This window comes from Cellulosimicrobium sp. ES-005 (genome assembly GCF_040448685.1).
Taxonomy (GTDB): Bacteria; Actinomycetota; Actinomycetes; order Actinomycetales; family Cellulomonadaceae; genus Cellulosimicrobium; species Cellulosimicrobium cellulans_G.
In genome coordinates this window covers 919337-977007 of sequence record NZ_CP159290.1, presented here as the reverse complement: position 1 = coordinate 977007, position 57671 = coordinate 919337, and the positions used below count along the sequence as shown (strand labels likewise).

The following is a 57671-nucleotide window of genomic DNA, read 5'->3' as shown; positions in this document are numbered from 1 at the left end:
CGACCGAGTTCAGGTGGAACGGGGTGTCGAAGGTCTGGGCCACGCGATCCGGTCCCCCGACCGCGACGAGCGTGCGCCGCACCTGGAGCACGACCGCCGTCACGCTCGTCACGAGCACCACCGCCGCGAGCAGGCGTCGCGACGGGTGGGCGCCGCGGACGCGGGGCGTCCACGGGCCGCACGCCCGCCGGAGCAGGAGCGCGACGGCGGCGAGCACGACGCTCCCGGCGACGACCGGCCACATCCCCCACGGCACCCCGGCGGCACCCGCGACGACCGCGACGATCCCGATCACGCCGCCGCCGAGCAGGGGCGCCGAGCCCCACGCGACGAGGCCGCGGAGCCCCAGCGCGTACGCGGGCAGGACGCCCGGCAGGAACAGGACGAGCAGGGATGCGACGGCGACGGGCCACGTCGCGAGCCACTCGGCCATCGCTCAACCTCTCCTGTCCGCCAGGAACGTGCGGTACAGCGCCGTCCGGACCTTCTCCGGGACGAGACGGTACCCACCCCGTACGACGACGTTGCGCAGCGCCTGTGCCCGCGACGTGAAGCCGATGCGCCGCATCCGGCGCTGGAGCTCGATCTCCGACCGCAGCAGGCGCGTCCCGCCGCGCCGCGCGTACGCGCCCGCACCCACCCGGTAGAGCAGGAGCGGCTCGGGAAGGTTGCGACCGCGGGCCCCGCGGGCGAGCATGCGGGCGAAGAGCCAGTAGTCCTCGAGGAGCGGCAGGTCCTGGTAGCCGCCCGCGGCCTCGACCGCGGACCGGCGGTACACGACGGTCGGGTGGTTGAACGGCGAGTGGAAGCGCGCCCCCGACTCGATGTCCCTGCTCGACAGCGGGGGCACCCGCACGAGGCCCGGCTCGTCCTCGGAGACGAACTCCTGGATGGCGGTCCCGACGATGTCGTACCCCTCGGCGACGAGCGGGATCTGGCGCGCGAACCGCTCCGGCCGGCACACGTCGTCGGCGTCCGTGCGGGCGACGATCTCGTGGCTGCACCGTGCGAGCCCCGCCTCGAGCGCGAGCGCGAGCCCCACGTTGCGCTCGAGCCGGACGACCGTCACCCCCTGCCCCGCCGACTCGATCTCCGCGACGACCTCGCCGAGGGCAGGACCCACCGGGCCGTCCTGGACGAGCACGACCTCGGCGGGCGGGAGGTGCTGCTCCGACGTCGCCGACCGGAAGGCCCTGCGCAGGTGGGCGGCGTCGTCGCCGTGGTAGACGGGCAGGAGGAGCGAGAACGGCGGCAGCGACACGGTGGTCATGCCGCGGGCCCCCGCCGGCTGCGCCCCGCGTCCAGAGCGTCGACCTCCGCGGTCAGCGGGCCCATGTCCGCCAGCACCGCCGCGTTGCGCCGGGGACCGCGGAGCAGCCCGTCCCGCGCACCGCGCAGACCTGCCGAGCGCAGGACGTCGCGGTTCCGGGAGCCACGGAAGGTGCGCGCCCACCGCCGCAGCGACGCCCCGAGGTAGAGGAACCGCTCCTCCGGCGAGAGCGAGGGCGAGCGCAGGAGCATCCAGAGCTTGTTCCGCACCTCGTAGTAGAAGCGCTCGCCCGGGTCGGCGTCCGTGGCCCCGAACTTCTTGGTCCGGTGCTCGACGACGGACGCGGGCACGTGCAGGCCCGTCCCCCGGCGCAGCAACCGGGCCGAGTACTCGAAGTCGTCGTTCCAGATGAAGTAGTCCGCGACGGGCAGGCCGTGGTGCCGGACCGCCCGCGCGTCGACCAGCATCGAGACGAACGAGGAGGACCGCACGGGAAGAGCCCCGGACTCCCGGGCCCGCGCGATCTGCTCCGCGGACGCCCCCGGGCGACGGCGCGGCGTGTTCATCGGGTGGTCGCGGCCGTCGTGCCAGACGACGCGGCTCCCGAGCAGCGCGACCGGACCCGGGTACGCCTCCCGCGCGGCGAGCAGCTCGGCCAGGGCGGTCGGTGTCGGGATCGTGTCGTCGTCCATCAGCCAGACGAGGTCCGCGTCGAGGGCCTCGACCGCATGGGCCATGCCGACCGCGAAGCCGCCGGCACCGCCCGTGTTCCGGGGCAGCTCGAGCACCTCGGCCCCGACGGGGTGCTCGGCCGCCACGACCGCCGAGTCGTCGTGGGACGCGTTGTCGACGACGACGACCGCGTCGAGCCGACGGGTCTGCGCAGCGAGCGCGTCGAGCGCCTCGACGAGCAGGTCACGCCGGTCGTAGGCGACGACGACCGCGGCGATTCGCATGGAGAACCTCGGGGATCGGCTGGATGGAGACGCGCGAAGGCGCTCGTGCAGGATAGTCCACCCGCAGCGGGTGGATGCGCAGGTCAGGAGGTCTGCCGGCGACGTCCGGGCGACGTGCGGGAGGGCGCCCTGCGCGCCTCAGGCCTCGTCGGGGGCGTCGCCCCGCCCGAGCACGACGCGCGGCACCCCCGCCCAGCGCCCGGCGTCCGTGACGCCGCGACCGTCGACGACGAGCCGCGCCCCGGGCACGCTCTCGCGGCCGGTCTCGCGGTACTCGGCATGGTCGGTCTGGACCACGACGACGTCCGCCCGGTCCCCCAGGTGGAAGGGAGCGAAGCCGAGCGCGGCGAGCTCGGCGTCGGAGTAGAGGGGATCGTGCACGCGGACCGACGCGCCCCGCGCCTCCAGGGCCTTCACGGTGGCGAAGACCCCGGAGAACGCCGTCTCCTTCACGCCGCCGCGGTACGCGGCGCCGAGCACGACGGCGTCCAGCCCGTCGAGCGACCCCAGGAGGTCGACCGCACGTCCCACGACGCGCTCCGGCATGGACGCGTTGACCGCGCGGGCCTCGCGCACGATCGACGCGTCCGGGTCGACCGACAGGTACAGCCGCGGGTACACCGGGATGCAGTGCCCTCCGACGGCGATGCCCGGACGGTGGATGTGGCTGTACGGCTGGGAGTTGCTCGCGTCGATGACGGCGTGCACGTCGATCCCCTGCTTGTCGGCGAACAGGGCGAACTGGTTGGCGAGGCCGATGTTCACGTCGCGGTACGTCGTCTCGGCGAGCTTCGCGAGCTCGGACGCCTCGGCCGAGCCGAGGTCCCAGACTCCGTTCGGGCGGTCGAGGTCCGGGCGCTCGTCGAAGTCGAGCACGGCCTCGTAGAACGCCCGCGCCCGCTCCGCCCCCTCGGGCGAGAGCCCGCCGACCAGCTTGGGGTACTTGCGGAGGTCCGCGAACACGCGACCGGTCAGCACGCGCTCCGGCGAGAACACGAGGTGGAAGTCCTCGCCCTCCACCAGGCCTGAGATCTCCTCCAGCATCGGCTTCCACCGGTTGCGCGTGGTGCCGACGGGGAGCGTCGTCTCGTACGAGACGAGCGTCCCCGGCGTCAGGTGCTCCGCGAGGGACCTCGTCGCGGCGTCCATCCAGCCGAAGTCCGGCGCTGCCGTCTCCTCGTCGACGAACAGCGGGACCACGAGCACGACGGCGTCGGCACCCGGGATCGCCTCGGAATAGTCGGTGGTCGCGCGCAGCCGTCCGGCCGGGACCAGCTCCGCGAGCTTCTCGGCGAGGTACGCCTCGCCCGGGAACGGCTCCTGGCCCTCGTTGACCGTGGCGACCGTACCGGCGTTGACGTCGACTCCGATCACCTCGTGTCCCTTGGACGCGAACTGGACGGCCAGGGGAAGGCCGATCTTCCCCAGGGCGACGACGGCGATGCGCATCGAGTGTTCCTTCCGGCGAGCGGGTGGTCGGTCCGGCAGCGTGTCCCGGATCCGGGGGACCGCGACGGTGTCGTTCAGCGTCGAGCGGTCGGACCACCGTGCAGGATACGCGAGGCGCCGATCATCGCGGCAGCCGGCCGCTCACCTCGACGAGGAGCGGCACGTCCGAGCGCGTGGGTCAGGGCGCGGGCTCGCTCAGGTACCCGGCGAGCGCGGCGCGCACGGGGTCGGACACCACACCCGGACCACCGAGCACGACGATCCGCGCGGGGTCGAGCCGCTCGAGCTCCGCCGCCACGGCAGCGGGAAGGCTGTCCCTCACGGTGAGGAGCACCGGCCCACCACCCGCTCCGGCCGCGGGCGCTCCGGAGAGCCCATCCGGGAAGTTGAGCCCGTTCGCGACGTAGACGACGGGGACACCAGGGTCGAACGTCGCGGCCGAGATCGCGGCCGACGTCGCAAAGCGGTCCGCTCCCGCGGCGCGGGTCACGCTCTTCGACGGGGTGTACTCGGCGAGCTGCTTCGCGACGGCGGCGGAGACCGAACCGGTGCCTCCCAGCACGACGATCCGGCCCGGACGCAGCCGCCGGAGCTCGGCCGAGACCGACCCGGGGACGGCGTTCTGGCTGATGAGCAGCACCGGCGCCTTCCGAGCCCCCGCCGCGGGGGCGCCGGAGAGCGCATCCGCGAACGCCAGACCGTTCGCGACGTAGGCCACCTCGACTCCGGGGGCGAAGGTGGCAGTCGAGATCGCCGCCGAGGTGGCGAACCTGTCGGCCCCGGAGAGGCGGCTCACCTGCCCTGTCGCCGTCAGGCTCTTCAGCTGGGTGACCACGTCCGCGGAGACCACCCCGGCACCGCCGAGGACGACGATCCGCTCCGGTCGGAGCCGCTTGAGCTCGTCCACGACGGGGTTCGGCACCGTCGTGGGCCCGACCAGGAGCATCGGGGCACCGGAGGCGGCAGCGGCCGGTCCTCCGGACAACGCGTCCGGGAACGCCATGCCGTTCGCGACGTACGCGACCTTCACCCCGGGCGCAAAGGTGGCGGCCGAGATCGCCGCGGACGTCGCGAACCGGTCGGCACCCGAGATCCGCTCGACCGCGGTGCCGAGCTCTCCGAAGTACTGGGAGGCACGGCTCTGGATGTACGACAGCTTCCCGTAGGCGAGCGTGCCGGGGCACTCGGTCTGATGGGTGTCCCGGTGACCGAAGACCTTGGGGAGGACCACCGACTGTCCGGCCTCGAACCGGCCGCCGGCCGTCCTGCTCGCCGCGGTGAACGTTGCCTTCCCTGCCGGGTCGACGCCGTACTGCGCGAGCCGGTAGGCGATGATCTTCGCGACGCCGTCGAGCTGCGCCGTCGAGGGTGCCACGTTCGTGTAGGTGCCGACCATCGCTACCCCGACCGTGCCCGTGTTGAAGCCACCGGTGTGCGCTCCGATGAGCGCTCGCTCGATGCTGCCATCGGCCCCCTCGTAGACGTTCCCCCACTTGTCGACCAGGAAGTTGTAGCCGATGTCGCACCAGTCGTTCCCGGACTGGTGGAACGCCTGGTCGTTCCTGATGATCTGCATGGCCTCGGCCATCGACGTGTAGTCGTTCGCGTTCACCGTGTGATGGACCGCACCGCCCTTGAGCGTCGCTGCCGAGCCCCAGGCGCAGGACGCCGGAGCCGCGCCCCACTGCTCACGCGTGATGATCGTCGGGAAGGGGGTCTCCGCAGCCGAGACCGCAGCGGCCCCAGCCACCGGCGCGGCCCCGGACCTCTGTGCGGCCGCCGAGCCTGTCGGTTCGGAGGAGACCGTCGTGACCTGGACGCCGTCGGGCAGGGTCGCGTCGTCGTCGACGGTGGCGATCTCCACCGCGTCCGAGTCGCCCACGTACACGGTGCTCGACGACACGACGTCGCTCGTCGCGGCGTCCGCTCCGTCTGTCGCCCGGTCCACGTGGGTCCATGGACCCCACGACCCGTCGACGGCCCGCGCGCGCAGCCGGATCTCGGGCACGGCTGCGTCGATCTCGGACGACCACGTCACGGCGGCGGTCTGGAAGCTCTCCGCGACGGCGACGGCACCGTTCTCGGCGACGTCGTGCGTCTCGACCTGAGCCGCCTGAGGACCCACCTGGGGCAGGGCGGCGGCGACCGGTGGCGCGTCAGCCTGCCCCGCCGTTGGCTCGAGCACGGACGACCGGGGCAGGGCGCTCCCCGCCGGTGCGAGCACCACGGAGAGCACGAGCAACGGGGTGACGCCGTACGAGAGAGCCTTGCCCGCGACGGAACGTGCCGACACCGGCGCACTCTTCGTGACGCTCGGCCTCGGTGTGGTCCGTGCAGAGTGACGCGCCACGGGATCGCCTCCTAGGGATGCGCGGAATGTCCGCCTCGACACAGAATGCGGACGAAGGGAACTTAGCCCAGATCACGGCCCGGGAGAAGCGCCGCGTCCTGACGCGCCTACAGGACGCGTCGGACGACCGGGACCCGGCGGAGCAGGAGCACGATCGCGTAGGTCACCACGAGGACGAAGACCACACGCCCGAGCATCAGCGGGGCCGAGCCCGCCGCCTTGGCGCCCCCCAGGACAGGCAGCGCCAGCATCAGGTTCCACACGATCAGGTGGAGCACGAACACGCCGAGCGTCGCGTCTCCCGCGACACGACCAACCGCAGCGGCGCGAGGCGTGGCCAGCAGACCGAGCAGACCGCCCGGCCTCACCACGCTCTTGACGACGAGATACACGAGGACGGCGTAGACCTGGACCTGGACGCCGTAGTACGTCGTCGGCAGGAGCTGGCGCACGAGCTCCGGTGCCGCAGGGTTCTCCCAGAGCCACCACTGCAGCACGCCGATCCCCGCCGCGCCGACGGCTGCCGCGGCGAGGACCCAGCCGCGCAGCACGACGTCGCGCAGGCCCCAGCCCAGCAGGTAGAGGCCGAGGTACGGGATCCACCACGTCCAGGCCGTGTGCACCCACGCGACCGGTAGCCCGAGGACACCCTCGGCGGCTGCGGACGCAGCCGTCATCCCGACGAGTGCGGCTCCGGCGACGCACACCGGGCGTCGTCCTGTCGTGCTCACCCACGGCACGAGCACCGGGGTGACCAGCGCGAGCCCGAGCACGATCCAGAAGAAGTAGAGCGCGGTGTAGAGCCGCCCCGTCGCGGACTGCTCGACGAACGCGCGCACGCCGAGGTTCTCGCCCAGCACCGCCACGCAGAAGGCCCACCAGACCAGGTGCCACACGACCACGGCGGGGAGCAGGCGCAGCGCTCGCTTGCGCAGGAAGGCCCCGGCCCCGGCATACCGTGCTGGGTCGAGCAGCAACGCCCCGCTGACCAGGACGAACGCCGGGACGGCATAGTCCGATCCGAAGTCGAGCCAGATCGCCAGGTTGCCGTGGAACGTCCCCCGGGCGCCGTCGACGATGGCGTCGTGACCGACGACGTGGATGCACACGACGGCGGCGATCGCGAGGACACGAAGCCACGAGACCCATTCGAGGCCGGTGACGCCGGCGGTCGGCAGCCGCGACGACGCCGCGATGGCCTCGCGGGAGGGCACCGGGGTGGAAGGAGGGGGGGAGGCCACGGGCAGGAGCGTACCGGGGCCCCCGGACGAGGTGTCCGAGGGCCCCGGCTACCGAGGGCCGGGCGACTCAGCAGGTCGTCAGGTTCTCCACGGCGGCATCGAGCACGCCCGGGCCGCCGATGACGTAGAAGCTCGTGACTCCCCACGAACGCGGGTCACGCACGGCCTGCGCAGGGATGCACGACGGCAGCGACAGGTAGAGCGGCTCGAAGAAGTATCCCGCCATAGCCCCTGCTGAGAGGGCGTCCGGGAAGTTGAGGCCGGAGGTGTAGTTCACGGAGCCCGGCGTCAGCACGCCGTCGGCGTGGAGCAGGCCGAAGAGGTAGGCGTTGATCGCGTTCGCGGTGCCGAACCGGTCGTTGCCGGCGAGTCGCGTCGGGACGGTCACCCAGGGCTGAGCCAGGAGGTTGCGCTCGTAGGCCGACGAGATCGACGCCGCCCCGCCCGCGAGGAAGAGGTACTCCGCGCCGAGCCTGTCGCGCAGGAGGACCGTCGTCGCCGCGTCGGCCGTCGTCGCCCGCCCGTCGACGAGCACCACGGGCGAACCGACCGTCGCCGCGGCCGCGCTCGCCGCGAGGGCGTCGGCGTAGCCCGTGCCGCTGGCGAGGTACGCGATCCTCGAGGCGTCCATCCCGCGCGCGGCGTAGTCGAAGCCGCGCTGGACCACGACGCGCGACGTCTCATAGCGGTCCCGACCGGCGTCCCGCCGGATGTTCGGCTGGATCGCCGCGAGCTGCGCGTACGCCGCGTCGGACACCGAGGCGGTTCCGCCGACGACGACGATCCGTGCCGGGTGGAGGCGCTCGATCTCCCACAGCACGACCTCCGGGATCGCGGCGGCCGGGGTCAGGAGCAGCGGGCCGCGGTTGAACGCCGCGGCCGGCGCCGCCGACAGCGCGTCGGCGTAGCCCATCCCGCTCGCGACGTACACCACCGGCGCCGCCTGCTCGTCGGCGTCGATGCGACCGTTCAGGACACCGGACCGTCCGCCGTCGCCGAGGCCGTAGAGGTGCGAGACGGCGACGGCGGTCTCCCAGCGGTTCTGGCCGTACACGCGGTCGACGCTCTCGTCCGCCGCGACGGCGAGCGCGGCGGGCTCGGCCCCGAACGCCCGAGCGGCGAGGGCTTCGACGGCGACCGAGTCAACGGGCTCGGTGTCCTGGGGACGGAAGGCCCGGAGGTGGGCGACCCGCTCCTGGGCGGCCGCGACGAGCGCCGCGTCGGCGCCGTCCGGGGTGCTGGGAGCGGCCTGGGCGGGAGCTGCGAAGAGGGCACCCGCGGTGACCGTCGCCACCGCGCACGCGAACGCAACGACCCGGGACCGGGCCGTGCGCGAACTTCCTGTTGCCATGGGCATCTCGACTTCCTCGACGATTTGCTCGAAACGGGTGAACCCGTCGACGACGGCCCCCCGAGCGCCGTGATCGTAGCGTTCCCGAACGCGGGGAGGAAGCCGCTGTCCGACCGACACCCACGCGGGGCCGTCGACGGGCACGCCAGCCGCGAGGGCGACCTCTCGACGAGTGCCCTGCGGAGCCTGACGCCCGGCTCCCGTTAGCATCGATGTCCGTGAAGATCCTCAGCGTCGTGGGCGCGCGCCCGCAGTTCGTCAAGCTCGCCCCGATCGCCCACGCCGCGACCGCCGCCGGCGTCGAGCACGTCATCGTCCACACGGGGCAGCACTACGACCCGATGCTCTCGGACGTCTTCTTCTCGGAGCTCGGCATCCCCGACCCGGACGTCCACCTCGGTGTCGGGTCCGGGAGCCACGGCGTCCAGACCGGAGCGATCCTCGGTGCGCTCGACGCCGTCCTCGACGCTCACGCCCCAAGCTGGGTGCTCGTCTACGGAGACACCAACTCGACGCTCGCCGCGGCCTTGAGCGCCGTCAAGCTCCATCGCCCGATCGCGCACCTCGAGGCGGGACTGCGGTCCTTCAACCGTCGGATGCCCGAGGAGCACAACCGCGTGCTCACCGACCACGCCGCGGACCTGTGCCTCGCGCCGACGCAGGTGGCGATGGACCACCTCGCCGCCGAGGGGCTCGCGGCACGCTCCGTGCTCGTCGGGGACGTCATGACCGACGTCCTCCACCAGGTACGCGACGCCGTTGCCGACCGCCCGCTCCCGCTGCTCGCCGAGGCCGGCCTCGAACCCGGGGGGTACTACCTCGCGACCTTGCACCGTGCCGAGAACACCGACGACCCCGCGCGGCTCCGCGACCTCGTCGCCAGCCTCGCAGGGCTCGACCGGCCCGTCCTGCTGCTCGCCCACCCTCGTCTCGTCGCGAAGTGCGCCGAGCACGGTATCGAGCTCGAGACGGGAGCTCTCCGTCCCCGCTCGCCGCTCGCCTATCCGGACCTCGTGGCGGCGGTCTCCGCCAGCGCCGGCGTCGTCACCGACTCCGGCGGCCTGCAGAAGGAGGCCTTCCTCCTGCGCGTCCCGTGCACGACGCTGCGGACCGAGACCGAGTGGGTGGAGACCGTCGAACTCGGCTGGAACGTCCTCGCCCAGCCGGACCAGGTCCGCGACGCGGTGACCCGTCCTGCGCCAGAAGCGACCGGAGCCGCGCCGTACGGGGACGGGCGCGCGGCGGAGCGCGTCATCGACGTGCTGCTCCGTGACGCGCCGGGCGAGGTCAGCGCATGACCTGCCGGTACGCGGACTCGTAGCCCCGACGTACCGTCGCGGCCGAGAAGCGGTCACCGACCGTCGCGGCGACGTCCGCGGCGGAGAGCTCGGCGGTCCGTCCGAGGACGGCACACACCGCACGCGCGTACGCCGCCCCGGACTGCGTGCCCACCAGCTCTCCCACCGCGGGGTCCAGGTATTCGGCGTGACCACCGTTCGCGCCGGCGACGACAGGCCGGCCGTGGACGAGCGCCTCCGCGGCAGAGACGCAGAAGTTCTCGCGGAGCGTGGGCAGCAGGAAGAGGTCGGCCCGGTCGAGCTCGGCGAACACGCGGGGTGCGGGTAGGCGGCCGACCAGCCGGAGCCGGTCCGCGACGCCCCGCTCCCCAGCCCGACGCAGCACGTCCTCGCGCAGCGGCCCGTCCCCCACCCAGGTCAGCGACACGTCCGGTACGTCCGCGGCGAGGAGCGCGAGGGCGTCGACGGCCGTGAGCGGGTCCTTGCCCGGTACGAGACCGCCCACGGCCACGAGCCGGCCCGCCCGCGGCCGGGGCACCACGGCGTCGGGCGGCTCCACGACGCACGGCACGACCTCCACCGGTCCGCGCCGGAGACGCCCGACGGGCCGAGCGAGATACTCGCACACGGCCGTGACGGCGTCGGGCCGGGCGAGCGCGCGGCCGAGCAACGGCATGGCTGCCCGCCACGCCCAGGGGAGCGAGCTCGGGTTGGAGATGCCCGACCAGTGCTCCGTGTGCACCCACGGCACACCCGGGCGGCGGGCGAGGAACGGCAGGAGCGACGGAAAGGCCATCGTGTGCACGACGTCGAACCCCCGCGCGAGACGACGCGCCGCCCGGGACGCGCGGATCCAGTGATCGGGCCGCGCAGGGTCCATCGGCACCTGCCGGACGACGACGCCGCCACGCACCGAGAACGGGTCGCCGGACGCGAGGCGGGGCGCGACGAGATGGAGGACCTCGACGTCGTGCGCGGCCGCCAGCGTCAGCACATCCTTCTCGACGAACGCACCGGTCGCGGGGTCGTCCGCGCTGGGGTACCACGCCGTGACCACGAGGATCCTCATGCCGCACCCGCCCCGCGCGTCGGGCGCGAGCGACCCGCGAGCGCCGACGCGACCATGAACCGTAGCGGGGCCTCGCGGTGGAACGACCACCGCACGTCGCGCGGCACGAGCGTCCCCGGCCGGCCGAACCGTCGCCGCGCGACGGAAGCCGCGACGAGGACGTCGGCTCCGACCGTCGTGTCCAGGACCGCGTCAAGCAGCGCCCGGTCGGCACGAGAGAAGGGCGCGGCCGCCCGGGGGGCCGCACCAAGGAGCTCGACCGTGGCCTTCCGGAGCGCGGTGCGGTCGTCGGGCCCCCAGGCCGTGGCGTCGGGCCGGTTGTGGACGGCGCCGAAGACATGGATACGGACGAGCTTCCGTACGACCGCGTCGCGGACGTCCTGCGGCAGGTCTCGCAGTTCGCGGACTACGCGCGGGACGTAGGCGAGCTCGGTACCGACCGGTCTGGACTCTCTCGTGACCCTGCCCGCAGTGTCGTCCATCACCACGTACGCCGGGCCGCGGTCGAGGCTCACGGCCGCACCGGAGAACCACAGCGCGTGCACGTAGGAGATGTCCTCCCCCACCTCCACGTCCGGGGTGAAGCGCAGGGCGCCGAACCGAGCCGTCGACACCAGGCCGAGCGGCGCGCTGCGGTAGGCCAGACGATCGCGGACCCCGTCGAGGTGCGCGCGGCGCCAAGGTCGCGCGGGCGGCGTCCGCATCGGGGGGCCCGCCTCGTGGCGCACCCGTGCGACGACGACGTCGGCACGGTCCCGCCGCGCGGTCCGGAGCCACGAGTCGACCGCCCCCGGCTCGAGCACGTCGTCCGAGCCCAGGACGGACGTGAACGGTGCCGTGGCAGAGTCGAGACCGTGGTTGAACGGGCCTGCCGGCGATCGGACCCCGTCCCGGTGCTCCAGGACGCGTACCCCCTCGCCCAGGCCGTCGAGGAGCGGAGCCACCGAGTGCGCCCCGATCTCGTGGCAGACCACCGTGACGCGCACGCGCGCCCGGTTCCGTAGCGCCGAGCCCACGGCCCGTGCGACGGGGCGACGGACGTCGTGGACCGCGACGACGACGTCGACGTCGGGTCCACGTTCGGGAGCGGAGACATCAGCATGCACGGAGGGCGACGCTAGCACCGCTCTACAGCACGGACCGAACGACGGGCACGCGCCGCAGGACGAGAGTGGCGGTGTAGGAGATCACCAGCACGCACGCGACGCGGGCGACGAGTTGGACGGAGGACCCCGCGGCCGCGTCACCCCCGAGCGCCGGGATCCCCGCCACGACCGGTACCAGGAGGAGGTGTGAGCAGAAGACCCCGAGGGTGGCCGCGCCGAGCACTCGCCCGACCCGCGCGGGAGCCGGACGTGCCAGGACGCGGCCGACGCCGCCCGGTCTGACGAGCGCGCGGGCGACGAGGAGGACGAGGACCGCGTACACGTGCACGCCAAGCCCGTAGTAGGAGACGGGCGAGACGACCTGCAGCCAACCGGGCGCCGCGGGGTTGCGCCATTGCCACGTGAGCAGCGCGCCCAGCAGGACCGCGGCGGTGCCCGCAGCGACGAGCGCCACGCCCCGCAGGACCACGTCCCGCAGCGCGCTCCCCAGCAGGTAGAGGCCGAGATAGAACAGCCACCAGGTCCACGGGGTCTCGACCCACACGGGCGCGGCCTCGAGGCCGTTCCGCAGCGCGACCGTCAGGACGGGCATGCTCGCGGCGCACAGCCCCGCGAGGAGGAGTGAGCGTCGCGGGGCCGTGGCCACCCACGGCACGAGCACCGGCGTCACTACGACGAGGCCGAGCACGACCCAGAAGTAGTAGAGGTGCGGGTAGAGCCGACCTGTGACGGTCGACTCGAGGAAGTCCCGGACGCCGATCTCCTGGTCAAGGTACACCACCCGGAACGCCCAGTAGACGAGGTGCCAGACGACGAGTGCCGGCAGCAGGCGGAGCGCGCGTCGGCGCAGGAAGTCCCCCGTGCCACGAAACCGAGCCGGGTCGAGGAACAGTGCGCCGCTGATCATGACGAAGACCGGGACCACGAAGACGAAGCCGATGTCGAGCCAGATCGCGAGCCAGCCCAGTCGCGACGTCCTCGCCCAGGGCGCGAGCGCCGTGGACCCGACGACGTGGATGGTGACCACGCCGACGATCGCGAGCACGCGCAGCCAGTCCAACCACGCGAGGTCGGGGGCCGACCCGCGCGCGGGCGCGTCGACGTGCGCCGGGACCGGGACGCGCGGAGCACCCGCGACGTCGGTCGTGCCCGAGGTCACCCCGGCCTCCTGGCGACGAGCGCCTCGACCGCGTCGAGCCACGGCCGCGACCTGACCTCCGCGGAGAGCTCGCGGGCGGCGCGGTCCGAGGCGCGCCGCCACTCGTCGACCCTCTCGACGTCGAGGCCGTCCAGGATCGTGCGCAACGCCTCGGCGGTGAAGGACTCCGTCACGGTTCCGAGTGCATGGCCGCGCACGACCTCCTCCATCTCGGGAGACGGACCGATGACGACGCCGAGGCGTGCCTGGACGTAGTCGAACAGCTTGTTCGGGAGCGCGGCCGCATAGTTGGGGTTGACCGGCGGAAGGACGAAGACGCCCACGTCGTAGCGGTTGAGCGTCGCGACGAGGTCGTCGTACGCGACCGGCGGAAGCACGCGCACCCGCGCGGAGCCCGCGACGCGTTCCTCGAGCTCGCGGGTGTACACCGGGTCGTTGGGGACGAGGTAGAGGTCGAGCAGGACGTCCGACGACGAAGCCTCCACCGCGTCGATCATGAGCTCGAGCGAGCGGTTCCGCTGCGCGACCCCGCTGTGGACGAGACGGACCGGTCGTGCCGTTGGGTGCGGCGCGAGGTCCGCGTAGGGCGTGGCGTTCACGACGACGTTGACCGGGGCGCCCAGGTCACGTGCGTAGCGTCGTGCGAGTGTCGGCGCGACGGTCGTGAACGAGTCGGCGCCGCGCACCCGTGTCCGCACGAGCCAACGGAGATAGGGGGCCACGAACCAGCGCCAGCGCCGGAGCTCGCTGTTCTGGCCCGGCGCGTACTCGTGCAGGTCCGCGTGCACGCCACCACGGGGGCAGAGCTCCACCGCGAGCGGAACCGCCTCGACGTCGTTGGCGAGGACCACGTCGAACGCGCCGACCGGGAGATGCTCCCGCGCCCAGGACACGGCCGAGTTCCTGCGGTACACCGCCGCGTAGCGGCGCAACAGCAGCAGCCGACGGTCCTTGACCCACGCCATGCGGTCCGCGGGCACCTCGACGTGCGCCGTGACTCCCTCGGGTGCCGGGCCGTGACCGCAGGTCGTGACGTCGTAGTCCTGGGCGAGCAGGCGTACCTGCTTGAGGACACGGGCGTCGGACGCGATGTTCGAGAAGGACAGGACGAGGACCGACGGGCGTTCGCTCATCGGGTACCGACCCTGGCGAGCCCCGCGATGACCTCGTCCCAGACGGCGACCTGAGCATCCGACGCCAGGTCGTGCGCCGACGCGTCCGAGGCGGCCTTGAGCGCCGCGACACGCGCAGGGGTCAGGGCGTCGAGGACCCGCGCCAGCGCGTCCGCGGAGAAGTCCTCCGTCACGAGGCCGATCCCTCGTTCCCGCACCACCGCCGCCATCTCGGGTGACGGACCGACGATCAGCGCGACCCGGGCCTGCACGTAGTCGAAGACCTTGTTGGGCAGCGCCCACTCGTTGTTGAAGTTCACCGGCGGGAGGACGTGCACGCCGACGTCGTACCGGTTGAGCGTCGCCAGGAGCTCGTCGTAGGGCACGGCATCGTGGACTGTGATCTCCCGGCTGCTGTGCGCCGCGCGCTCGCGCAGCTCGGTCAGGTAGCCAGGGTCGTTCGGCGTGAGGAAGAGGTCGAGCGACACCGGGGCGGTAGACGCGTCGACGGCCTCGAGGAGGAGCATCAGGTTGCGCTTGCGCAGGCTGGCTCCGCTGTGGACGAGCCGCACCGGTTCGACGACCGGCCCGGGCGACAGCGCGGCGTACGGCGCGGCGTTCGTCACGACACGGCACTCGACGCCCAGCTCGTCGCGGTAGGCCTCCGCGAGCCCGTCGCCGACGGTCGTCGCCGCGCCGGCGCGCGCCGCATAGTGACGAGCCAGCCAGCGGTAGTAGGGAGCGATCCGGCGGACCCAGGCCGGGTTGTCCTCGTGCAGGCGCGGCGAGTACTCGTGGAGGTCGGCGAGCACGTGCGCCGGCTCGGCGACATCGAAGGCGACCGGAACCGTCTCGAGGTCGTTGGCGATGGCCACGTCGAAGCGACGACCCGCCAAGACGCGGCGGGCCGCCCGCACCGCGGGGACGGCACGGTGCACGAGCGGGTAGACCCGGGTCGTCACCAACCGTCCGTCGAGCTCGTGACGTGCGTCGTCGGGGATCGCCAGGTGCTCGACGCCCTCCAGGGGTGTCGGCCCGTAGCCGCACGTGGTGACGTCGTACGAGGCGGCGAAGTGCCGGATCTGCTTGAGCACCCGCGCGTCTCCCGCCAGCGGGGAGAACGACACGATCAGCATCGTCCGCCTGCTGCTCTCGGCCATGGGTCCGCTCCAGGGGTCTCGAAGGTGGGTCAGTGGGTAAGGAGCTCGTAGCGTGCCCGCAGCTCGGCGGCGCTCTGCCGTGAGTCGCGCTCCTCGACGACGAAGCGACGCGCCCGGGCTCCCATCGCCGCCCGCTCGCGCTGGTCCAGCGCGAGCAGCTCCCGGAGGGCGTCCGCCAGCGCGCGCGTGTCCCGCTCGGGGACGACAATCCCGGTCTCGCCGTCGACGAGCATCTCCGGTGCCCCTCCGGAGTCGTACACGACCGCGGGGACGCCACACGCCTGGGCCTCCGCGGTGACGAGACCTGCCGCTTCCCGCCAGTCGCCGTCGCTCTGGGTCGGCATGACGAACACCGCCGCGGAACGCATCGCCTGCCGCACGCGCTCACGGTCGACGAGACCCTCGGGGCGGATGTGCGGATGCTCCTGCGCGGCGCTCGCGACCACGCCTGCCAGGCTCCCATGACCCACGACGCGCAGGACGTGCGGGACGTCCGCGGAGAGCATGACCGAGGCCCGGATCGCGTCGCGGATGCCCTTGCGCTCCTCGAGCCCGCCGACGAACAGGATCTCGGGGAGCTCAGTCTCCTGCGGCGTCCCGGGCGTGAAGAAGTCCGTGTCGACGCCCTGGTACTGCACCTCTACCGAGCGCGCCGGGTAGCCGCGCCGTACGGCCTCCCCGGCGAGCCACTGGCTCACGGTGAGGAGCGACGTCGCGCGGCTGGCGCAGCGTCGGAGGTTGACCGCCGTGAGGAACGACCAGACGTCTCTCACCGGGGCGGAACGGAGGAACACGTCGTAGCCGTGCAGGGTCACCAGGAACGGGACACCGAGGTCGGCCGCCGCGCCCGCGCCCGCCAGGCTCCACGTCGCGAAGTGCTGGTGCACCAGGTCAGGTCGGAACCGACGCACCTGCGCGCGGAGCCGTGGGACGGCGGACTGATAACTGAGGACGGTCCGCCAGCCCCCCGCCCCGGACGGCACGACCCCTGTGACGAGGTCACGGAGCCGCGGGTCCGTGACGCTCGCAGCGATCGCGAAGACCCTCCCGTCCACGTCCGGCATGTGCCTGAGGTGCTCCGCCACGAAGTAGGTCGGAGGGATCGAGACGGGGCCCGTCGTCACCGCCACACGCAGCGCGCCCCGGTCGGGGCCGCTCATCGCCAGAACCTGTCTGCGACGAAGTAGCGGAGCGTGCCCTCGCGGTCGAGGGCGTGGAGCGGGTTCGGCGGGAGTAGCCGTCCGGTCCGCGACGTCTGCGCGCGGCGCGCGACGGCCGTGACGATGCGGCCCGCGTCACTCCGCGGATCGAGGCAAGCGTCGAGCAGCACCCGGTCGGCAACCGAGAACGGCCGCAGGACGCCGCGCTCTACCTGCACCAGTCCCCGGGCCACCTCGTGCAGGTACGCCGTCTCCGCCGCGGACCACGAGTCGGCCGGCCCCCGAGCGACGACCGCCCCGAGCACGTGGATGCGCAGCACCTTGATCGCGACCGAGCGGCGGTACGCCCGAGGCATCCGCGCGAACCACGTCTGCGCGAGGAGCGACTCGTACGGTGCCAGCGTGACCGTGAGCGGGCGCGGCGTCGTGGTCACGCGTGTGACGGCGTCCTCGCCGATGACGTACGCCGGGTCCTGACGGCCGAGCTCGACGCGGTCCGCGAGGGCCCACAGCCGCAGACCGAGTGCAAGGTCCCCGCCGACCTTCACACCGCTATCTAGACGGAGCGCGTGCCGGTCGAGCGTGGCGCGACGCAGCAGTCCGAGCGGGGCCGTCCGGTACGCGAGCCGATCCTTGACCGGGTCCAGACGACTGCTGCGGAACGGACGGGCGCGGGGGGTGTTGATGCCGGACCCGCTCTGCGCGCGCAGCCGCGCCATCACTACGTCCGCGCCGGTCGCTTCGGCCCGGTCGGTCCACGCGCGAAGCGCACCGGGCTCGAAGAAGTCGTCCGATCCGATGATCGAGACGAACGGCGCCGTGGCGGCGTCGAACCCCGCGTTGAAGGGGCCGGACGGGCTGCCGAGGCCGTCGTGCACCTCCAGCAGGCGTACCGATGGGCCCAGCCGAGGGTCAAGGACGCTCGCAACCCGTGCCGCACCGAGCTCGTGGCACGCGACCGTCACCCGGACGGAGCCCGTCGGGCTTCCTGCCGTCGGCCCGACCGCCGACGCCACAGCCCTGCCGACGGGCCGGGTCAGGTCGTGTACCGCGACGACGACGTCGACCCGCGGCGAACGTGCCGCCGAGGCGTCGAACGCGCCCACGGGAATGATCTCGGACGTCATGCGTCCCCCTCGATGAAGGCGCTGAGCACCTCGGCGCTCCGCGTCCCGTCGTGCACGGTGGCGACGAATGACCGCCCCCTGAGGGCCACGTCACGTGCGGCCTCGCGGTCCTCGAGGATCTCGGACAGCACGCGCACCACGTCCGGGCCGGTGCTCTGCACGACGGGCAGGTCGAGGCCCGAGGCACGTCGCACCTCGGCGCGCACGTCCGTGGAGACGTACGAGACCACCAAGCGCCCGGACGCCATCGCTTCGCACGCCGCGACGCCGTAGTTCCCCACCCTGAACTGGTCCAGCACAACGTCCGCGTCGCCGTAGAACGCCGGCATGTCGCGCCAGGACAGGCCCTCGGCCCGTCGATACTCGATCAGACCCCGGCGGTCCAGCTCCACGAGGCCCGGCTCGACGAGGTCGGTCCCCTTGACCGCGGACCTGCTCGGCGCGTGCACCACCACCGGGACCCGCCGCGTGAGGACGTCCTCGCGCGCGGTGTCCGACCAACGTGCGGGGTCCACGACGACGGGAACCCACCGGGCGGACGGGACGTCGGTCAGCAGATCAGGGGTGGTCACGAACGTCAGGACGCCCGCGGTCCCGAGCTCGTCCGCGAGCGCGCGGTTCCGTCGCGCCTGCTCCTCGTACCGCTCCGCACCGAGAAACGGCGGTTGCGCGAAGTGCGACCACGGTTCCCGCTCCAGGTGGGCGCTCGGGAGGCGGACGTCCGAGCCGTGGAAGAGCAGGGCGACACGCACGCCGTGGTCCAGGAGGTCGCGCACCTCGCTCTCGACCGCTCCCGGGACCGCAGGCGAGTACAGGGTCTGGCCCGACTCGACGATCACATGGGTGAACTGCGAGACGTACTCCCGCTGCCTACGCTGCCAGCCGCGCGAAGCCAGGTAGACCGACTTCCCGACCACCATGTCCGCCGGGAACAGGAGCGTCCCGGGACCGGGCGACGCCTTCATCGAGACGGCGCCCACGCCCCCGTGCCGCTCGACGGCCCGGGCGTACGCGTCTCCCTGCCCCGCGTAGTTCGTCGGCGCGACGTACAGCCGACGCCCCGACGAGGGCAGGGGTGGCGGCGCGACCTCATCCGCGGCGGAGAACCCGAACACCGCACGGTCGTAGGCGTCCCGGAGAGGATCGGGGAACTGGTGGACCGCCCTGTCCACGACCGCACCGAGCCCGGGGGGCAGCCTCCGCCGGTGCTTCGTCCAGGCGGCGACCGCCCGGTGCACGAGGGACCGCCGCTCCGTGCCGGGCAGGAGCACCCGCCGGTAGACCTCGACGAGGTTCTGCACCTCCGACTGCCACGTGAGGGAGCGCGCCGCCGCCCGCGCCGCCGTGCGGTAGGCGTCCCCGTCCTCGAGCGTGTCGAGAATCCGGCGCGCCGCAGCCGACGGGTCGGAGAAGTCGACGACCACGCCCGCACCTGCGTCGGTGACGACCTGACCGATGTCGGGAAGGTCGGACGCGACGATGGGCAGCCCGGCATGGAGCGACTCGAAGAGCTTGTTCGGCAGCGAGAAGCGCAGGCTCAGGGTCAGGGGCTCGATCGAAACGACGGAGACGTCCGCGTCCGCCGCCGCCTGCGCCACCTGCTCCGGAGGGACCGCACCGACGGCATGGACCCTCAGGCCGACGCCGAGGCTCTCGGCGCGCCGGTCGAGCTTCTCCACGAAGGTCGACGACGCGGGGCCGAGCAGCACGAGGTGGACGTCGGCGGGCAGGCGCGACAGGACGGACAGGAGTTGCTCGAGCCCGCGCCCGATCGTCACGGCACCGATGTGGACGACGACGCGATCCTGCGGCGACAGACCTGCGAGCCGTCGCAGCGAGCCCTGGGACGGGTCGGGCTCGCCCGAGCGCACGGGGACGTTCCGCACGAGGGTCGGCAGCTCGCGAAGCCGTAGCACGTCCTTCAGCCGGTGCGCGATGCTCGGGGAGACGGTCACGACGGCGGCCGCTCGGGGCGCCAGCCGTCTCTCGACGAACGCCTCCCACCGACGTGCCACCGGGCGGTGACCCGCCTTGATCCGGTGGGTCCAGAGCTCGTGCGAGTCGTAGACGAACGGGACCCCGAGCCTCCGCGCGGCCGCCCACGCGGGGACGAGCGTGTTCGCGTCGTTCGCATGGATGGCATCCGGTCGCCACGACACCAGGGCGCGGTAGGAGCGGGCGTGGTACGACGCCAGCCGCAGCGTGTGGTGCATGCGCATCCAGAGGTCGACGACCGTGCCCTTCGCGCCGCGGAGCTCGACCGGTGCCGGCGTGGCGTTCGTCGTGCCCGGGCCGTCGCTCCGCGGCGCGCCGACCGGCGGCGTGGCATCTCCACGCCCGCGTCGCAGGAGGGAGACCTGTCGACGCGCCCAGGCACCGGCCCGGGCCGGTGCGTGGTCGAGCTCGAGGACAGGAACCCTGAGTATCTCGACGTCGCGACCTCGCGCTACGAGGCCGGGTGCAGCCTGGAGGTGCGCCGAGAACGCGACCAGACGGACGACCGCTCCGGACGCCGCGAGCGCATCGGCCGTCTTGAGCACGCGGGCGTCGGTCGACGCGTCGTTGAAGACGAGCAGCGCGATCCGCGGCCTGCGCCCGCCGCGCGCGCCAGGGAGCGAGGAGGATCCCGCCACGGTCACCGCGCCGTCTCGGGGCCGCTGCCCGCCAACCCAGCGAGCACCGCCTGCTTGGCGAACTCCGGGACCGAGGCGACGAGCTCGTCGAAGGTCCCCCGGGCCGTGATCGTTCCGTCCTCCATGAAGCACACCATGTCCGCGTTGCGGATCGTCGACAGCCGGTGCGCGACGGCGATGACCGTGACCTCGCCGTGGAGCTCGTTGATCGCCGCCGTGACCTCGGACTCGGTCTGCGAGTCGAGGGCGCTCGTCGCCTCGTCGAGCACGAGCACCAGCGGCTGCGCGTACAGGGCCCGCGCGATGCCGACCCGCTGCCGCTGTCCGCCCGACAGCGCGACGCCGCGGTCTCCGATCCTCGCGTCGATCCCCCCGGGGCGGGCGTCGACGACGTCGAGCAACCGTGCTTCTCGAAGCGCCGACCGCACCTGCTCGACGTCGTAGTCCTCCTCCCACGTAAGAGCGACGTTCTGCGCGACGCTCGCGTCGAAGAGCGCGACGTCCTGCGGGACGTACCCGACACGCGAGCGCCAGTCCGCGAGAATCTCGTGGAGCGGGACGCCGTCCAGCTCGACCGAGCCTTCGGACGGTTCGAGGAGGCCGAGGAGAAGATCGACGAGCGTCGACTTGCCCGCGCCGGAGGATCCGACCAGCGCGACCGACGTCCCGAGGGGGATCGTGAGATCGACGCCGCGCAGAGCGGGCGTCTCGACACCCGGGTAGGTGAACGAGACCCCGTTGAGCACGAGCGTCGTGGGGTCGCCGTGGATGGGCTCGTGCCCGACCCGCTCCGCCCTCTCGATGTAGCCGCGGGACGCCTGGATGTCCAGGATGACCGCGCGGACGTGAGGGATCGTGGACGCGGTCTGGGTCATCACGGCCTGGAACCCGGTGAGTGCGGGCACCATCCGGAAGCCGGCGACGCCGAAGAAGGCCACCGCGCTGATGGCGGCCGCCTGCCCGTCGAGCGCGAAGGTCACGCCGCCGACGAGGACGAACCCGCCCACGAGCGCCGTCTCCAGGACGTACTTGGGCACGCTCGAGAGGAACGAGATGTTCGATCGCGCCCGGGTGGAGTGGCGGCGGTTCTCGTGCACCACCCGGGCCACCGCAGGGGCCTGGCCACGCAGCGTGACCTCCTTGAGCGCTCCGACCATCTCGGTCATCAGCCGGCCGACCTTGATCGAGTAGTCGCGGTTCACCCGACCGGCCACCAACGCGCGGCGAGAGACGGCGAGGTAGAGGAAGAGCGCGATGATCCCGAGATAGGCAATGGTGATCGCCGCCGTCACGGGCTGCGCGATCACCAGCACCGTCAGCACCGCCAGGAACGTCGTCGCGAGGGCCGGGAGCGACGCGACGGGGAGGAGGAAGCCGGACGTCGTGTTGCCGATCCCGACGTCCGCGAGCCGCACGAGCTCCGCGGTGTTGCGCTTGAGCCGCTCAGTCCACGGGGCGCGGATGTAGGCGTCGAAGAGCTTGTCGCCGATCTCGAGCTCGTACGCGGCGAACCGTCGCGTCGCGACCCACTGGAGGACGACGCTGAACAGCCCCTTGAGGACGATGAGTCCGGAGACCGCACCCAGGATCCAGAGGATCCCTCCGGCGGGCAGCTGCCCCAGAACGGGCAGGGACACACCTTCGCCCGCCACCATCGAGGTGAGGGTGAGAGCGAGGAGCGCCAGCGCCGCCACGTCGAGGAGCGCCAGCGAGCTCAGCGCGACGGAGTACCCGACCAGGAAGCGGCGAGCGCGCCTCGGGAGGAGCGGGAGGAGGTCCCGCAGGGTTCCCCAGACTTGTCTCACGCGTCGTGCTCCTCGGTCAAACCAGGCGATGGTCGGACGCCGCCCAGTGTCGGCGCCGTTAGTCTATGGTCCGGGACGCGCGACGCCGCCACGGCGATCCGCGCCACCTCGGCCGCCGACGCCGCGATCGACGCGTGCGTCCGCGCCCAGCCGGCGCTGCGCGTCCTCGGGCCGTCGTCCGCGGGGGCCTCGAGCAAGTCTGACATCGCCTCAGCGACGGCGTCGACGTCGTGCGCGACAGCGCGGCCGAGGCCGTTCTCCTCGATCACCCCCCGCGCGGGGCCGGGGCCGGCGTACAGGACGGGTGTCCCCGAGGCCGCGCCGGCGAGCACCTTCGTCGGGAACGCGAAGTCGTAGCCCTGGCCGGGCCGCAGGCTCACGAGGGCGACGGCCGCGCCGCGCAGCCATGCCGCGGCCTCTGCCTGCGGGACCGGGCGTAGCATCCGGACGCACGCGCCGCCGTCGGGCAGCGCGCGCGCCACCGCCTCGAGGTCCGCCCACGCGCTGCCCTGCCCGAGGACGACGAGCGTGGCGCCGGGCACCGCCTCGGCGACCGTGGCCATGGCCCGCACGAACACGTCCGCTCCCTGCCACTCCGACGTCGTTCCCGCGTAGATCGCGTAGGGACCGGCGGGAGCACCGTCCGGGACGGGTCCGTCCGGCCGGAAGACGTCCGTGTCGATGCCGTTGCGCACGACGACGGTCTCGCGGGCGCCCAGCGCCCGGGTGCGCTCGGCGACCTCCTCGGTCACCGCGACGACGCGTCGCGCACCGCGCAGCACCCAGCCCTCGACGCGTCGCACGGCGGCGACGACCGGCGCTGGCGCACCGGTCGAGTTCGCCGCGTCGGACCACACGTCCGCCGCGTAGTACACGTACGGGACCCTCCGCACCACGCACGCGAGGCGTGCGACGAACCCGGTCGTCGGCGGTGGCTCCACCACGACCACGTCCGGGCGGGTCGAGAACAGCAGGCGCAGGAGGAGGGGGACGTCGAAGCTCAGGTACTGCAGATAGCCGCGGACATAGCCGGTGCGGTCGCGTAGCACAGGCCATCGCCGGATGCGCACGCCAGGGTCCGGGTCCTCGGGGGCGGGTGCCTGAGGTGCCGTCGTCGTCAGGACGGTGACGGCCGCGCCGCTCTCGACGAGCGCCCGCGCCAGCGCGCGGAGACGGAACGAGGCCGCCGCCGGCTCGGGTGAGTAGATGCGCGTCGCGAGGACGACCCGTGGCCTGCGGGAAGTCATGTCAGCCCTCGTCGAACGGTGCGAGCGTCGGGGTGTCGGGGCTCTCCTGGATGTCGAGCTGCAACGACGACACGAGCATCTGGACGCCGAGCACGAACGGGGTGACCGCGAGGAGGACCGTCCCGGCCGTGGCCGGCGGCGAGTCCCAGGTCGCGGCGATGATCCAGACCCCGGCGACGACGCCGAAGAGCGTGAGGAGGAGGCCCGAGAACAGCAGCAGCGCGACGGCGGAGAACGACCAGAGGACGTACCGGTACCAGATCCGGTACCAGTACCCGCGGAAGAGCAGGCTGAGCAGCTCGGGGACGACCTTGCCCAGACGGATGCTCGACACCTCGGCGCCGTACACGGCGGGGATCGGGACGTCGACCGCCGCGGTGCCGGCCACGTTCAGGTGGATGAGCAGGTCGTTCTCGAAGCTGTAGCGCTCCGCGACGCGGTCGAGCGCGAGCTTCTCCAGCACGGACGTCCGGATGGCCGTGTACCCGTTCTGCGGGTCGAAGAGGTGCCAGTACCCCGACGCGAACTTCGTGAGGAACGAGAGCACGATGTTCCCGAACACGCGATATCGGGGCATGCCCGTGTACGAGTCCGGGCGGAAGAACCGGTTCGCCTTCGCGAAGCCGTAGCCGCCGGACGTCACCGGGTCCAAGAGGTCGGGAAGGTAGTCCGGGTCCATCTGGGCGTCGCCGGCCATGACGACGTTGACGTCCGAGCCCAGCCCCATCGCGGTGCGGTGCCCGGTGATGATCGCCCCGCCGACGCCCTTGTTCACCTCGTGGCGCACGAGCGTCACGCGCGGGTCGTCCAGCGCCTTGACGACGTCGGAGGTCCCGTCGGGGCTGCAGTCGTCCACGATGACGATGTCGTCGACGAAGTCCGGCATCGTGGTGACGACCGTCGCGATCATGGCCTCCTCACGGTAGGCCGGCACGACGGCGGCGATCCGCGCACCCTTGTACATCCTCAGCTCTCCTTGCGGTCGTGCTCGACGGGCACCTGAGGCCCGGCTCGGTCGTCGCCGGGTGCGGCGGGTGCCGCGCGCCCGCCGAAGACCCAGTAGCGGTAGGCGAAGTAGTTCCAGACGGTCTGTGCGACGGTGACCGCGACCTTGCCGACGGCATAGCCCCAACCGAGGTGCTCGAAGAGACCGACCACCGCGATGTTCGCGAGCGAGTTCACCGCCAGGAGGACGCCGTACCGCCACAACGCGGGCCCCGTCGGCATGGCACCGCCGAAGGCATAGCGCCGCTGGAGCGTGAAGTTGAACGCGAAGCTGCCCCAGAACCCGACCGCCGTCGCGAGCCACAGCGGCGCACCGAGCACCCGGTAGCTCAGGGCGAGCAGCCCGAGGTCGAGGAGGAAGGCGAAGCCGCCCACCAGCAGGTAGCGGAACGCCGAGTGCCCGAGCACTGTCCGCACGACGCCGGCCAGGTCTTCCCCCTCGTCTCGGGTCGGGCACGGCGCCCGACGACGCACCAGGGTACCTGCCCGCCGGGCGCCCTCCCGTCACCCGACCTACCGTGGATCGGACCGAGAGCTACGGAGGTCACCCATGGGGGCACGGAAGAGGATGACGGCGTCGCTCCTGACGGCCGTCCTGGTCGGGACGTCGTTCGTCACGCAGTCCGTCGTCGCACGCGCAGACACGCTCACCCAGGAACGGGTGGTTCTCGGCACCGGCACGACCGTCACGGTCGCGGGGCGGGGCTTCGGTCACGGCCGCGGGATGTCGCAGTGGGGGGCACGCGCGGCCGCTTCGCAGGGGGTGGGCTACCAGCAGATCCTGGACGCGTACTACCCCGGTACGGCCCGGGTCACCCAGCCCGCGAGCACGATCAGCGTCCTCATCAGCGGAGACACGGACAACGACGTCCGCATCCTCGCGGTCCCGGGCATGACGGCGAGCGACGCGGTCTCGACCGGCACCCCGATCAGCTTCGGCGGCGTGACACCGCAGCAGTGGCGCATCGTCCGAGGGTCCGGCGGGTTCGTGCTGCACGGGCTCGTCGGCGGGACCTGGAGACAGTGGTCGCAGGGTGCCTCCCCCGGCTTCCTGAGCATCGCCGCGCCGTCGGGGTTCATCCGTCTGATCAGGCCCGACGGCACGCAGACGGACTACCGCGGCACGGTCCGAGCCGTCCCCTCCGGGGCGAGCCCCGGGCAGCAGACCGTCAACGTGGTGGGCCTCGAGGACTACCTGCGCTCCGTCGTGCCGGCGGAGTCGCCGTCGAGCTGGCCGGCGGACGCGCTGCGGGCGCAGGCCGTCGCCGCGCGCACCTACGCGTCGTACGACCGCGCGCACCGGTCGGGCTCGTGGCAGACGTGCGACACCACCGCCTGCCAGGTCTATCCCGGGCACAAGAGCTTCACCTCGGCGGGGGTCGAGACGCGCCACCACGAGGCGGCCTCGACGGACGCCGCCGTCGCCGCGACCTCGGGGCAGGTGCGTCACTACGGCGGCAGCCTCGCCTTCACCCAGTTCGGCTCGTCGAACGGCGGCTGGAGCGCGGCCGGGTCCTTCCCCTACCTCCCGTCCCGACCGGACCCGTGGGACGCACAGGGCAACCCGGTGCACGCGTGGAGCGTCTCGCTCCGAGCCGCGGACGTCGGCGCGCGGTACCCGCAGATCGGCTCGCCCCGCAGCATCGACGTCATGTCGCGTACCGGCGACGGCGAGTGGGGCGGGCGCGTGGTCCGGGTCGTCGTCACCGGCTCGGCAGGCTCCGTCACGCTCACGGGCGCGCAGTTCCGCAGCGCCTTCGGTCTGCGCTCCGACTGGTGGAAGCTCACCGGCACGAGCCGGCTCGACAGCGACTCCACCAACGACGGGCGCGTAGACGTCCTCGGCCAGCGGGCGGACGGCAGTCTGACGGCATACCTCGGGGACGGGGACGGCCGGTTCGTCGGCAGCCGCCCGGCGGGCCACGACTGGCAGACGATGCGGCTCGCGGTCCGCGCCAACGATCTCGATCGCGACGGGCGCGACGACGTCCTCGCCGTCGACCAGGCCGGGCGCCTGTGGCGCTACCCGACGACGGCGGCCGGGACGCTCGGCGCCCGTGTCCAGGCGGGCCATGGCTGGGGCTCCATGCGGTTCCTCGTCGCCCCCGGGGACGTCGGGCGCGACGGGTCGGCCGACCTCCTGGCGGTCGACACGTCGGGCCGGATGTGGCTCTACCCCGGTCTGGGCGACGGGAGGCTCGCGAGCGCCGTGCTCGTGGGCGGCGGCTGGGACGTCATCTCGTGGGTCGGCGGCGGCGGTGACTGGGACGGCGACGGCTGGTCGGACCTGCTGGCGGTCGACGCCGCCGGCCGGCTCCTGCTCTACCGCGGCGACGGGGCGGGCGGGTTCAGCCCGGTGCAGATCGGCTCCGGGTGGCAGGGCATGCGGCTCCTCACCCCGGTGGCCGACTTCGGCCGGGACGGGATCCCCGACCTCCTCGCGGCCGACGCCGCCGGCCGGTTCTACCTCTATCCGTGGACCGGCACGCGGTTCGCCGCCCGGATGCAGGTGGGCTCCGGGTGGAACGGCATCACGAGGACGTTCTGAGGCGTCACCGGCTCACGAGACGGAAGCGCCCGACGGGGCCGTGGCGATCGTCCGCCACGTCCGGAACCCTCCCGACCCGTTGCCCGGGTACAGGACGATCGACCTGTCCGAGCGCGTGGCGACCAGGTCGGGTCGCCCGTCGCCGTCCACGTCGCCCGCACCCACGATGCTCGACATGACGTCCCACCCGGTCCCGATCACCGAGGCCGCCCCGAGCCGTGCGCCGCCGTTGCCCGGGTAGAGCAGGAGCCGCCCGGTGCCGGCCTCGCGCGCGACGAGGTCCGGCGCCGCACCGCCGCGCCAGTGGCCCGCCGAGACGATCCGGTCGAGGAACTGTGCGCCCTGGGCGATCAGGACGCGGGTCCCGAACCCGCCCCGGCCGTCCCCCGGGTACAGCCAGATCTGCCCCGTGCCCCGTTGGAAGGCAAGCAGACCCGGGACGCCCGTCCCGAGCCAGTCGCCCGCTCCGATCACCTGGGTCATGACCTCCCAGCCCGTCCCGACGCGCGTCCCGGACGTCGCGAAGCTGCCGGTCGCCGTGCCGGCGTGGAGGAACAGGTCGCCGTTGCTCCGGCGGGTCATGAGGTCGGGCCGACCGTCACCGTTCCAGTCTCCGGGAGCGATGGCCTCGGCGACGGCCGAACCGGAGATGCCGGTGCCCACGGCCCGCGTGAAGCCCGCGCCACCGAGATAGGAGTAGCGGTGCAGCGCGCCGTCTGCACCCACCGCGAAGAAGTCCTCGCCCCGACCTGCACGACCGGCGGGGTGCACCGCGGTGAACCCCTGCCACTGGTGCCCGATCTGCGACCGTCCGAGCAGCCGTCCGGCACCGTCCCCGACGTAGCGCCACAGATTCCCCTGGACGTCCCGTGCCACGACGTCGGGCAGGCCGTCGTCGTTGAGGTCTCCCGGGCCGACGATGGTCGTCATCACGTCCCAGCCGGACCCGACGAACGTCCGACCGCTGGCGAACCCGCCGCGCCCGTCACCCGTGTACGTGTAGAGGTTGCCGCCGGTCCGCGCGACGAGCGCCGGGCGCCCGTTGCCGAGGTCCCCCACCATGGCGATCGAGCTCATCGCGTTCCAGCCGGTGCCCACCTGCCGCGGTGTGCCGAAGCCGCCGCGCCCGTTGCCGGGGTAGAGCCAGAGCGTCCCGTCGTGCCGCCTCATGAGGAGGTCCGTCGTGTCGTCGCCGTTCCAGTCGTGCCCGCCGACGATCAGGTTCGCGACGCCCCAGCCGACCCCGATCCTCTGCTTCGCGGCCCAGCCGCCGTTCGCGGTGCCCGGGTACAGCCACAGGTCTCCGGACGCCGGGTCGACGATCATGAGGTCCGGGGAACCGTCCCCGTTCCAGTCACCGGGGGCGATCACCCGGGAACCGGGCCAGCCGGAACCGACCGTCCGGGTCTGCCCCCACCCCGAGGCCGTGGCCGTGAGCATCGAGACCCCGGTCGCGGTGCGCGACACGAGGTCCGGGTAGCCGTCGAGCCCGAGGTCCCTCCGGAGGGAACGGTCGTGCACGGGACCCTGACGCGCCGCCGCGAGGGAGCGGATCTGCGGGAGCGCCGCGTAGAGCGTGGCCCCGGGGCACGACGTCTGGCCCACGTCCCGGTGCCCGACGACGATGCTCCCGCCCGCTCCGCGAACGCCGTGGATGTCGAGCTTCCACGCGATGACCGAGGACACGGCGTCGACGGCCGCCCCCGAGACCTGCGCGGCGTCGAAGTTCCCCATCACGGAGACGCCGAAGCGCTGGGAGTTGACCCCGGACGCGTGCGCACCGACGATCCCCCGGTCGATCCCTCCGGCGCGCCCTTCCCAGATGCGCCCGTACTTGTCGACGAGGAAGTTGTACCCGATGTCGCCCCAACCGCGGGACTGCGCGTGGTACGCGTAGATGCCCCGGATGAGTGCCGGGACCTGGTCCGCGGTGTAGTCGTTCGACCCGGCCGTGTGGTGCACGACCGCGCCGACGACGTTGCCGGTCTGGGGCGTCCACGTCATCAGCCGCTCGTCGGCACCCCACTGGGCGCGCGAGTAGATCGCCGGACGGGTCGTGGCGGTCGGCAGCGCGGCCGCCGGTGCGGCGGCGGGAGTCGCGAGCCCGGCGGTCGTGGACCGACCGAGCCCGCCCGCACCGCCGGCTCCCCCTCCCGCGGTCCCCGAGTCCGCGCCGGGGTCGACCACGACCAGGACCGGGTCGACGGGCGTCGGCCCGGTCCCGGGAAGGATCCGCGCCTCGACCTCGTCGACGTCCCCGACGAACAGCGGCTCGGTACCGTCGCGCTGCTCCCCGGCGCCCCCGGTCGGCTCGGCGTCCTCCGCGTGGACGTCGCTCCACCCGGTCCAGACGGTCCCGGTACGTGAACGCACCTCGACGACGACGTCGTCCCCTGCCGACCCGAGGTCCCAGGTGACGCCGACGACGGTCGTCGCACCGGTCGCCGGGCTGGTCGCGGACCAGGTCCCCTCCGGGCTCGGCGTGTCGTCGGCCGGGACCTCGGGGAGCACCTGCTCACCGGGCCCCTCGGCAGCGCCCGCTTCCGACGGCACCGACGCCGTGGGGGCGTCTCCGGACGCGTCGACGGGTTCGAGCGGTGTCTCGTCGATCTCGGGGGCGACCGGTGCGGGCACGGCCGGCGGGGCGGGTGCGACGCGTGGAGCCACAGAGGTCGCGGCCCGTGTCGCGGGGCCGGCCGCCACGGCGGTGGTGCTGCCCGTCACCGCCGACGTCACGGTCACCGCCAGCACCGTCAGGACGGTCGTCCACCTCTTGGCCATCGTGCTCACCCCGGTCGTCGCAGAGATCACCCAGGGCTTGCTCGCGCCCCGACGAACCCGGCCAGTATCACAAGGCGGGCACGTTCTCGCAGGACGATCGCCGGGAGAGTCGGGAGTCGGCCCGGCGACCCCACCACGGGGCCGCCGGGCGCCGGCTCAGAGCGTGACGGTCTGCCCCGACGCGGCCGACTCCAGGACGGCCTCGGCGACCTCGAGGGTGCGCAGGCCCTCCTCCATCGTCACGACGTCCTGGCGGATCCCCCGGACGGCGTCCCGGAACGCCTCGTGCTCGACCCGCAGGGGCTCGCGCTTCGCGAACGCGTAGCGCGTGATGTCGCCCTCGGACACGCCGCGGAACGCCGAGACGGCCTCCCACTCGGTCGGGATGACGCCGTTGGCGTAGAAGGTGAGGTCGGCCGTGCCCGTGTCGGCGACGAACGCACCCCGCTCGCCCGTGACGATCGTGACGCGCTCCTTCATCGGGGAGAGCCAGTTGACGACGTGGTTGGTCACGACGCCGTTCTCCAGGCGGCCGGTCGCGGTCACCATGTCCTCGTGCGGGCGCCCGCTGCGGTGCGTGGTCTGCGCGGCGACCGCACGGTACGCGCTCTGGGCGACCCAGGCCGTGAGGTCGATGTCGTGGGTGCCGAGATCCTTCACCACGCCGACGTCGGCGATGCGCGCCGGGAAAGGCCCCTGCCGCCGGGTCGCGATCTGGTAGACCTCCCCGAGCTCGCCCGCCTCCATGCGGCGACGCAGCTCCTGGAGCGCCGGGTTGAACCGCTCGATGTGCCCGACCGCGCCGACGAGCCCGGCCGCGGCGAACGCCTCGGCGACCTTGCGACCGGCCGCGCTCGTGGCCGCGATGGGCTTCTCCACGAGGGTGTGCACGCCCGCGGCAGCGAGGGCCAGCGCGATCTCCTCGTGGTACACGGTCGGGACCGCGACGACGGCCATCTCGATGCCGGCGCCGATCAGCCCGTCGACGTCGGGCAGGACCGGCAGGTCTCCCGCCACTCCGTAAGGGTCACCGCCGGGGTCGGCGACGGCGACGAGGTCGACGCCGTCGATCTCGCGGAGCACCCGGGCATGGTGCCGCCCCATCGCTCCGAGCCCGATCAGGCCCGCACGCAGGTCTGCCATCACGCACCTGCCTTCACGACGGAGTTGACCGCGGTGACGATGCGCTCGAGGTCGCCCTGGGTGAGCGACGGGTGCACGGGGAGGGAGATCACCTGCTGCGCCGCGATCTCGGTCTCGGGCAGGTCGAGACCGGGCGCGAAGTGCTTCAGGCTCTCGAGGCGGTGGTTCGGGATCGGGTAGTAGACCCCGGAGCCCACACCGTGCTCCTCGCGGAGAGCCGTCACCACGCGGTCGCGGTCGTCGGCGACACGGATCGTGTACTGGTGGTAGACGTGCACCGCCCCGTCCGCGACCGGAGGCGTCACGACGCCCTCGAGGTTCTCCGACAGGAAGGCCGCGTTGCGCTGGCGGTCCGCCGTCCAGCCCTGGACCTTGGTGAGCTGCACCCGGCCGATCGCCGCGTGGACGTCCGTCATGCGGGCGTTGAAGCCGACGACCTCGTTGGCGTACTGGCGCTCCATGCCCTGGTTGCGCAGCAGACGGACGTTGCGCGCGATCTCGTCGGTCGCGCACGAGACCATGCCGCCCTCACCCGACGTCATGTTCTTCGTCGGGTAGAGGCTGAACATGGCGAACGCGCCGAACGAGCCCACCGGGCGTCCGTCGAGGGTCGCCCCGTGCGCCTGTGCCGCGTCCTCGAACAGGAGCAGACCGTGCTCGTCCGCGAGCGCGCCCAGCGCCGTCATGTCCGCCGGGTGCCCGTAGAGGTGCACCGGCATGATGGCCTTGGTCCGCTCCGTGATCGCGGCCCGCACCGCGTCGGGAGCGAGGCAGAACTGGTCCGGCTCGATGTCGGCGAAGACCGGCGTCGCACCGGTCAGCGCGACCGAGTTGGCGGTCGCCGCGAACGTGAAGGACGGGACGATCACCTCGTCGCCGGGGCCGACGCCCGCGGCGAGGAGGCCGAGGTGCAGGCCCGAGGTCCCGGAGTTCACCGCGACGCACGTGCGCCCGCCGACGAGCACCTCGGCGAACTCCTGCTCGAACGCGGCGACCTCAGGTCCCTGCGCGATCATCCCGCTGCGCAGGACGCGGTCCACGGCCGCGCGCTCGTCGTCCCCGACGATCGGCTTCGCCGCGGGGATCAGTGTCTGGCTCATTCGGCCGCAACCTCTCTGATGGTCTCGTCGTGCTCTTCGTAGCGCGTACCCGTCACCGGGCACACCCAGTGCTCCCCGTCGCGCCGCAACGGCTCGCCCGCGCGCCCCACCCAGCCGACGCGCCGCGCCGGGACCCCGACGACGATCGCGTGGTCGGGGACGTCCCTCGTCACGACCGCGCCCGCGGCCACCGTGGCCCAGGCTCCGATCGTCACGGGCGCGACGCACACCGCACGGGCCCCGACCGCGGCGCCCTCGCCGATCGTCACGCCCACCGCGTGCCAGTCGTCCGCGCTCTTCAGCGATCCGTCGGGGTTCACGGCCCGCGGGTAGGTGTCGTTGGTGAGCACCACGGCGGGGCCGATGAACACCCCGTCGGCGAGAGACGCCGGCTCGTACACGAGCGCGTAGTTCTGCACCTTGCAGTTCCGGCCCATCTGTACTCCGGTACCGATGTAGGCCCCGCGCCCCACGACGCACGACTCTCCCATCGACACCCCCTCGCGCACCTGGGCGAGGTGCCAGATCTGGCTGCCGTCGCCGATCGACGCGTCGTCGGCGACGTCGGCGCTCGGGGCGATCCGGACTCCCATGCGGGCTCCTTCGTGTCGGGACGGTGCGCAGCGACCACGTCGGACGCGGACGCCGCGTCGGCAAGGTTACCTGCCGCCGCTGCCCCTCCGAGAGCGGCGAAGGTCCCGACCTTCCCCGGTCGCCTGCAACAATGAGCGACATGCACGAATCGGACGCGGCGGGACCCGGCCGCCCGCCCGTCGAGGCCATCGGCCCCGTCGAGGACGCCTGCCTCGTCGTCCCTCTGTACAACGAGGGCGCGGTCGTGGCCGACGTGGTCAAGAACGCGCTCGGGACGTTCCCCCGGATCGTCTGCGTCGACGACGGCAGCTCGGACGACTCCGCGCAGCGGGCTCGGGAGGCGGGCGCCACGGTCCTGCGCCACGCCGTCAACCTCGGCCAGGGAGCCGCCCTCCAGACGGGGATCGAGTTCGCCCGCGACCTGCCGGGAGCGAAGTACCTCGTCACGTTCGACGCGGACGGTCAGCACCAGGTGGAGGACGCCGCCGCGATGGTCGAGCTGGCCCGGCGCGAGGACGTCGCGATCGTCTTCGGCTCGCGGTTCCTCGACGCGCGGACCCGGCCCGGGCTCCTCAAGCGTGCGGTCCTGCGCACGGCCGTCTGGTTCACGAACCAGAGCACCGGCCTGCGGCTCACCGACGCCCACAACGGGCTGCGGGTCGTCCGCGTCGACGCGGCGCGCCAGGTCGAGCTGCGCCAGGACCGCATGGCGCACGCGAGCGAGATCGTGCTGCAGCTCGGGCGCACCGGGCTCCCCTGGCGCGAGTACCCCGTGCACGTCCTCTACACGGACTACTCCCGGGCCAAGGGCCAGTCGCTCTGGAACTCCGTGAACATCCTGGTCGACCTCGTGTTCAAGTAGACGGGAGCGCACATGCTCATCCAGATCGTCCTCGTCGCCGCGATCGCCGTGGTCACGGTCCTGCTCACCCGCTCCACGGTCGACGCCCGGCACCAGGCGATCCGCCGCCTGCTGCTCGTCGGGTTCGTCGTGGTCGCCGGGCTCTCCGTCCTGTTCCCCGAGTGGCTCACCCGGCTGGCCAACATGCTCGGCGTCGGCCGCGGGACCGACCTCCTCCTCTACGCCCTCGTCATCGCGTTCGTGAGCTACATCGCCACGAGCCACCGGCGTGCGAACGCTCTCGCCCGCAAGATCACGCTGCTCACGCGCGAGCTGAGCCTCGCGGAGGCGAGGCTCAGCCGGGTCGACGCGTCGGTCGACGAGCTCGAGCAGCGCGACGGCCAGGGCGGCCGGCCGGACGCGCCGCCCGCCGGCTGACCGATCGGTCCTCGTAGCCGTCCGCGCCTGCACAACTCCTCCACCCCGCGAGCCCGTAGCCCGCGCGGCCAGGTCGCACAGCGCGCCTATGCTCGACTCCCGTGACAGCCCGTTCCCGTGCCCAGACCCGCGATGCGGCGGCCGACAAGCCGTCGCGCGGTCCGGCGCACGCGCGAGCCATGAGGACCCACGGGGCTGTCCGAACCGTCGGGCTCGTCGCCACGGCGGTGCTCGCGTTCGGCGCGGTCGGCGGCGCCGCCGCGGTGTCGAGAATCCAGGGGAACATCGCGCCGTCGGACGGGCTCGAGCTCCTGACGGACCGACCTGAGCCGTCCACCCCGGACCCGAGCGACCCCAACGCCGGGAAGCCCCTCAACATCCTCGTGATGGGCTCGGACGAGCGCGGCGGCGAGAACGGCCACGAGGTCGCGGGCGTCGAGGGCATGCGCTCGGACACGACGATCCTCGTGCACGTCTCGGCAGACCGGACGCGCGTGGAGATGATCTCGATCCCCCGCGACTCACGGGTGGACGTCCCGGCGTGCCACACGACGAACGGCAAGACGACCGCGCCGGCCACCACCCGCTTCAACGCCGCGTTCGCGAACGGCGCGACCGTCGGTGGCGACGTCGACTCGGCCGCCGCGTGCGCGACCCAGACCGTCGAGAGCCTGACCGACGTGTTCGTCGACGGCTTCGTCGTCGTCGACTTCGCGGGTTTCCAGAACATGGTCACGGCGATCGGCGGCGTCCCCATCTGCATCCCCGAGCCGATCGACTCGCCCAAGGCGGACCTTCGGCTGGACGCAGGGATGCAGACGCTCGACGGCGCCCAGGCGCTCGGGTTCGCGCGGGCGCGCTACGGCGTGGGCGACGGGTCGGACCTCAGCCGTATCGGCCGCCAGCAGCAGCTCCTCGCCGCGACGGTGAACCAGGTGCTCTCGAAGAACGTGCTCTCGGACCTCGGCCAGATCTACGGGTTCGTCGACGCGGGCACCAAGTCTCTGACCATGAGCGCGAACCTGTCGTCGATCCCGAGCCTCGCCGGGCTCGCCTTCAGCCTCAAGGGCGCGACCAGTGGCAACATCACCTTCATGACCGTTCCCAACGCGCCGGACCCGCAGGACCCCGACGCGAAGGTCGTCTGGACGTCGGAGGCCGACGAGCTCTGGGCCACGGTGCGCGCCGACGAGCCGATCGCCGCGCCCGCACCCGCGACCGACGAGGCCGCAGGCGGGTCCACCGACGCCGCCGAGGCCACCGAGCCGCCGTCGCAGACCGGGGAGGGCGCAGCCGACCCGACGGGCGACGCGGCCGCCGAGCCCGCCCCGGTGCAGACGAAGGAAGCCGGCAAGGAGGCGTTCTCCGCCGCCGACGAGACCGCGCAGTGCGGGTGACGCCATGACCGACCCCTCGCGCGACCCCCGGTCGCTCCCCCCGAGCTTCACGCCCCAGGGCGGCCGCGCCCCGCGTCCGTCGTCCGTCGACGACGCGATCGCCGTGGGCAACAGCGGGCGCGCCCCGGCGCGCCCCCGCCCCGCCGTGCCCGACGACGCCGTGCGCCTCGAGCCCCGCATCAAGCGCCAGTCGTCGCGCGAGATCCCCGTGACCCCCGCACGCAAGGGCACGCCGCCGCCGGCGCCGCCCGCGCGCGGCGCACGCCCGCGGACGAGCTCCGCGGCGTCCGCGCTCCCGCCGTCGGTCGCGCCGTCGCGCCAGCCCCGCCAGGCGACGGCGGCACCTCCGCGCGTCTCGTCGTCGCCCCACGCGGGTGCGCAGGCCGTGCCCACGACGACGCGGAGCCGTCCGGGCGCGGCGCCGCGGCCGAGCACCGGCCGACCCGGTGGCGGGGGTGGGCGACCGCCGTCGGGCACGGGGACCCCTCGAGCCGGCGGGGGCGGGTTCCGCGTCCGCAAGGGCCGCGTCGTCGGGCTCGTCGCGTGCGTCGTGATCGTCGCGCTCCTCGCCTGGCCGGTCGGCCTGCTCATCTGGGCGAACGGCAAGATCCAGCACGTCGAGGCCCTCTCCGGTGCGCCCGGCACGCCCGGGAACACCTATCTCCTCGCGGGCTCCGACGCGCGCGGCGAAGGCATCAGCGAGGACGGCACCGAGGGCGCGCGCACGGACACGATCATGGTCCTGCACGCCCCGCCGAGCGGCCCGGTCGCGCTCATCAGCCTGCCGCGCGACACGTACGCGGAGATCCCGGGCAACGGCGCGAGCAAGCTCAACTCGGCGTACTCGTGGGGTGGCCCGCCGCTGCTCGTGCAGACGGTCGAGCAGCTCACCGGCCTCACGGTCGACCACTACGTCGAGGTCGGGTTCGGCGGGGTCGAGGGCATCGTCGACGCCGTCGGCGGCGTCGAGCTGTGCCTCGACTACGACGTGAACGACGAACGCAGCGAACTCGTGTGGACCGCCGGGTGCCACGTCGCCGACGGCCACACCGCGCTCGCGTTCTCGCGGATGCGCTACTCCGACCCGAAGGGCGACATCGGCCGTGCCGAGCGCCAGCGCCAGGTCATCGGCGCCATCAGCTCGAAGGCGGCGAACCCGAGCATCCTGTTCCGCCCCGGCGACCAGGTCTCGCTGCTGGACTCCGGCCTCGGGTCGCTCACCGTCGACGAGAGCACGGGCATCGTCGACCTCGGCAAGCTCGCCCTCGCGTTCCGCAAGGCCAACGGTCCCGACGGCATCACGGGCACGCCGCCGATCTCGAACCCCGACTACCGGCCGGGCGGCAACGTCGGGTCCACCGTGCAGCTGAACCCCGAGACCGTGGGGCAGTTCTGGATCGACATCCGTGACGGCAACCTCACCCCGGGGCAGGTCGGCGGCCTGCCGCAGTAGTCGTCACCACCACCCGGTCGCGACACCGAGCCGCTCGTCGAACACCGGGCTGAGCGTCACGGCATAGGTCGCCGTCAGATGGTTGTCGTCGCGGTAGACGAACCGGTTGCCCTGGACCGGCCGGCAGACACGGTCCGGGCAGAGGACGTCGTTGAAGTCGAGGATCGTCGTGTTCCACAGCTCCTGCACGGCGTCGAGCGACGGGTCCACGTCGTCCAGGACGTCCTCCCACGCCACGGCGCACTCGTCCGACTCCGAGCCGTGGACGGCCGCGCACTCGGGCATCCAGAACGGCAGCCACGGGTTGTCGCGGATGGCCACGACCGGGACGTCCTCCAGGGCGAGCCGCTCCCAGACACGGACGTACGCGTCGGGGACCACCTCACGGGGCCCGTCCGACTTCGTCGGACGCGTCGAGGTCGTGATGACCACGTCAGGTTCGAGCGACAGGACGTAGTCCATCGCGTCGCGCTGCCAGGTCGCGCACTCGCCGTCGACGTCGCCGTCCTCGGGGTCGAGGAAGAGGCACCCCGCCTTGAGGACGGGGACGACACGAAAGCCCCGACGGTCGGCGATCGGTTCGAGCGCGGCGAACCAGTGCTCGCTGTGCGACGCACCGACCAGCGCGACGACCGTCGCGGCATCCTCCGGGCCGTACGAGCACCGCTTGACGTCGCTCTCCCCGTCCCCCGTCATGCAGCCGTCCAGGACGACCCGCGACGTGTCCTCGAGCACGGCCTCCACGGCGGGCACCGGGTCGGCAGCCGCCGCCGCGTACGCGCCCGGTTCGAGGACGGAGAGCGCCCCCGGGTACGCAGCGACGTCGACGTCCTGCAGGGTGCCCTGGTACGAGCGCTGGACCGACAGGACGTGGGCGTGCCACGCGAGCGGCACGACCGCGACGGTCACGGTGACCACAGCGACGAGAGGACGCAGCACCCACCGCGGAGGCCGTGTGCGCGTGGCGCCTCGGGCATCTCGAGGGTCCCGACGGAGCACGTCCTCGACGAGCTGCTTCGTCAGGACCGCCAGCACGGCCGAGAGGCCGAGCACGCCGATCCCTGCGAGCCAGCCCACCGGCCGGTCGCGGAGGACGATCGTGAACACGAGCACGGGCCAGTGCCACAGGTAGAAGGCGTACGCGTACCCGCCGGCTCGGGCGACCGGAGCCCACGCGAGGAGCCTCGAGACCGACCACGCGGGAGCGACGGCGATCCCGCGCGGGTCGGGCGTCCCCGCGACGACGACGAGCGCGGCGCCTGCGAGAGGAACGAGCGTGGCGGGGCCGGGGAAGAGCGCCGCGCCGTCCACGAGGAGGCCGCTGGCGACGACGAGCGCGAGCCCGACCCAGCCCGCGACGAGCCCCGACGCACCGGGCAGGCGCACGCGCGTCACCAGGAGCGCGAGCAGCGCACCCGCGAGGTACTCCCACGCGCGCGCCACCGTGTCGTAGTAGGCGAACGCCTGGTCGGCGCGCACCGCGACCACGGCGTAGACGAACGAGGCGACGGCCCCGGTCACCACCGTCGCGTGCACGATCGCCAGGCGCGTCGCGATCCCCGCGCGACCTGCCGACCACCAGACGAGCAGGAGAAGGACAGGAAGCCCGACGAAGAGCTGTCCCTGGACGGAGAGGGACCAGACGTGCTGGAGCGGGCTCTGTCCCACGTCGGCCGCACCGTAGGCCTGCTCCGCGGCGGCGAGCCGCCAGTTCTCGGCGTAGAGCAGCGACCCGAGCACGTCGCCCGAGACCCCCGTCCACCGGGTGCGCGGGAGGAGCACCGCGCTCGCGACGAGCACCGCGGCGAGCACCAGGACGAGCGCCGGAAGGAGCCGGCGGGCGAGCCGCGGGAGGTAGGTTCGCAGCCGCACCGGCGCTCCGCGGGCGAACGAGCGGAGCAGGCCCCCGGCGACGAAGAACCCCGAGAGCATGAGGAAGACGTCCACCCCGCCCGAGACGCGGTGGACCCACACGTGGTAGACGGCGACCAGCACGACCGCGAGCGCGCGCAGGCCGTCGAGGTCGTGCCGGTAGGGCACGGCAGCGCCTGTCGACCGGTCCGCCGCACGTGACCGCGCATGACGGGGCGGCGTCGTCGGCCGGGTCGGGCCGACGGAGCGAGCCCTCGCTCCGACAGGTCCGGTCATGACGGCTCCCCGTGTCGCGTCGACGTCGCGCGGTCGGTCCACGGTGACAGCTCGTCCTCGAGGAACGGGGCCAGCGAACGAGCGTAGTCCCACGTGAGGTGGTTGTCGTCGAGGTAGACGTGCACGTTCCCCACCACCGGGACGCACCACCCGTCGGGGCACACCGCCCCAGAGAGGTCGACGAGCACCGACCCGTCGCCCACCCGGAGGTCCTCGGCGGGGTTCCGTGGGGCGGAGCGGGACGCGAGGTCGTGGCGGCACACGTCCGCATCGGGACCGTGCTGCTCGGCGCAGACGAACATGTCCGTCGAGAACCGCGGGTTGTCCCGGACCCCGAGGAGCGCGATCCCCGCGTCGGAGAGCACGTCGACCGCCTCTTGGAGCCCGACGACGACGGTCTCGCCCGTGCCGTCGGCCTCGGCGGCCGTCGTGACGGTGAAGACCGCGTCCGGACCGAGCTCGAGGACGTAGTCGAGCACCTGCTCGTTCCACTCGCGGCAGGGGTGGCCCGCCGTGCCGAACGAACATCCCCCGTAGAGGACCGAGACCAGGGTCCAGCCCTCGCGCTCGGCGACGGGGATCAGCGCACCCATGAACTGCTCGCTGTGCGAGTCGCCCACCACCACGACCGTCGGACCCTCCGGAGCGGGGGGAACGAGCTGCCCGCACCGCTTCGCGAGCTCCGCGACGTCGGGCGCGAACCTTCCCGAGCAGCGTTCCGTGAGCGACACCCACTGGGCGTCGAGCGCGGTCGCCACGGGGACGGGAGGTGCGGTCGGGTCCGACGCGTCCTGGTATCCCGGCAGGAGCACGCGCGCGCCCGGGTTGTCGGCGGAGGCGCCCACCAGCGCCTCGGCGGCCCGCGCGCGCTCGGCCGACTGCCAGGCGGCGAGGGGAACGGCCACGACCGTGACCGCGACGAGCACGGCGACCGCACCGCGCCACGGGACGGTCCGCGCCCACGCCAGGTCCCGGACGGGACGCTCGACGAGCGAGGTGAGGAGGCGGGCGAGGACGAGGGACACGACCACGATCACCGCACCCTCGTGCCAGGACGGGACCTGACGTCCCGTGACCACCCGCCAGGTGATGAGCAGCGGCCAGTGCACGAGGTAGAGGGCGTAGGCGTCCCGCCCGAGCGACCGCAGCACCGGGTGCGCGAGCACGTTGCCCACGGCCCACGGGTGCGCCGCCGTGCCTGCGACGATCACGGCGGCGGCCGCCATCGTGGGCCACAGCGCGAAGTAGCCCGGGAACCCGCCCTGGACGTCGAGCACGAGCCCACACGTCACGATCAGGGCGAGCCCCGCCCAGCCGACGATCAGGGCGACCCGTGCCGGCAGGCGCACGAGCGGCAGGGCGACCGCGACGAGCGACCCGAGCGCGAACTCCCACAGCCGCGCCCTCGTGTCGAAGTAGGCGAGCCCCTGGTCCGACGCCGTCTCGACGACGGAGAAGGCCAGCGAGGCCGCGAACACCGTCCCGAACACCACGAGGAGCACAGGGGTGACGGAGAGCCTCAGGCGCCGGACGACGAGCCCGGACAGGAGCAGGAGGAGCGGCCAGAGGACGAAGACCTGGCCCTGGACCGAGAGCGACCAGTAGTGCTGGAGCGGGCTCGCGACCGCGCCGTCCCGGGCGTAGTAGTCCACGGACTCGCGGGCGAGCTCCCAGTTCTGGACGTAGCCCAGCGACGCCCAGGTCTGCGTCCAGACCGACGGCCACGACGACGGCGGGTAGAGCAGGAACGCGGTCCCGAGGACGCCGAGGAGCACCACCGCGGAGACGGGGACGAGGCGCTTGAACGTGCGCGCCCAGTACGCCCCGACGGCGACCCCGCGCCCGGCGCTCAGGCGGCGCGCGAACGAACCCGTGAGGAAGAACGCCGAGAGCATGAGGAACACGTCCACGCCACCCGACACCCTGCCGAGCCAGACGTGGTAGACCACCACGAGGAGGATCGCGACCGCCCGGAGGCCGTCGAGGTCGTAGCGGTAGCCGTCGCGCGAGGTCGCGGTCCTCGGGCGGGCGTGCCGTCGGACCGCACCGGGGGTCGCGTCGGACGACGCCGTCGGCGCCCATGCTGCCTGCGGTGCTGCCACGTGAAACTGCTCCGGGTGGGTGTCGGACCGACCCGCCACGGACCGTCGTCGGTCCAGCCCCCTGCGTCGCGAGACGCGCCCGCAGGCTAACCCGACAACCGCCTGCCGCAGAAACCCGCGGCGCGCCGGTCAGGCGCCGAAGCCCGTGCGCTGCTCCCCGGACCTCGACGCGCGCAGGCGCGCACCCTTCGCGCGCGCCTGGTCGCCCAGGTCCGCCTGGAAGGCGACCATCTTCTCCCGCAGCCGCGCGGAGTCGTCGTCGGTGCCGGCCGCGAGGATGCGCGCGGCGAGCAGGCCCGCGTTGCGCGCCCCGCCGACGGAGACCGTCGCGACGGGGACGCCCGCGGGCATCTGCACGATCGACAGGAGCGAGTCCATGCCGTCGAGGTGGCGCAGCGGCACGGGGACGCCGATCACCGGCAGCGGCGTCACGGCGGCGAGCATGCCCGGCAGGTGCGCCGCTCCCCCGGCGCCCGCGACGATCACGCGCAGGCCGCGCTCGGCGGCGCTGCGCCCGTAGTCGATCATCTCGACGGGCATGCGGTGCGCCGAGACGACGTCGACCTCGACGGGCACGCCGAACTCGGCGAGCGCGTCGGCCGCGGCCTCCATGACGGGCCAGTCGGAGTCCGACCCCATGACGATGCCGACGACGGGGTTCTCGCTCATGCTCGCTCCTCGTTCGGGGTGCCCTCGGGGCCCTCGCCCCGCAGGATCGCGGCCGCGGCCAGGGCCCGACGCCGGGCCTCGCCCAGGTCGTCGCCGCTCACGTTCACGTGGCCCAGCTTGCGCCCGGGGCGCACGCCCTTGCCGTACAGGTTGACCTTCGCGTCGGGGAAGGCGGCGAGGACGTCGGGCAGCGCGTCGGTCAGCTCGCCGAGCGTCGAGCCGAGCACGTTCGCCATGACGGTCCAGCGGGCGGTGGCCGTCGTGTCGCCGAGGGGCAGGTCGAGCACGGCCCGCAGGTGCTGCTCGAACTGGCTGGTCACCGCGCCGTCGATGGTCCAGTGCCCGGAGTTGTGCGGGCGCATCGCGAGCTCGTTCACCAGCACGCGCGGCCCGTCGTCGCCCGGGACCTCGAACATCTCGACCGCGAGCACCCCCGTGACGCCGAGGCCCTCGGCGATCCGGACCGCCGCGTCGCGGGCGCGCTCCGCCTCGGCCTCCGTGAGTCCGGGCGCGGGCGCGATCACCTCGGCGCACACGCCGTCGCGCTGGATCGACTCGACCACGGGCCAGGTCCGCACCTCGCCCCGACCGTCGATCCCTCCGGACGGACGGCGCGCCACGAGGACGGCCAGCTCGCGCGTGAAGGGCACCTTCTCCTCGACGAGGAGCTCGGGGCCGCCCGTGGCGGCCGCCTCGATCCACTCCGCGACCTGCTCGGCGCCGCCCTCGGCGACCGACACGACGCGCACGCCCTTGCCGTCGTACCCGCCGCGCGCCGTCTTCACCACGGCCTCGCCCCCGACCTCGGCGAGGAAGTCCGCGAGAGCGGTGCGGGCGGCGTCGGGCGCGGTGGGGAGCGCGGCCCAGCGCGGGCACGGCACGCCGAGCTCGGTGAGCCGGCGTCGCATGACGATCTTGTCCTGCGCGTGCACGAGCGCGTCGGGTCCGGGACGCACGGGCGTGCCGTGCTCGAGGAGGTCGGTGAGCAGCGCGTTCGGGACGTGCTCGTGCTCGAAGGTCAGCACGTCCGCCGGGGCGGCACCCGCGGGGGCGATGAGCGAGCGGATCGCGGCCTCGTCGGACGCGGCGCCCACGGGGGCGTCGACCACCACCTGGGCTGCGGACGTGTCCGGGGCCTCGACGAGCACGCGCAGGTGCACGCCGAGCTCTCCGGCCGCGGGGGCCATCATGCGCGCGAGCTGTCCTCCGCCGACCACGGCGATCACTGGGGCTGCCACGTGCACCCACCCTAGTGCCTGGGTGGCGCGGGACCGCGCGTCGCCCGGACTCCGGACCGTCGGCTCCTCGGCCCCGCGACCCGGTGGCCGCCCCCCGGCACCCGGGCGACGCTCAGGAGCGGCCGGTAGCCTCGGAGGGTGACGAGCGACCTGGACCGGCGAGCCGAGGCGAACGCGGCGGCCCCGCCGCGGCGCGAGCGCGTCCTCGCCCGGGTGCGGGAGCTCGCGAAGTTCGGGTCGGTCGGCGCGGTCGCCTACGTCGTCGACCTGGGCCTGTTCAACCTGCTCAGCTTCGGACCGGGCGAGGTCCTCGGCCACAAGCCGCTCACCGCCAAGATCGTGTCCGTCACGGTCGCGACGCTGGTCGCGTGGATCGGCAACCGCTACTGGACGTTCTCCGCACGCCGCACCCAGGCGCGCGGCCGCGAGCTCGCGGCCTTCGTCGTCGTCAACGTGGGCGGGATGCTCATCGCGGTCGGCTGCCTCGCGATCTCCACGTACGCGCTGGGCCTCACGTCCCCGCTCGCCAAGAACGTCTCCGCGAACGTCGTCGGGCTCGCGCTCGGCACGGCGTTCCGCTACGTCGCCTACCGACGCCTCGTGTTCACGGGCGACCGGGCGCGGGACGACGTCGCCGGCCGGGAGACCGCGACTCCCTGACGCCCCCGCCGGGGCCCGGTCGCGTCAGCCGCGGCGCCGGCGACGACGCCCGTGCGCGGAGACCGCGACCCCCGTCGGCAGGACGACCCGCGGGTCGAGGCGCCGCGGCACCCCCGCGAGGAAGAGCGCGAACACCGCGGGCCGACGCTGCGCGAGCTCGAGCCGACCGCCGTCGGACGCCGCGAGGTCGCGCGCGAGCGCGAGACCCAGGCCCGTGCCGGCGCCGGAGGTCACCTCGCGCTCGAAGATGCGGGGGGCGAGGTCGTCGGGGACACCGGCGCCCTCGTCCGACACCTCCGTGACGATCGCACCGCTCGTGCCGGACGGGCGCGCGCGGACCGTCGTCGTCCCGCCGCCGTGCTTGAGCGAGTTCTCGATGAGCGTCGCCAGGACCTGCGCGAGCGCCCCGGGCGTCGCGAGCACCTGGTACTCCGCGGGGACGTCGACGACGAGCTCACGGCCCGCCTTCGCGAACGTCGGGACCCACTCCTCCTCCTGCTGGTGCACGACGTCGAGCAGGCTGACGGCCTCCGTCGTCCCGCCCTGCGCGCGCCGTGACGAGGCGAGGAGGTCGTCGACGACGCCGACCAGTCGCTCGACCTGCTCGAGCGAGATCCGGGCCTCCTCCTGGACGGCCGGGTCGTCCGAGGCCATCGAGATCTCCTCGAGCCGCATGCTGAGCGCCGTGAGCGGCGTGCGGAGCTGGTGCGACGCGTCGGCGGCGAACTGGCGCTCCGCCGCGAGCCGACCCGCGAGCCGGTCGGAGCTGCGCGCGAGCTCGGCGGCCACGAGGTCGATCTCCTCGACCCCCGACGGCTCGAGCCGCGGGCGCACCTGTCCCGACCCGAGCTGCTCGGCGGACGCCGCGAGGTAGACCAGCGGCGCCGAGATGCGGTTCGCCTGCCACACCGCCATCCCGATGCCCGCGGCGAACGCGACGATGGCCGCGGCCACGACGAGCAGCACGACCTGCGCCGCCTGGAGGTACGCGTCCCAGTAGGAGACGGTGAGCGTGACGAGCGCACCCGACTCGGAGTGCAGCGGCTGCTCGATCCCCCGCCCGGTGATCTCCTCGCCCGCCGTGAGCACCGTCCCGTCGGGCAGGGTGACGTAGACCTGCGCCGGAGGGTCGCTCGCGCGGGGCTGGACCGCGTCCGTGATGACGTAGTCGGGGATCTCGTCGCCCGCGGCGAGGCGGGCGTCGATCGAGCGCGAGAGGCGCTCGACGCGCGACGTGACGTCGTCGACCTCCCCCTGCAGCACGAACCGCGCGCCGTAGAACGCCAGCGGGAACCCGAGGAGGATGACGGCGACGGCCACGGCCGCCACCGTCGCCTGCAGCATCCGACGCCGCACGCTGCTCCTCGCTCCCCGTGTCCCTCGTCCCCGGTCGGGGTCGGTCAGCTCTCGCCGGTCTCGAAGCGGAAGCCGAGACCGCGGACGGTCGAGATGTAGCGCGGCGCGTTCGCGTCGTCGCCGAGCTTGCGGCGCAGCCACGACACGTGCATGTCGAGCGTCTTGGTCGAGCCGACCGGCTCGGAGCCCCACACGTCGCGCATGAGGGCGTCGCGCACGACGACCGAGCCCGCGCTGGCGACGAGCACGCGCAGCAGCTCGAACTCCTTGGTGGTCAGGTGCAGCTCGCGCTCGCCCTGGAACGCGCGGTGCGCGGAGACGTCGATGCGCACGTCCTGCGCGGCGAGCTCCTCCTCGTCCACCTGCTCACCGTGCGAGCGGCGCAGGAGCGCCCGCACCCGGGCGAGCAGCTCGGCGAGCCGGAACGGCTTCGTGACGTAGTCGTCGGCACCGGCGTCCAGGCCGACGACGAGGTCCACCTCGTCGGCCCGGGCGGTGAGCACGAGCACCGGGGTGGTGAGACCCTTGTGCCGGATCTCGCGCGCGACGTCGAGGCCGTCCATGTCCGGAAGGCCCAGATCGAGCACCACGATGTCCGCACCGCTCGCGGAGTCGATCGCTCCTTGACCAGTTCCTTGGACGACGACGTTGTAACCCTCACGTGTCAGTGCGCGCGCCAAAGGTTCGGCAATCGCCGGGTCGTCCTCCGCTAGCAGTACGTGGGTCATTCGCTCATGCTAGGGCATCAGTACGACTTCGGTCCCATCGTGTCTCGTGAACTCTGCGACCCTGGTCGGACGCCCCGCCGCCGCCCTCTGCCTAGGCTTGACGCATGGGATGGTACGAGCGGCTCGGGCAGTGGTCCGACGAGCACCGGTTCGGTGTGGACCTCACCGTCACGCTCGTCCTCGCCGTCGTGTTCGTGCCCGCGTCCGCGGCGTTCTCCTCGGCCGGCGCGAGCGGCGTCGGCACGAGCGGCGGCTGGGCCGCGTTCTGGGCGGCCCTCCTGCTCGCCCCGCTGCCCTGGCGCCGGTCCAACCCGCTCGCGTCGTCGATCACCGTGTACTCCGTCGCGCTGGTGCACCTGCTGGCCGGCTACTTCCTGATCTTCCCCGCCGACTTCGCGGTGCTGGTCGCGCTCTACTCGGTCACGGTCTACGGGCCCCGCTGGGCGCACCGGACGGCCATCGTGTCCTCGCTCGTGGGCGCGGTCGTCCTCGGGGTGGCGCTCGGCCTGATGTCCGGTCGCCTCACCGACCTCGCGACGATGGTCTTCTTCACGTCCGCGTTCGGGGGCATGACGTTCCTCGCGGTGTGGGCGTTCGGCCTCGTGCGCCGCTCCCGGCGCGAGACGATCGCCGCGCTCGTCGACCGCGCGGAACGCCTCGAGGTCGAGCGCGACCAGCAGGCGCAGATCGCGACCGCCGCCGAGCGCGCCCGCATCGCGCGCGAGATGCACGACATCGTCGCCCACTCCCTCTCCGTCATCATCGCCCAGGCCGACGGCGGCCGGTACGCCGCCGCCCACGACCCCGACGCCGCGACGCGCGCGCTCGCGACCGTGTCCGAGACGGGCCGCACGGCCCTGGCGGACATGCGCCGGCTCCTCGGCGTGCTCCGGACGGAGCAGCCGCGCGTCGCCGCGCCGCCGGGGGCCGCCGTCGGGCCCGGGGGCACCCTCGCGCTGCCGGGACGGGGGCCGGTGGGCGCGCCGCCCGCCGGCTCGCCGTACGGGCCCGCCGCACCCGGCCACCCGGCGCCCGCGAGCGGCGCGACGGCGGCGCTCGAGCGCGCCCCGCAGCCGGACACCGCCGACCTCGAGACGCTCGTCGCACAGGTGCGCGACAGCGGCATGCGCGTGTCCTTCGTCCGCGTCGGCCAGGCGCGACCGCTGCCCCCCGGGGCAGGGCTCACGGTCTACCGCGTGTGCCAGGAGGCCCTGACCAACGTGCTCAAGCACGCCGGCCCGGACCCGGAGGTCACCGTCGTCGTGCGCTGGGGCGCCACCACGCTCGACCTCGAGGTCGAGGACGACGGGCGCGGCGCCTCGGCCGCCGCCGCGGCGCACCAGGAGGCCCGGCCCGGCGGTTACGGCGTGCTGGGCATGCGCGAGCGGGCCGCGCTCTTCGGCGGGTCCGTGCAGGTGGGCCCGCGTCCCGGCGGCGGGTTCCGCGTGCACCTGCGCATCCCCGTGCCCGCCCTGCCCGGCGCGGCCCCCGGACCGGCCGCCCTCCCCCGACCCCCGGGTCGGGTCGTCCCCGCACCCGCGCCCGCGGCGTCGGGCAGGATGGCCCCGGGCCACCCGGCCGCCGCGACGGCCCCGCCGCCGCCGGCCGTCGACGCGGAGCCCCCGCACCCGGCCCTCGACCGACCGACCGACAGGACACCATGACCGACGCCCTCCCCGACCCCGGCGGCGCGTACGCCGCCGACCCGCTCGCGCCGGTCGAGCCCGTGCGCATCGCGCTCGTCGACGACCAGCAGCTCGTGCGCGCGGGCTTCCGCATGGTGATCGACTCGCAGCCTGACCTCACGGTCGCGGTCGAGGCGGGCGACGGCCTGCAGGCGCTGCGCCTCCTCGCGGACCACCCGGTCGACGTCGTGCTCATGGACGTCCGCATGCCGCACCTGGACGGGCTCCAGACGACGGCCCGGCTCACCGCCGCCGCGGCCGACGGCGGGCACGCGCCCAAGGTGATCGTGCTCACGACGTTCGACCTCGACGAGTACGTGCTCGAGGCGATCCGCTCCGGCGCGAGCGGGTTCCTGCTCAAGGACGCGCCGCCCGAGGAGATGCTCGCGGCGATCCGCACGGTGCACCGCGGCGACGCCGTGATCGCCCCGTCGTCCACCCGGCGCCTGCTCGAGCACCTGGTGACGGCGCTGCCCGCCGAGCAGGCCGACGACTCCCCCGCGCACGCCGCCGTCGAGGGTCTCACCGAGCGCGAGCGCGAGGTGCTCGTCCTCATGGCGCGCGGCCGGTCCAACACGGAGATCGCGAGCGACCTGTTCGTCGCCGAGGCGACGGTCAAGACCCACGTCGGCCGCATCCTCGCCAAGCTCGGCGCGCGCGACCGCGTCCAGGCCGTCGTCACGGCCTACGAGACGGGCCTGGTCCGCCCGGGCTCCTGACTCCCGACCGTCCCGACGGCGCCCCACCGGTCCCCGGACCCGTGGGGCGCCGTCGTGTCAGCCCTCGGCCCGGGTCGGGTACGACCACGGGATGACCCTGCTCGCGTGCAGGACCCGACCCTCGCCGGACGCGGCGGGGCGGGCCGGGTCCGTAGCGTCGTCCACGATCCCCGGCGCACGCCTCCGACCACCGGACCGGCGTGCCGCACGACGGCCCGACGACGAACTCGACGCACTCAGGAGATGACGTGGACACGACCGTGTACCGACCCGCCGACCCCGCCCCTGCCGGCCCGCCCGCGGTGCGGGCCCGCTCGCTGCGCAAGACCTACGGCACGGGCGAGGCAGCGGTGCACGCGCTCGACGGCGTGGACGTGGACTTCGAGCGCGGCCACTTCACGGCCATCATGGGGCCGTCGGGCTCGGGCAAGTCGACGCTCATGCACCTTCTCGCGGGGCTCGACACCGCGACGAGCGGCCACGCCTTCATCGGCGACACCGAGGTCACGGGCCTGAACGACAACGCGCTCACGCAGCTGCGCCGCGACCGGGTCGGCTTCGTCTTCCAGTCGTTCAACCTGCTCCCCATGTTCACGGCGGAGCAGAACATCACGCTGCCCGTCGAGCTCGCGGGCGGCAAGGTCGACCGGACGTGGTTCGACACGCTCGTGCGCACGCTCGGGCTCGAGGCACGCCTGAGCCACCGCCCGAGCGAGCTGTCCGGCGGCCAGCAGCAGCGCGTCGCCATCGCGCGCGCCCTCATCGCCGGTCCGGAGGTCGTCTTCGCGGACGAGCCGACGGGCAACCTCGACTCGCGCTCGGGCGCGGAGGTGCTCAGCTTCCTGCGCCGCTCCGTCCGCGAGCTCGGCCGCACCATCATCATGGTCACGCACGACCCGACGGCCGCCGCGTACGCGGACCGCGTCGTGCTCATCGCCGACGGGCGGATCGCGGGCGACATCAGCGACCCGACGCCCGAGTCGGTGCTCGCCGGGCTCGACGCCCTGCGCACGCTCGAGGCGCCGGGCGCCGACGGCTCCGCCCCCGCGTCGCAGGCGGTGCGCGCCTGATGCTCCGCCTCACCCTGGCGCAGATGCGCCGCAGCATCGGCCGCCTCGTCGCGGCCGGCGTCGCGATCGTCATCGGGACGGCGTTCGTCACGGCGACCCTGATCGCGGGCAACGTCATCACCCAGACCACGAACGACTCGATCGCCGCGCAGTTCGCCGACGCGGACCTCGTCGTGTCCGCGCCGAGCGACCTCACGGCGTCCGACGTCGACGCCCTGCGTTCCGTGAGCGGCGTCGACGCGGTCGACGCGGTCCAGTTCACCTACCTCGACCTGTCGCACGGCTCGAAGCGCGTGTTCCAGCTCGGCGTCCCCGCGCCCTCCGACCCGCGCTTCGAGGCGCTCGAGGTCGTCGAGGGCTCGATGCCCACCGCCTCGGGACAGGTCTCGCTGCCCACGGCCGTGGCCGAGCGCCTCGGCGTCGGGATCGGCGACGCCGTCACGAGCTCGCGCAACGTGTGGGACGCCTCCGCCCCCGAGGGCGGCGCGTACGAGGAGGTTCGCGACGAGCTGACCGTCGTCGGCACGACCGACGACCCGTACGGCGCGTACGCCCAGATGGGCGGGGCCGTCGTCGTGACGGCGGAGGACGTCGCCGCGTGGGAGGCCGCGCAGGCGAGCCCCGACGACCCGGAGCGCCTGTACTCGGCGGCGATGGTCGGGCTCGCGCCCGGCACGGACCTCGAGACCGCGCGCACCGCGCTCGTCGCGGCGTCGCCCGACGATGCCCAGGCCGTGACGCCCGACGAGCACGCCCAGGCGCAGACCCGCAAGATGACGGGTGACCAGGACGTCTTCACGTACGTCATCCTCGGCTTCGCCGCCGTGGCCCTGCTCGTCGCCGCGCTCGTCATCGCCAACACGTTCCAGGTGCTCGTCGCGCAGCGCACGCGCACGCTGGCCCTCCTGCGCGCCGTCGGCGCGAACCGGTCGCAGCTCGCCCGGTCGGTCCTGACGGAGGCGACGATCCTCGGCGTCCTCGCGTCGGTCGGCGGCATCCTGCTGGGTGGCCTGCTCACGCAGGTCGCGCTCCTCGTGGCCCGCGGCGCCGACCTCGGCGTGCCGGTCCCGGCGACCATCACGATGACGCCCGCGGTCGTCCTCGTCCCGCTGCTCGTCGGGACCCTCGTCACGGTCGTCGCGTCGTTCGCCCCGGCGCGCGCCGCCACGCGCGTCGCGCCGCTCGAGGCGCTGCGCCCCTCGGACGCGCCGAACCTCGCGCGCGGTGGTGGGCGCGCGCGCCTCGTGGTCGCGACCCTGCTCACCCTCGGGGGGCTCGCCGTCCTCGGCGGCGGCATCTGGCTGGGCAGCACCGGCAGCCCCGAGATCGGCCTCCTCGCGGGGGTCGCGGGCGGCGCCCTGTCGTTCGTCGGCGTCCTCGTCGGTGCCGTGTACTGGCTGCCCGGGGTCGTGTCGTTCGTGGGCCGGCTGCTGGCCGGCACGGGATCGACGGCGCGGCTCGCCACCGCGAACACGCTGCGCAACCCGCGCCGCACCACGGCGACCAGCACCGCGCTGCTCATCGGCGTCACGCTCGTCGCGATGATGTCCACCGGCGCCGCGAGCGCCCGGACGTCCCTCGACGCCGCGCTCGACGACCAGTACCCGGTCGACGTCCTCGTCGCGACGGACGCCTACGGGTCGACCGAGGACGCCGTGCCGAGCGACGTGGTGCGCGCGGTCTCGGGGACCGAGGGCGTCTCGCGCGTCGTCGAGCTCTCCGGGGTCACGGTCACGCTGCTCGACGGCGCCGAGATCACGATGCACGGGGTGGACCCGGACCAGGCCCGCGCGGTCGTGCGCTCGCCCGACGTGCTCGCCGCGTTCGCCCCGGGCACGGTCATGGTCCCCGAGGCCGACGCGGAGGCCTGGGACGTCGCCGAGGGCGACACGCTCGAGCTCACCGGTCCGGACGGGGCGACCCTCGACGTGACGGCCCACGTCGGGGCCATCGGGGACGGCTGGCTCCTCGACGCGGACGACGCGAAGACCCTCGCCCCGGACGCCCTCGTGTCCCGGCTGTGGGTCGGGCTCGACGACACGGGCGACGCGACGCAGGTCGTGCCCGCGATCCAGGACGCGATCGTCGAGTCGGACACGCCGGTGGAGGTGGCCGGCATCGCCGTCGAGCGTGCGGCCATGCAGAGCGTCATCGACACGATCCTCGGGGTCATCGTGGGGCTGCTCGCGGTCGCCGTCGTCATCGCCCTCATCGGCGTGGCGAACACGCTCTCGCTCTCCGTGATCGAGCGACGACGCGAGTCGGCGACGCTGCGCGCGATCGGCCTCAGCCGGGCGCAGCTGCGGTGGATGCTCGCGATCGAGGGCATGCTCATCGCGGGCGTGGGCGCGGTCTTGGGCATCGTGCTGGGCGTCCTGTACGGCTGGGCGGGCGCGGCGACGGCGCTGAGCGTCATGGGCGACGTGTCGCTCGCGGTGCCGTGGCGGGACGTCGCGCTCGTGCTCGTCGTCGCCCTCGTGGCGGGGCTCGTCGCGTCCGTCGTGCCGGGCCGGACCGCTGCCCGCACGTCGCCCGTCGCGGCGCTCGCCGTGGACTGAGCCGCGGCTCGCCCGGGCCTCACGGCCGACGCGCGCCCCTGTGGACGGACCTCCGTCCACAGGGGCGCGCGCGTTCCCGGGCACGAGGCCGCTCCGTCGGGCACCCTCGCCGGGTGCCGCCCGCTCTCGCCCCTCCGTCGCGCGCCCTCGATCCCGCCGCGTCCCCGTCCCCGCCGGCGCGTACCGCGCCCGCGGGCGAGGCCTGGCTCCGCGTCACGGTGCACCCCGCGACGGACGTCCTGCTCCCTGCGGGGGCGCGCCTGGGCGACGTGCGCGCCGGCCTCGCCGACCTCGTGTGCCGACCCGAGCTGCGCACCGCCGCCCTGCTCGTGGACGGCGTCCCCGTCGACGACGACCAGCGCTGCGGGACCCGGCCCCTGCTCCCCGGGGCGACGGTCGCGCTCGCGCCGCGCGGTCGTGCCGTGGCCACCCCGGCAGGGGCGGCGCGCCCGGACGCCGTGCTGGCCGCGCCGTGGCACGTCGCGGTGCTCGGCGGCGCCGACGCCGGTCGCCTGGTGCCCGTGGGCCGCCACGAGGCGCGTCGCGGCCTGGCCCGGGTCGACGACCTGCGCGTCCGCTGGCGCAGCACGCGCCGGGGCGCACGGGTCCGCGTCCACGCACCGCGCGGTACCCGACGCGTCCCCGACGACGCGGCCGTCCTCCTCGCGCGACCGGCCCGGGCCGGTCGCCGGGTCCCGTCGTGGCGCGGGGTCCGCTGGCGCGAGGGCGACGCGCTCGTGACGCGTCGCGGCGCCTACGCCCTGCGCCCGCGCCCCGACCTCGTGCACGGTCCGCGCATCGGCCCCGCCGACCCCGCCGCACGGGACACGTCGCCGGGCCGACCGAGCGGGAGCCATCTCGCCGCCGCAGCCGTGCCCGCGGTCGCGTCGCTCACCCTCGCCGTGGCGTTCCGCCAGCCCCTCTACGCGCTGCTCGCGCTCGCCGGGCCGCTGGCGCTCCTCGTCCCCGCCCTCGTCGAGGCCCGCCGACGCCGCGCGGGCCGACGGCCCGGTGGCGCGCCGGGACCGGCGTCCGTCGCCCCGCCGACGTCGGACGCCGACCGCTCGCGAGCCGCGACCCCCGTCGACCCGCTGCGACCGCGGCCCGCGGACGCGCTCACCTGGGCGACGGTCGCCCGCATCGCCCCCGTCGTCCCGGCCCGCGCCACGGCTCCGCCCGTGGTCGGCGCCGCTCCGACCACGCTCCCCGCCGGGCCGGGCGACGGCACCGCGGGCTCCCCGGCGCTCCCGGTGCGGCTGCCCGACGGGTGCGTCGCCGTCGTGGGCCCGCGCCCCGCCGCGCTCGCGGCGGCACGGGCCGTGCTCGGGGAGCTCCTGACGACGGGTGCCGTGCCGACGGTCCGGCACCCGTCGCACGCCGCGGCCGACTGGGCCTGGTGCCGCTGGCTCCCGCGCGCCGGCGTCGTCGGGTCCCTGGACGACGCACGGCCGGAGCCCGGTGCGGCGTCCGTCCTCGTCGTCGACGGCGCCCCCACCGCGGGCGAGCTCTCACGAGCCTGGGAACGGCTCGCGCCTGCTGCGATCGACGTGCTCCTCGTGCTGGACGACGCGGCGCGCGTCCCGGCGTGGTGCCGGACGGTCGTGGACGTCTCCGGCCCGACCGCCGTCGTCACCGGCCCCGACGACGCGCGCACCGTGCGCGAGCACGTCGGGGCGAGCGCGGAGTGGGCCTGCGCCCTCGCCCGACGGCTCGCGGCGGCGGACCACCTCGGCCGGCTCGTCGGCACCGACCCGGACGGGCACGAGCCCGGCGACCCGACGGCGCCCTCGCTGCCGCCGGACGTCTCGCTCGGACACCTCCTCGGCCTGCCGGACGCGCCGGACGACCTCGCCGCGTGGGTCGGCGCACGCTGGCGGGACGCGACGCGACGCGACGGCTCCGGGCTGTGCGCGGTGCTCGGGGTCGGGCCCGGGGGCGCACCGGTGACGGTGGACCTCGTCCGCGACGGCCCGCACGTGCTCGTCGCCGGGACGACGGGCGCCGGCAAGTCGGAGCTCCTGCAGACCCTCGTCGCGGGGCTCGCGCTCGGCCGTTCCCCGGAGGAGCTGTCGTTCGCGCTCGTCGACTTCAAGGGCGGCGCGAGCTTCGGGGCGTGCGGCCGGCTGCCCCACGTCGTGGGCACGGTCACCGACCTGGACCCGGGGCTCGCCGGGCGCGCGCTCGCCGGGCTGCGGGCGGAGCTGCACCGGCGCGAGCGCGTGCTCGCGGCCGCGGGGGCGACGAGCGTCGACGAGCTGCCCCGGGGCCGTCTGCCACGGCTCGTCGTCGTGGTGGACGAGTTCCGCGCGCTCGCCGACGATCTGCCTGACCTCCTGCCCGGCCTGCTGCGGGTCGCTGCCCAGGGTCGCTCGCTCGGCGTGCACCTGGTGCTCGCGACGCAGCGGCCCGCAGGGGCGGTGAGCGCGGACGTGCGGGCCAACATCACCCTGCGCCTCGCCCTGCGGGTGGTCGACGTCGCGGACTCGCGCGACGTCGTCGAGTCGCCGCTCGCGGCGCTCGTCCCGGCCTCGGTGCCGGGGCGGCTCGTCCTGCGCCGGGGCGCCGAACCGCCGCTCGCGGTGCAGTGCGCCCGCGCCGGGGCGCCGTCGCCCGTCCCGGCGTCGGGTGCCCGCGCTGCTCCCCCGTGGGCCGTCGCACGCAGGCTCCCCCGTCGCACCTCCCGGGCCGACGACGACGCTCCCGACGCAGGAGCGCCCCGAGCCCGGGACGACCGGCTTCCCCGGATCGTCACCGCGGCCCGCGACGTCGCGGAGCGCGCCGGCCTGCGCCCGGCGCCGCCGCCGTGGCTGCCCGCCCTGCCGGACCGGGTCGCGCAGGACGACCTCGCCGACGTCGCGCGCACGGCCGCGGCGGCGGCTCACGACGCAGCCCTCGGGCCGGGCGGGCTCCCCGACGACCCGGCGCACCGGGGCGACGGACGAGCCGACCTCGTGGACGGTGCGGCGCGCACCGAGACCACGACGCTCCCCGTCGCGCTCGGCGACGCGCCGGACCTCCAGCGCCGGACGGTCGTCCGGTGGGACCCGCGCGACGGGCACCTCGCGGTGCTGGGCCGCGCGCGCTCGGGTCGGACGACGGCCCTGCGCACCGTGGGGTGGGCGGCCCTCGAGCGCGGCTGGACGGTCCACGCCGTCGGCGAGGGGCTCGCCGACCTCGCGTCCCACCCCGGGACCGGGACGGTCGTCGACCGCCGCGACCCGCGCCGCCTCGCCCGCCTCCTGCGGCTGCTCGCGGGTCACGACGACGGGCAGGAGCGCCCCGCGGGGATCGACGGCGCCGACAGGACGCTCCTGCTCGTGGACGACGCCGACGCCGTCCGGTCGGTGCTCGCGGGGACGGCGGGCGGGGCCGGCGCGGACGCGCTCGCGGACGTGCTCGCCGGCCCCACCGCCGTCGCCGTCGGGTGCGGCGGCCCGACGGTCGCGGGGTTGTCGTCGCTGGTCGCGGTGCGTGCGGCGATGGTGTCGCGCGACCGGCACGACGACGTCGCGCTGGGCGTGCCGTCGCCGTTCGCGGGGCGGGGAGGTCCGGCGGGGCGTGCGGTGTGGCTCGGGCCCGGCGAGCCGCTCCTGTGCCAGGTCGCCCTGCCCCCGCAGCCACCACCGGGGCCGACGCCGGGGCCGACGCCGGGGCCGACGCCGGGGAGCACTGCGTCCCCGGCCGGCCGCACCGGGACGGGTCCTGGAGGCGGAGAGGGGCGGCCGGGCGCGTTCCGGCTCCTGCCGGTGCCCGAGCGGGTCGTGACCGCCGAGCTCGCGTCACCCGCCCCACGCCCCGCAACGTCCGGACCACGCCCGGCCGGGGCTGTGACGCTCCGGGTCCCGGTGGGCCGCGGCGGCGACACCGCTGGCGCCGTCACGCTGGACGTGTCGCGGGGAGCGCTCGTCGTCGGACCGCCCGGCTCGGGGCGCACGAGCGCGCTCGCCCTCCTCGCGCGGCACCTGGCGCGCGAGGGCGTCCTCCGGGCGGTCGTCGCGCGCGACGACACGCTCGCGGCGGAGGCCGGCACCAGCACGACCGTCGTGCGGCGCTACGCGCCTGCCGACGTGGGTGCGCTCCTCGACGCCGTCACCGCCGGCACGCGCGAGGGCACCCGCAGGACCCCGTGGGAGCGCACGGGCGAGCTGCCGGGACCGCCCGGGGCGGTCGTGGTCGACGACCTGGACGTCCTCGCCCAGCTCTGCGTGGTCGAGGGCGAGCGGCTCGCGGCGGCGTGCCGGGACGGCCTCGTGCTCGTCGCGTCCGCGACGACCGGCGGGGCGGCGTCGGCGCTGCGCGGTCCGCTCGCGGACCTGCGCGGCGTCCGCGCCGGCATCGTGCTGGCGCCGGCCGAGCGCGGCAGCGCCGAGGTGTTCGGCCGCGGCCTGGAGTGGCTCGCCGAGCCGGGGCGGCCGCGGCCCGGGCGCGGGGTGCTCGTCCAGGGCGCCCGGCTCGCCCCGGTGCAGCTCGCGCTGCCCCCGGCGGGCGCTCGACGCTCAGGGGCCTCCGGGGACGAGCCGTCGGAGCCTCGGTCGTGACGCGCCGGGACGGGTCAGGCGGCGGCCCGGGAGTCGTGGGTCGTCGCCTCGACGACCGGACGCAGCATGAGCAGGACCAGGACCACGACCGCGAGCACGAGCGCCGCGACGACCCACGGCGTCACGCCGACCTGGAGCGAGCTGATCGCGACGACGCCCTGCAGGATCTGCCACGTCGCGACGGGCGACCGCGCCCAGCGCTGCCCCCGCAGCAGGCCGCGCATGCTCGCGGCGAGGACCGCGGCGACGCCCAGCGCGAAGACGACGAGGAACACGCTCACCCCGAACGACTGCGACCCGCCGCGCGCGAGCTCCACGAGGAGGAGGACGGCGCCGACGACGAGGACCATGACCTCGATCCCGACCCCGACGAGGAGCGCGGTCAGCGCCGGGGGCCGCACCCCGCCGTCGGGCGCCGGGTCGGGCGTCGTCGGGGGCTGCTCGGGCGGGTGTCCGGAGGGCTTGCGGGGAGGCACGATCACCCAGCGTACGCGCCGACCTGCGGCTTCACACCCGTGTGACGAAGACCTCACGATTCATGCGACGGAAACTTTCTCGTAACCCCTTGTGCTGCGCTTCACGAGGTGTGAACCTGGTTCAAGCATCAATCACCCCCGCCTCGAGCCCTGGTCCAGGCAGCCCCCTGCCGGGCATCACCGCGACGAGTCATCACCTCGCGACCAGGCTCCCCTCTGCCAAGGAGACGACGACCATGGACTGGCGCCACCGCGCAGCCTGCCTCGACGAAGACCCCGAGCTCTTCTTCCCGATCGGCAACACGGGCCCCGCGCTCCTCCAGATCGAGGAGGCGAAGGCCGTGTGCCGCCGCTGCGACGTCGTCGACACGTGCCTCAAGTGGGCCATCGAGTCCGGGCAGGACGCGGGCGTCTGGGGCGGCCTCTCCGAGGACGAGCGCCGCGCCCTCAAGCGCCGCACCGCCCGCGCGCGCCGCGCCGGCTGACAACGCTTCACCGCGCTCCGCCCGCCACGGGCGTCGAGCAGCAGGTCGACGACGGGCCGTCACCCTCCGGGGTGACGGCCCGTCGTCGTACCGGGCGGTCGCGCCACGCGGCGCCACCGGGCCGTCCCGCCGGCCGGCCCACCAGGCGGTCGCGCCAGGCGGTCCCGCCGGGACGCGCGCGCTCAGGCCTGGCGGTTGCCGTCGCGCAGGACGAGGGCGAGCACGACCTGCGTGCCCCCGCCGGGACGCGGCGACCACTCGATGGTGCCGCCGAGCTCGTTCGTCACGAGCGTGCGCACGATCTGCGTGCCCAGCCCGCTCTTCGCGGCCTTGCCCGCCCGGGCGACGTCGCCGTCGGGCATGCCGACGCCGTCGTCCGCGACCACGATGCGCAGGGCCGAGCCCTCGCGCTCGACCGCGACCTCGACGGTCCCCGTGTCCTGCTT

The 57671-nt window shown here is 74.1% G+C and carries 44 protein-coding genes (2 of these 44 running past the window's edge); 13 read left to right on the top strand and 31 right to left on the bottom strand.

Annotated features, from left to right (window positions below; all coding sequences use genetic code 11):
• The 7 genes from ABRQ22_RS04210 to ABRQ22_RS04180 form a co-directional block, all read right to left on the bottom strand.
• Positions 1-433: the 5' portion of a DUF6541 family protein gene (locus ABRQ22_RS04210; RefSeq protein WP_353708695.1), read on the bottom strand. It extends 1628 nt beyond the left edge of the window; 433 of the gene's 2061 nt are visible here — the first part of the coding sequence; its start codon is at positions 431-433; the stop codon falls past the left edge of the window.
• A gap of 3 nt (positions 434-436) precedes the next feature.
• A complete protein-coding gene (locus ABRQ22_RS04205; RefSeq protein WP_353708694.1) occupies positions 437-1270 on the bottom strand; it encodes a glycosyltransferase in 834 nt (277 codons plus the stop codon).
• The gene (locus tag ABRQ22_RS04200) at positions 1267-2226 is read right to left on the bottom strand and encodes a glycosyltransferase family 2 protein (protein WP_353708693.1); all 960 of its coding nucleotides are present in this window, start codon (positions 2224-2226) and stop codon (positions 1267-1269) included. Before ABRQ22_RS04200 ends, ABRQ22_RS04205 begins: the two co-directional genes overlap by 4 nt.
• Before the next feature lie 138 nt (positions 2227-2364).
• On the bottom strand, positions 2365-3675 hold the full coding sequence (locus ABRQ22_RS04195; RefSeq protein WP_353708692.1) for a nucleotide sugar dehydrogenase: 1311 nt from the start codon (positions 3673-3675) through the stop codon (positions 2365-2367).
• A gap of 178 nt (positions 3676-3853) precedes the next feature.
• On the bottom strand, positions 3854-5968 hold the full coding sequence (locus ABRQ22_RS04190; RefSeq protein WP_353708691.1) for a cell wall-binding repeat-containing protein: 2115 nt from the start codon (positions 5966-5968) through the stop codon (positions 3854-3856).
• 164 nt (positions 5969-6132) lie between these two features.
• Positions 6133-7266 carry an acyltransferase gene (locus ABRQ22_RS04185; RefSeq protein ID WP_353708690.1) on the bottom strand — a complete coding sequence of 378 codons (1134 nt, stop codon included), beginning with the start codon at positions 7264-7266 and terminating at the stop codon, positions 6133-6135.
• 67 nt (positions 7267-7333) lie between these two features.
• Positions 7334-8560, bottom strand: a complete 1227-nt coding sequence (locus ABRQ22_RS04180) for a cell wall-binding repeat-containing protein (protein WP_353708689.1) — start codon at positions 8558-8560, stop codon at positions 7334-7336.
• A 275-nt stretch (positions 8561-8835) separates the two neighbouring features.
• On the opposite strand from ABRQ22_RS04180, the gene wecB reads away from it, so the two are divergent.
• The gene (wecB, locus tag ABRQ22_RS04175; protein ID WP_353708688.1) at positions 8836-9915 is read left to right on the top strand and encodes a UDP-N-acetylglucosamine 2-epimerase (non-hydrolyzing); all 1080 of its coding nucleotides are present in this window, start codon (positions 8836-8838) and stop codon (positions 9913-9915) included.
• Here the strand turns inward: wecB and ABRQ22_RS04170 are convergent.
• From ABRQ22_RS04170 to ABRQ22_RS04115, 12 genes are read right to left on the bottom strand one after another with little or no spacing between them, the layout of a single operon-like run.
• Entirely contained in the window at positions 9905-10984 is a 1080-nt protein-coding gene (locus ABRQ22_RS04170) for a glycosyltransferase (protein WP_353708687.1), read from the bottom strand. The genes wecB and ABRQ22_RS04170 overlap by 11 nt on opposite strands.
• A complete protein-coding gene (locus ABRQ22_RS04165) occupies positions 10981-12090 on the bottom strand; it encodes a glycosyltransferase (RefSeq protein ID WP_353708686.1) in 1110 nt (369 codons plus the stop codon). The genes ABRQ22_RS04170 and ABRQ22_RS04165 overlap by 4 nt, the downstream gene beginning before the upstream one ends.
• Positions 12091-12112: 22 nt before the next feature.
• Positions 12113-13249: an acyltransferase family protein gene (locus tag ABRQ22_RS04160; RefSeq protein WP_353708685.1), complete on the bottom strand. Its 1137-nt coding sequence runs from the start codon at positions 13247-13249 to the stop codon at positions 12113-12115.
• Positions 13246-14382 carry a glycosyltransferase family 1 protein gene (locus tag ABRQ22_RS04155; protein ID WP_353708684.1) on the bottom strand — a complete coding sequence of 379 codons (1137 nt, stop codon included), beginning with the start codon at positions 14380-14382 and terminating at the stop codon, positions 13246-13248. The genes ABRQ22_RS04160 and ABRQ22_RS04155 overlap by 4 nt, the downstream gene beginning before the upstream one ends.
• Positions 14379-15521: a glycosyltransferase family 1 protein gene (locus ABRQ22_RS04150; RefSeq protein WP_353708683.1), complete on the bottom strand. Its 1143-nt coding sequence runs from the start codon at positions 15519-15521 to the stop codon at positions 14379-14381. The genes ABRQ22_RS04155 and ABRQ22_RS04150 overlap by 4 nt, the downstream gene beginning before the upstream one ends.
• 29 nt (positions 15522-15550) lie before the next feature.
• On the bottom strand, positions 15551-16681 hold the full coding sequence (locus ABRQ22_RS04145) for a glycosyltransferase (RefSeq protein WP_353708682.1): 1131 nt from the start codon (positions 16679-16681) through the stop codon (positions 15551-15553).
• On the bottom strand, positions 16678-17808 hold the full coding sequence (locus ABRQ22_RS04140; RefSeq protein ID WP_353708681.1) for a glycosyltransferase: 1131 nt from the start codon (positions 17806-17808) through the stop codon (positions 16678-16680). Before ABRQ22_RS04140 ends, ABRQ22_RS04145 begins: the two co-directional genes overlap by 4 nt.
• Complete coding sequence (locus ABRQ22_RS04135) at positions 17805-20441, bottom strand: glycosyltransferase (protein ID WP_353708680.1); 2637 nt, start codon at positions 20439-20441, stop codon at positions 17805-17807. The genes ABRQ22_RS04140 and ABRQ22_RS04135 overlap by 4 nt, the downstream gene beginning before the upstream one ends.
• 2 nt (positions 20442-20443) lie before the next feature.
• On the bottom strand, positions 20444-22246 hold the full coding sequence (locus ABRQ22_RS04130) for an ABC transporter ATP-binding protein/permease (protein WP_353708679.1): 1803 nt from the start codon (positions 22244-22246) through the stop codon (positions 20444-20446).
• Positions 22243-23493 carry a glycosyltransferase family 4 protein gene (locus ABRQ22_RS04125; RefSeq protein ID WP_353708678.1) on the bottom strand — a complete coding sequence of 417 codons (1251 nt, stop codon included), beginning with the start codon at positions 23491-23493 and terminating at the stop codon, positions 22243-22245. The genes ABRQ22_RS04130 and ABRQ22_RS04125 overlap by 4 nt, the downstream gene beginning before the upstream one ends.
• Before the next feature lies 1 nt (position 23494).
• Positions 23495-24457 carry a glycosyltransferase family 2 protein gene (locus ABRQ22_RS04120; protein WP_253053147.1) on the bottom strand — a complete coding sequence of 321 codons (963 nt, stop codon included), beginning with the start codon at positions 24455-24457 and terminating at the stop codon, positions 23495-23497.
• 2 nt (positions 24458-24459) lie between these two features.
• Positions 24460-24915, bottom strand: a complete 456-nt coding sequence (locus ABRQ22_RS04115) for a GtrA family protein (protein WP_253053145.1) — start codon at positions 24913-24915, stop codon at positions 24460-24462.
• A gap of 133 nt (positions 24916-25048) precedes the next feature.
• Between ABRQ22_RS04115 and ABRQ22_RS04110 the strand changes: the two genes are divergently transcribed.
• Positions 25049-27046 carry a SpoIID/LytB domain-containing protein gene (locus ABRQ22_RS04110; RefSeq protein ID WP_353708677.1) on the top strand — a complete coding sequence of 666 codons (1998 nt, stop codon included), beginning with the start codon at positions 25049-25051 and terminating at the stop codon, positions 27044-27046.
• 12 nt (positions 27047-27058) lie between these two features.
• Here ABRQ22_RS04110 and ABRQ22_RS04105 read toward each other — a convergent pair whose 3' ends face one another.
• The 4 genes from ABRQ22_RS04105 to ABRQ22_RS04090 all read right to left on the bottom strand — a co-directional run bounded on the left by ABRQ22_RS04105 (position 27059) and on the right by ABRQ22_RS04090 (position 32663).
• The gene (locus ABRQ22_RS04105; protein WP_353708676.1) at positions 27059-29857 is read right to left on the bottom strand and encodes an FG-GAP-like repeat-containing protein; all 2799 of its coding nucleotides are present in this window, start codon (positions 29855-29857) and stop codon (positions 27059-27061) included.
• A 126-nt stretch (positions 29858-29983) separates the two neighbouring features.
• Entirely contained in the window at positions 29984-30970 is a 987-nt protein-coding gene (locus tag ABRQ22_RS04100) for a Gfo/Idh/MocA family oxidoreductase (protein WP_253053139.1), read from the bottom strand.
• Complete coding sequence (locus ABRQ22_RS04095) at positions 30970-32070, bottom strand: DegT/DnrJ/EryC1/StrS family aminotransferase (RefSeq protein WP_253053137.1); 1101 nt, start codon at positions 32068-32070, stop codon at positions 30970-30972. Before ABRQ22_RS04095 ends, ABRQ22_RS04100 begins: the two co-directional genes overlap by 1 nt.
• Positions 32067-32663, bottom strand: a complete 597-nt coding sequence (locus ABRQ22_RS04090) for an acyltransferase (RefSeq protein ID WP_253053135.1) — start codon at positions 32661-32663, stop codon at positions 32067-32069. The genes ABRQ22_RS04095 and ABRQ22_RS04090 overlap by 4 nt, the downstream gene beginning before the upstream one ends.
• Before the next feature lie 140 nt (positions 32664-32803).
• Here ABRQ22_RS04090 and ABRQ22_RS04085 point away from each other — a divergent pair, with 140 nt between their 5' ends.
• From ABRQ22_RS04085 to ABRQ22_RS04070, 4 genes are all read left to right on the top strand, one after another.
• Complete coding sequence (locus ABRQ22_RS04085) at positions 32804-33526, top strand: glycosyltransferase family 2 protein (protein WP_253053133.1); 723 nt, start codon at positions 32804-32806, stop codon at positions 33524-33526.
• 12 nt (positions 33527-33538) lie between these two features.
• Positions 33539-33943 carry a DUF2304 domain-containing protein gene (locus ABRQ22_RS04080; protein ID WP_353708675.1) on the top strand — a complete coding sequence of 135 codons (405 nt, stop codon included), beginning with the start codon at positions 33539-33541 and terminating at the stop codon, positions 33941-33943.
• A gap of 179 nt (positions 33944-34122) precedes the next feature.
• On the top strand, positions 34123-35340 hold the full coding sequence (locus tag ABRQ22_RS04075) for an LCP family protein (protein WP_353708674.1): 1218 nt from the start codon (positions 34123-34125) through the stop codon (positions 35338-35340).
• Between the two features lie 4 nt (positions 35341-35344).
• Positions 35345-36793: an LCP family protein gene (locus tag ABRQ22_RS04070; protein WP_353708673.1), complete on the top strand. Its 1449-nt coding sequence runs from the start codon at positions 35345-35347 to the stop codon at positions 36791-36793.
• Positions 36794-36796: 3 nt separating this feature from the next.
• On the opposite strand, the gene ABRQ22_RS04065 is transcribed toward ABRQ22_RS04070, so the two are convergent.
• The 4 genes from ABRQ22_RS04065 to ABRQ22_RS04050 form a co-directional block, all read right to left on the bottom strand.
• Positions 36797-38833 (bottom strand): acyltransferase family protein, encoded by a 2037-nt coding sequence (locus tag ABRQ22_RS04065; RefSeq protein ID WP_353708672.1) that lies wholly within the window; start codon positions 38831-38833, stop codon positions 36797-36799.
• 104 nt (positions 38834-38937) lie between these two features.
• On the bottom strand, positions 38938-41043 hold the full coding sequence (locus tag ABRQ22_RS04060) for an acyltransferase family protein (RefSeq protein ID WP_353708671.1): 2106 nt from the start codon (positions 41041-41043) through the stop codon (positions 38938-38940).
• Positions 41044-41172: 129 nt separating this feature from the next.
• Complete coding sequence (gene purE / locus ABRQ22_RS04055; RefSeq protein ID WP_253053121.1) at positions 41173-41712, bottom strand: 5-(carboxyamino)imidazole ribonucleotide mutase; 540 nt, start codon at positions 41710-41712, stop codon at positions 41173-41175.
• Positions 41709-42950 (bottom strand): 5-(carboxyamino)imidazole ribonucleotide synthase, encoded by a 1242-nt coding sequence (locus ABRQ22_RS04050; RefSeq protein WP_353708670.1) that lies wholly within the window; start codon positions 42948-42950, stop codon positions 41709-41711. Before ABRQ22_RS04050 ends, purE begins: the two co-directional genes overlap by 4 nt.
• Before the next feature lie 138 nt (positions 42951-43088).
• Here ABRQ22_RS04050 and ABRQ22_RS04045 point away from each other — a divergent pair, with 138 nt between their 5' ends.
• Positions 43089-43610, top strand: coding sequence for a GtrA family protein (locus ABRQ22_RS04045; protein WP_353708669.1), 522 nt, complete (start codon positions 43089-43091; stop codon positions 43608-43610).
• A gap of 24 nt (positions 43611-43634) precedes the next feature.
• Here the strand turns inward: ABRQ22_RS04045 and ABRQ22_RS04040 are convergent, their stop codons facing one another.
• Positions 43635-44966, bottom strand: a complete 1332-nt coding sequence (locus ABRQ22_RS04040) for an ATP-binding protein (protein WP_253053115.1) — start codon at positions 44964-44966, stop codon at positions 43635-43637.
• 44 nt (positions 44967-45010) lie between these two features.
• Complete coding sequence (locus ABRQ22_RS04035) at positions 45011-45694, bottom strand: response regulator transcription factor (RefSeq protein ID WP_031316534.1); 684 nt, start codon at positions 45692-45694, stop codon at positions 45011-45013.
• A gap of 104 nt (positions 45695-45798) precedes the next feature.
• Here ABRQ22_RS04035 and ABRQ22_RS04030 point away from each other — a divergent pair, with 104 nt between their 5' ends.
• From ABRQ22_RS04030 to ABRQ22_RS04010, 5 genes are all read left to right on the top strand, one after another.
• Complete coding sequence (locus ABRQ22_RS04030; protein ID WP_353708668.1) at positions 45799-47358, top strand: sensor histidine kinase; 1560 nt, start codon at positions 45799-45801, stop codon at positions 47356-47358.
• Entirely contained in the window at positions 47355-48098 is a 744-nt protein-coding gene (locus ABRQ22_RS04025) for a response regulator transcription factor (protein ID WP_253053111.1), read from the top strand. Before ABRQ22_RS04030 ends, ABRQ22_RS04025 begins: the two co-directional genes overlap by 4 nt.
• Before the next feature lie 248 nt (positions 48099-48346).
• Entirely contained in the window at positions 48347-49168 is an 822-nt protein-coding gene (locus ABRQ22_RS04020) for an ABC transporter ATP-binding protein (protein ID WP_353708667.1), read from the top strand.
• Between the two features lie 23 nt (positions 49169-49191).
• Complete coding sequence (locus ABRQ22_RS04015) at positions 49192-51726, top strand: FtsX-like permease family protein (RefSeq protein ID WP_353708666.1); 2535 nt, start codon at positions 49192-49194, stop codon at positions 51724-51726.
• 113 nt (positions 51727-51839) lie between these two features.
• A complete protein-coding gene (locus ABRQ22_RS04010; RefSeq protein ID WP_353708665.1) occupies positions 51840-56264 on the top strand; it encodes an FtsK/SpoIIIE domain-containing protein in 4425 nt (1474 codons plus the stop codon).
• Positions 56265-56278: 14 nt separating this feature from the next.
• Here the strand turns inward: ABRQ22_RS04010 and ABRQ22_RS04005 are convergent, their stop codons facing one another.
• Positions 56279-56740 (bottom strand): hypothetical protein, encoded by a 462-nt coding sequence (locus tag ABRQ22_RS04005; protein ID WP_353708664.1) that lies wholly within the window; start codon positions 56738-56740, stop codon positions 56279-56281.
• A gap of 236 nt (positions 56741-56976) precedes the next feature.
• Between ABRQ22_RS04005 and ABRQ22_RS04000 the strand changes: the two genes are divergently transcribed.
• Positions 56977-57225, top strand: coding sequence for a WhiB family transcriptional regulator (locus ABRQ22_RS04000; RefSeq protein ID WP_021481972.1), 249 nt, complete (start codon positions 56977-56979; stop codon positions 57223-57225).
• A gap of 182 nt (positions 57226-57407) precedes the next feature.
• Here ABRQ22_RS04000 and ABRQ22_RS03995 read toward each other — a convergent pair whose 3' ends face one another.
• On the bottom strand, positions 57408-57671 hold the 3' portion of the coding sequence (locus ABRQ22_RS03995; protein ID WP_253053699.1) for a PAS domain-containing sensor histidine kinase. Its footprint extends 1218 nt past the window's final position; 264 of the gene's 1482 nt are visible here — the last part of the coding sequence; its start codon lies beyond the right edge, outside the window; its stop codon occupies positions 57408-57410.

Bases quoted from the DNA above. Each gene is read 5' to 3' on its own strand.
- ABRQ22_RS04205 (WP_353708694.1), bottom strand. From the start codon at position 1,270: ATGACCACCGTGTCGCTGCCGCCGTTCTCGCTCCTCCTGCCCGTCTAC.
- ABRQ22_RS04200 (WP_353708693.1), bottom strand. From the start codon at position 2,226: ATGCGAATCGCCGCGGTCGTCGTCGCCTACGACCGGCGTGACCTGCTC.
- ABRQ22_RS04195 (WP_353708692.1), bottom strand. From the start codon at position 3,675: ATGCGCATCGCCGTCGTCGCCCTGGGGAAGATCGGCCTTCCCCTGGCC.
- ABRQ22_RS04170 (WP_353708687.1), bottom strand. From the start codon at position 10,984: ATGAGGATCCTCGTGGTCACGGCGTGGTACCCCAGCGCGGACGACCCC.
- ABRQ22_RS04155 (WP_353708684.1), bottom strand. From the start codon at position 14,382: ATGAGCGAACGCCCGTCGGTCCTCGTCCTGTCCTTCTCGAACATCGCG.
- ABRQ22_RS04150 (WP_353708683.1), bottom strand. From the start codon at position 15,521: ATGGCCGAGAGCAGCAGGCGGACGATGCTGATCGTGTCGTTCTCCCCG.
- ABRQ22_RS04145 (WP_353708682.1), bottom strand. From the start codon at position 16,681: ATGAGCGGCCCCGACCGGGGCGCGCTGCGTGTGGCGGTGACGACGGGC.
- ABRQ22_RS04140 (WP_353708681.1), bottom strand. From the start codon at position 17,808: ATGACGTCCGAGATCATTCCCGTGGGCGCGTTCGACGCCTCGGCGGCA.
- ABRQ22_RS04125 (WP_353708678.1), bottom strand. From the start codon at position 23,493: ATGACTTCCCGCAGGCCACGGGTCGTCCTCGCGACGCGCATCTACTCA.
- ABRQ22_RS04120 (WP_253053147.1), bottom strand. From the start codon at position 24,457: ATGTACAAGGGTGCGCGGATCGCCGCCGTCGTGCCGGCCTACCGTGAG.
- ABRQ22_RS04110 (WP_353708677.1), top strand. From the start codon at position 25,049: ATGGGGGCACGGAAGAGGATGACGGCGTCGCTCCTGACGGCCGTCCTG.
- ABRQ22_RS04100 (WP_253053139.1), bottom strand. From the start codon at position 30,970: ATGGCAGACCTGCGTGCGGGCCTGATCGGGCTCGGAGCGATGGGGCGG.
- ABRQ22_RS04095 (WP_253053137.1), bottom strand. From the start codon at position 32,070: ATGAGCCAGACACTGATCCCCGCGGCGAAGCCGATCGTCGGGGACGAC.
- ABRQ22_RS04090 (WP_253053135.1), bottom strand. From the start codon at position 32,663: ATGGGAGTCCGGATCGCCCCGAGCGCCGACGTCGCCGACGACGCGTCG.
- ABRQ22_RS04085 (WP_253053133.1), top strand. From the start codon at position 32,804: ATGCACGAATCGGACGCGGCGGGACCCGGCCGCCCGCCCGTCGAGGCC.
- ABRQ22_RS04080 (WP_353708675.1), top strand. From the start codon at position 33,539: ATGCTCATCCAGATCGTCCTCGTCGCCGCGATCGCCGTGGTCACGGTC.
- ABRQ22_RS04075 (WP_353708674.1), top strand. From the start codon at position 34,123: ATGAGGACCCACGGGGCTGTCCGAACCGTCGGGCTCGTCGCCACGGCG.
- ABRQ22_RS04070 (WP_353708673.1), top strand. From the start codon at position 35,345: ATGACCGACCCCTCGCGCGACCCCCGGTCGCTCCCCCCGAGCTTCACG.
- purE (WP_253053121.1), bottom strand. From the start codon at position 41,712: ATGAGCGAGAACCCCGTCGTCGGCATCGTCATGGGGTCGGACTCCGAC.
- ABRQ22_RS04035 (WP_031316534.1), bottom strand. From the start codon at position 45,694: ATGACCCACGTACTGCTAGCGGAGGACGACCCGGCGATTGCCGAACCT.
- ABRQ22_RS04030 (WP_353708668.1), top strand. From the start codon at position 45,799: ATGGGATGGTACGAGCGGCTCGGGCAGTGGTCCGACGAGCACCGGTTC.
- ABRQ22_RS04025 (WP_253053111.1), top strand. From the start codon at position 47,355: ATGACCGACGCCCTCCCCGACCCCGGCGGCGCGTACGCCGCCGACCCG.
- ABRQ22_RS04015 (WP_353708666.1), top strand. From the start codon at position 49,192: ATGCGCCGCAGCATCGGCCGCCTCGTCGCGGCCGGCGTCGCGATCGTC.
- ABRQ22_RS04000 (WP_021481972.1), top strand. From the start codon at position 56,977: ATGGACTGGCGCCACCGCGCAGCCTGCCTCGACGAAGACCCCGAGCTC.